The sequence below is a fragment of the Hyphomonas oceanitis genome (assembly GCF_036964545.1).
Lineage (GTDB): Bacteria > Pseudomonadota > Alphaproteobacteria > Caulobacterales > Hyphomonadaceae > Hyphomonas > Hyphomonas oceanitis.
Window position 1 is genome coordinate 221,251 of sequence record NZ_JBALTL010000003.1, and the last position, 54,847, is coordinate 276,097.

Here is a 54,847-nt window from a genome sequence, read left to right on the forward strand (position 1 = left end):
GCCTCGGGCGAGGAAATGGTCCGCAAGGTCCAGACCGGCTACGATGATCGCGGCAAGCCGATCCACGAGACGGAAGTGCTGCCGGTTGACCATATCCCGAACATTGTCGTCGTGATCGACGAGATGGCGGACCTGATGATGGTTGCAGGCAAGGAAATCGAAGGCTGCGTGCAGCGCCTTGCGCAGATGGCGCGTGCGGCGGGCATCCACCTGATCACGGCGACGCAGCGTCCGTCCGTGGACGTTATTACAGGTACAATCAAGGCGAACTTCCCGACACGGATTTCCTACATGGTGACGACGAAGATCGACTCGCGCACCATCCTGAACGAGCAGGGTGCGGAGCAATTGCTCGGCATGGGCGACCTTCTCTATCAGGCGCCGGGCAAGAAATCGCAGCGCCTGCATGGCCCGTTCGTTTCGGATGAGGAAGTGGGCGCCGTGGTCGACTGGCTGAAAGAGCAGGGCGAGCCTGACTATGTGATGGACATCCTTGAGGCGCCGGAAGATGGCTCGACGGGATCGGCCGTGATGGACGCCATGCTGGGTACGTCCACCGGGGATGATGACGAAGACCTGTTCGCGCAATCGATCGCCATTGTCGTTCGCGACAAGCGCGCCTCGACGTCCTATCTGCAGCGCCGCTTGAAGGTTGGTTATAACAAGGCGGCGGGCCTGATCGACCGGTTGGAAGAAGAGGGCATCGTTTCGGCGCCCAACCATGCCGGTCGGCGCGAAGTGCTGGCCAATGGGGCGCCGAGCAGCGACTGACACACGTTTTGGTGGGCAAGAAGACGAGCTCCCGGTCGCCACAAGAAGCGGCCGGGAGTTTCTTTTTGCAGCTCAGCCCATCGGGTAGAGGATATCTTTCGAGACCTGATCGCAGGCCTTCATGACATCGTCGGAGAGGACCATGTCGGCTGCGGCGAGGATTGGGGCGACTTGCTCCAGGGTGCTGACGCCAACAATGGTGGAGGCAACGAAGTCATGCTGTTTCGACCAGGCCGTTGCCAGCGTGACGGGTGACATGCCGGCCTCCTGCGCGATGGCCATATAGCGCTCGGTGGCTGACAGCGACTTTTCGTTGACGAAGCGCTGCGCCATGAGCGTGTGACGTCCGCCCTTGTTGATATAGCTGGAGAAACGCGCGCCTTCGGGCGTCGCGCCGCCATTATACTTGCCGGAAAGGACTCCGCCCGCGATGGGCGAATAGGGGATCAGGCTGATCCCTTCCTTGCGGCAGATATTGGCCAGCTCGTCCTCAAAGCGGCGATTGTTGAGACTGAAATTGTTCTGGATCGTCTGGTAGCGTGCCGTCCCGAGACGTTCGGAGGTCGCGATGCTTTTCATCGTGCCCCAGGCATTTTCATTGCTGCTGCCGATGATCCGCACGAGGCCGGCGCGTATCAGTTCGTCAAGGGTTTCCATCGTCTCGTCGAAGTTAGTGCCGTGGTCCGGCCAGTGTGTCTGGTAGAGGTCTATATAGTCCGTATCGAGGCGGGCGAGGCTGGCTTCGACAGCGCGGGTGATATTGTGCCGGTCCATGGCGGTCATGCCGGCGCGCTGGGATGACTTGATCCAGCCATGCGACGGGCCGGAGACCTTGGTGGCGATGATCAGGCTATCGCGGTCCTTGGTCTTCATCCAGCGGCCGACGATTTCTTCGGTGCGGCCAGCCCATTTGGGATCGGGCGGCACGGGATAGTTTTCTGCGGCGTCGTAGAAATTGATGCCGGCGTCATAGCATTCATCGAGAATGCGGAAGGCTTCCTTCTCGTCGGTCTGCGAGCCAAAGGTCATGGTGCCCATGCAGATGTCTGAGACGTAGATGCCGCTTTTGCCGAGACGACGATGTTTCATGGTTTCCCCCAGGGTTTTTTGTTTGTGGATCAAGACTAGCGGCAAATGGCGCAAGCGCCATAGCTGGCGCGACTATTAGAGCGTGCGTTCACCCGAGGTCATGCAGCCAGCTTCGACAAGTATGTCGAGCGCGTCGGCGAGGCCCGCCTCATAGCGCTTCCAGCGCGCAAGCGACCCGGTATAGAGCGGCTGGCGCACCTGTGCGGAACTTGCGGTGGCCACCGGCGCGGCGTTTTCATGGAAGGCGAGGCAGGCGGCCTCAAAGGGCAGGCCACAGAAGTCCAGCAGGCGGCGGGTCTCGGTCTCGATATCAGCGACGACATGCTCGTAGTGGACTTCGCAAAAGCGGTCTGCCGGCAGGGCGCGGGCAAACGTCTTCATCATCTTGTCGAAGCCGACATAGTAACGCGCCGTGTCTTCAAGGCTGAAGGCATAATTGTAGTAGGAGAAGCTGGTCGCAAACATCTGGCGATAGTTGCTGAGCACCGTGTCGGCGGGGTGCCGGCGCAGGCATATGACGCGCGCATTTGGCAGCGCGGCAAGAATGACGGCGCTGTAGAAGGCGTTGAGGGGCATCTTGTCGATGAAGCGGCCGGAGACGTTCTGCGTGGTCCGCACGCTGTCCATATAGGCCTTGCCGAGCGCGGCGAGGTCGAGGTTTTCTGCAGCCTCTAGTGTTTCGGGATCGAGCACATAGTTTGAGCGCGTACCGGACTGGCGCTTCAGGCAAAGGCCAAAATCCGTGAGTTCGCCTGCCGATGTGATCGCGCTGTGGCTGGAGAGGATACGCTCGACCAGCGTGGTGCCGGTGCGCGGCATGCCGACGATGAAGATCGGGGCGGCGTCTTCGTATCCCGGTTTGCTGGCGAGTGCACCGATGGTTGATTGCGCGGTATTGAAGAGGGCCGTGTCGAAAGTCGGGTCATGCTGGATAACCTCGCGCTTCTTTGTCTTGGCGCGGGCGAGCCAGTTGAGTGCTTCGGCGGGGTTGCCGATATCCTCGTGGGCCTTGGCCAGCGCGTGGCCGGTGCGCAGGGCATGGTCGGCGTCGTCTTTTGTGGCGTTGAAGGCCGCTTCCAGTTCGGCGAGGCGGTTATGATCTGCCCTCTGACGCGTAATCTGTACGATGGATGAGAGCGCGCGCGTTTCGAGCGGATCGATTGCGAGGCAGCGTTCGAAGGCTGCGCGGGCGGCGTCCATGTCGCCGAGAAACTGCAGCGCGGCGCCGTGATTGTAGTGATAGTCCGCGATGCCGGGGGCGGCGCTGGTTGCGGCGGCATAGAAGGGCGCGGCTTCGGCATGGAGGCCGGCGCGGCTGAAGACGACGCCGAGCGTGTCCAGTGTGAAGGCATCCTTTGGCTGGAGCGCGGCTGATGCCCGCGCTGCCTGTAAGGCGGGTTCGCGGTTCAGGCGGGCGATATGACTGCGCGCCATCTGGGCGAGGGCGGCGGCGTGATCCGGGTTGAACTGGAGCGCGCGCTCGAACAGTTCGATGGCCTTGGCGTGATTGGCATGGTCTGCGGTGAGGATGCCGAGCAGGTAATAGGCCTGCGATGAGGCCGGGTCCGTGCGCAGCACGTCCATGCAGATCGCATGCGCCGACTTGTAGTCCTTGGCGCCAAGTCGCTCCGCAGCTTCCTGGAGCTGAGTGTTGCCGAAAGTCATCATGCGAACATCTTTAGCAGGTGTGTCCCTTTTTGAGGCAGAAACTGCCCGCTTTGCCCATTTTGACGCGCGTTCCGACAAAAGAGAAGTCCTCTGGACAGGTCTCTTGCCTATGCGACGCCGCTTGCGAAGACTTCCTGTGTGAGGCGGGCCCGACACATCACAAGGGAAACACCATGAGAACCAATCTTCTGAAGACAACAAGCGCCTTTGTCCTCGTGGCGAGTGCTGCATTAGCGGCACACGCACAGGATGCTGCAGAAGACACCGAACTTCGCGCACAGACAATCACCGTTACGGCGACGCGCCGCGCTGAAAGCGTGCAGGACGTGCCGCTGAACATTGCAGCCGTTGGCGGCGCGCAAATCGAAGAACAGGGCTTTGACGAGCTGGCCGATGTACTTGCCTATGTTCCGGGCATCAACGTGGTCGATCGCGGTGGCCGTCAGGGCAACCCGATCATCGTGCGCGGCCTTAACGCCGATGGACTTGGCTCCGGCGACGGCAATAATGACGGCGGCGGTACGGTTGCGACCTATATCGGCGAAGTGCCGCTATTCGTGGACCTGAAGCTGAATGACCTGGAGCGGGTCGAAGTTCTGCTCGGGCCACAGGGCACACTTTACGGCGCAGGCACGCTGGGCGGTGCGATCCGCTATATCCCGGCCAAGCCGAAATTCGATGGCGACATGCTGAACGTGCGCGGTGAGCTGTCGCAGAATTTCGAGGCGGAAAACCTCAGCTATGATACCGGCTTCACGGTGAACAAGGTGATTGCGCCGAATTTCGCCCTGCGCGCATCGGTTGATTATGAAGATAATAGCGGCTTTACGGACTATCCTTTTGTTGTGCGCGAGATTGGCGTGTCTGAGCCAGACCCCGATTTCAGCGATCCGGTAGATGTCGGGTCAAACCTCAAGCGCGTGAAGGATGCCGACGGCGAGCAGGTCCTGTCGGGCCGTGTGGCCGCACGTTGGGAACCGGTCTCCTGGCTTGATGGCACGCTGACTTATTATTACCAGAAAGCCGATATCGACGGCCGTCAGATTTCGAGCGCCCGGTCTACGGTGCCGGCTGGCAAATATGAAGCCGGCATGCGGGTCGAAGAGCCAAACGAAGTTACGAACCAGTTGGTCGCACTGGAAGTGACCGCAGATCTCGGCTTTGCCGAACTGACATCGGCCACCGGTTATTCGCGCTTTGATGACAATGGCCAGCGCGACCAGACCGACCTACTGATCTCCCTTGAATACAGCTATGAGCTGTTTCCGACGTTCACCGCGTTTACGCATGAAAAAGGCAAGGAGGACCGGATCAACCAGGAAGTCCGGCTCGTGTCCACGACTGAGAGTCGTTTCAACTGGATCGTTGGCGCCTTCTATAACCAGTTTGACCAAGCGAACTATTCCGCTGAATACACACCCGGCTATTCGTCCTATCTCGGCATCTCACCGGCTGCGGATCTGGAATATTACTCCAAGTTCTATTCAACCTTGGAAGAGAGCGCGATCTTTGGGGAGGTTGGTTACGACATTACCGACAAGTGGAGTGTCACCGTCGGTGGGCGCTACTATAAATATGATCTGGAATCCTACAGCGCGACCGACTTCCCATTGGGGAATGCCGGCTATGTTCCGGTTGGTGTCAGCAGCCTCCAATCGGACTTGAAATCTGACTATTCTGCAGGGATTGCGGCCGGGTTGGACGAGGGGCTCAATGGCACGCAAAAGACCGGCCAGTCCGACAATGGCACGCTGCTCAAGTTCAATACTTCGTACAAGTTCACGGATGACTTGCTCGGCTATTTTACGGTGTCCGAGGGCTATCGTATTGGCAACTCTAACGGCATCGGCTTCTGCGCAGACTATGTTCCTGGTACGGGCCAGGCGGCTTGCGCCCTGGTGCCAGGCCAGCAGTTCGGACCCAATCCGGGTGACGTGTCTACACGTGACGAAACCGCATATGGTCCGGACAAGACCAAGAACTACGAACTCGGCTTCAAGTCCGAGTTCGCCGATGGTCGTGTGACGCTGAACGGCGCAATCTATTATATCGAATGGACCGATCCTCAGTTGAGCTCGGCAACCATCAATGCCTCCATACCGATCACGGTGAATGCCGATGGTGCCGAGTCCAAGGGTATCGAGCTGAATGGCAACTGGATTGTGTCGGATGAGCTGACCGTTCGCGGCAGCTATAGCCATACTGAAGCATCGCTGACCGCCCCGGCGCCGGGTCTTGTGGGTACGATTTCGACGCCAGGGTTTGGCAGCGTGCTGCTTGATGGCCGCGATGGGGACCGGCTGCCCGGCTCGCCCGAAGACCAGTTCTCCTTCTTCGGCAGCTATACGATCCCGAACACCGGGCTCGATGGCGAATTGGTCGCGAATTTCGGCTATGCTTGGCAAGGCGATGTGCTGACACGTACGGGCAATCTGGGTGACGGCATTACGCTGGATTCGTTCGGGGTTGCCAATGCGTCGCTCGTCTATGACACGGGCAAATGGCAGGCCTCATTGTTCGTGAACAACCTGTTTGACGAGTATTACGAGACAGGCGTTCGCGGCACGCCGCTCTACAATCAGGTCCTGACCGATGACGCCGGCGGACCAGTCTATCAGCGCACATTCTATACCTATGTCGGGGCGCCGCGGGTTTTGGGTATTCGGATGAATTATACGTTCGAGTAGGCTTTACGGGGGCTATACAGCGGGGGAAGGGGCTGCCTGTGCACGGGCAGCCCCTTTTTTCATTCGGGGAGGGTTGCGAAGTCGACGACTTCCAGTGGGCGGCCTGTTGCGGCGACGAAGCGCTTGAAATCCGCGCGCGAAATGGCGGTGGTGCCTGTATTGATGAGCGGGTGGAAGTTTACGGGATCCGCCGCGAAAAGCGCCGCATCCGCGATGAAGCGCACCTTGCAGGCGGGATCATTGATCAGGGCAAAGGCCGTGACCGAGCCGGGCGTGACACCCAAGAGGTCGAGCAGCGCTTCAGGCGAGCCGAACGACAAGCGTTTGGTGCCGATATGGCGGTGGAGGTGGTTGAGGCGGATCTGCGTGTGAGCCTCAGCCGAGATGAGGATAAAGGTGCCATCCTTGTCCTTCAGGAAGAGGTTCTTAGTGTGAACGCCCGGCATGGCGGCCTTGAGGTCAGCGCCTTCATCCACCGTGAATACGGCTTCATGCCAGTGCGTCTCGTGCGCGATGGCGTGCGTATCGAGGAAGGCGAAGAGGTCTTCAGGGCTTGCGGTCATCCCGCACTTTGGGCCAAGACTTTCCTTTAGCGTCAAGCCTTTCGGAGAAACTTATCCCATGCGTCTCGAATGCTATAAAATTCACGATGTCGCCCCGGAAATCGTGCCGGGCCGCAGCCAGCGCGAATGGATGGATGCGTTTCCCGACCGCCACCCCTATCGCTGCCTGCCGCTGACCATGGCAAACTCCACGGGCTGGGAAATCCTCTGCCCGATGGACATCAAGATCCAGTGGAATGGCGGGCCGAAAAAAGAGGACATCAATTTCCTCACAACCGGTGACCCGGCTGCGATCCCGAGCTTTGCCGACAGCCATTTCATGCGCGGGATCGTGACGTTTCACACCGGCCACCTGTTTCGCACGCCGCCCGGCTGGGGCGTGTGGGCGACGGGCGCGCCGAACTGGCCGAAGGACGGTATTGCGCCGCTGACGGGCCTTGTCGAAACAGACTGGCTGCCCTTCCCGTTCACGATGAACTGGGCGATGACGCGGCCCGGCGAAGTGATCTTCCGCAAGGGCGAGCCCTTCTGCTTCGTGACGCTGATGGAACATCGCAAGCTGGAAGAGATCGAGCCGGAGCGTAAATCCATGAAGACCAATCCCGAGCTGGTGAAGGAATATGACGCGTGGGTGGCCAGCCGGGCCGACTTCAATACGCGCCTCGCGACGGGCGAGGAAAAGGCCATGAAGGAGCGCTGGCAGCGCCATTATATGAAGGGCCAGAAGGTGACCGGCGACAAGGCCGACGAGCACCAGACCAAGCGGCGGCTGAAGCCTGTGAGGGACGTGTGAGGAGCGGCTTTTCCGACAGGAATGGGCGGCGCTTTCCTACACGGCCGATGCCCGGAAAAAGCCCGAAAAGTGCACGGATAGTGCCCGAAACACTACGAAGGTGTCGGGCTGAGCGCCGACAATACTAACACGCGTCACTGCCGGCCGCGTAGCGGTCTGGCAGCCCATCACCCGTAGGTGTCAAACGAGTCCGGTTTGCCGTGAGGCGAGGATAAGAGATGGACCCCCAGATGGCTGCGCCATCGGGGGTGACGCATCACTTTGGGTGCCGCGCGGCCTTTTCGGCGATTCCGGAGGTTCCCTGACGCGCTTCGAGTTTGGCGGCGACGGCATCGAGGGGCACACCGCGTGAGCGCAGGCCCACCATGAGGTGGTAGATCACGTCGGCGGCCTCAGAGGCGACATTGTCATCACTCTCGCGGATGACGGCTTCGGCCAGCTCGTTGCCTTCTTCGGCGATCTTGGCGGCGGCGGCATCGGGGCCCTTGGCGAGGAGGCGGGCGGTCCAGCTGGTGCCGGCATCGCCTTCGAGGGCGCGGGCGTCGATGGTGCCGGAGAGGTGTTCCAGCGCGGCGGCGAGGCGGGCGAGGGGGCCGAGGGGGGTGGGGGACATGGGTGCGCTCCTGTTGGGAGGGGTTTAGCGGCAAGTTTCTTTGGCGTCATCCCCAGGCGCGCCCTCACCTCCCACTGCCTTCGGCAGCGGGTCCCTCCTCTCCCGCGAGCGGGAGAGGGGTTAAGTGGTGCAGAGCCGTAAACCCCTCTCCCTCTGGGAGAGGAGGGACCCATTGCGCAGCAATGGGAGGTGAGGGTCTCTAGAGGGGCCGGACGGGCGCGCCGGCGGCGGCGAGGGCCTTGCGCGCGTCGGCGATGGTGGCCTCACCGAAATGGAAGATCGAGGCGGCGAGGACGGCGCTGGCGCCGCCTTTGAGGATGGCGGGGGCAAGGTCATCGACATGGCCCGCACCGCCGGATGCGATGACGGGAATGTTCACGGCGGTGGAGACGGCCTTGAGCAGCGGGATGTCATAGCCGGACTTGGTGCCGTCCTTGTCCATGCTGGTGAGGAGGATTTCGCCGGCGCCGCGTTTTTCGGCTTCAATGGCGAATTCCACGGCGTTGATTCCGGTCGGTTCACGGCCGCCCTTGGTGAAAATTTCCCAATGATTTCCGGTCTGTCGCGCATCGATGGCGACGACGACGCACTGGCGCCCGGCCTTGGCAGCGCAGCGGCTGATGAGGCCGGGGTCGGCCACGGCGGCGGAGTTGATGGCGACCTTGTCGGCGCCGGCTTTCAGGAGGGCGACAAGGTCTTCCACGCTGCGCACGCCGCCGCCGACGGTCAGCGGCATGAAGCAGGCTTCTGCCGTGCGCGTGACGATATCCAGCATCGTGCCGCGGCCTTCATGGCTGGCCGTAATGTCCAGGAAACACAGCTCATCTGCGCCCTGTTCGTCATAGGCGCGGGCGAGGGCGACGGGGTCTCCGGCGTCGCGCAGGTCAACGAAATTGACGCCCTTCACGGTGCGGCCGTCTTTCACGTCGAGGCAGGGGATGATGCGGGTCTTGAGCATGGATGTGCGTGTAGCGGGGAAGGGCATGGGAGGGAAGGGGGCGGCGCGATGGGGGCGTTCCGCGGGGCGTCGCGGGGAACTGCGAGTCCAGTCGGAGTCCATTCCCTGACCACTCGCTGCCCATTCCGTGCCCCTTCCCGGACCACTCGCCGTCCGGTTTGACATATAAACGTGTGTTGATACGTTTGGCCGATGGAATCACTGACAGATGACGCGCGCCTGGCCGCGCTGATAGAGGCCGAAGACAAGGCGCTGACCCTGTTCGACGCGATCGAGGCGGCGGGCATCATCGCGCCGGGGCGCAGCGAGGCCGAGGTGGACGGTGACATTGCCGCGCTGGCGCTGGAGACGTTCGGCATCGAACGCCACTGGCACCAGTGCAATGTGCGCGCGGGCGCCAATACGGTGACCACGTTCCATGACAAGCCGCCGCTGCGCGTGATCGCGCCTGAGGATACGGTCTATGTCGATCTCGGGCCGGTGTTTGCCGAATGGGAGGCGGATGTCGGGCGCACTTATGCGGTCGGAGAGAGCGCGGCGAAGCACGCACTTGTTGGCGCGCTGGACACCGTGTTCGAGGCGGTGCGCGCCGAGGCAAGGCCGGACATGACGGGCGCGGCGCTCTATGCGCTGGCCTGCCGGATGGCCGAGGCGCATGGCTATGTATTTGGCGGGGCGATTGCGGGCCATGTGGTGGCGGAGTTTCCGCATGCCGTGTGGCCGGGCGACAAGGACCAGCAGCGCATCAGCCCGAACAACCGCACGCGCCTGTCAGACCCCGACCCCTTCGGCCGCACGCGCCACTGGATTCTGGAGATCCACCTGCTGGAACCGGGGCGGACATGGGGCGGGTTTTATGAGCGGTTGTTGCGGTGGTAGGGGGGTGTGGATGAAGAAGGACTACAGATGCGTCATTCCTGATCGTCTGGAAACATTCGATATTGTTTTGTCTCTTCGGGTAACGGTATGTCGCTTAGGTGTTTCACTTCCACACCAAATCGACGAGCAAAATTACCTAAGCTGCGGTCAGTAGTGTAGAAAGTTTTGCAGTCATTCACTTTGCAAATCGCGGCAATTTGGCGATCAATCTTGGTCTTTTGATACGGGTCCTCAGACCCAAACCTCTTATCGCCCACTGCGGCTTCCAAGTTCATCTCTGCCAGCTCCACAGCGGCCTTCATATCAAAGGACGCGACTTGGAAATGTGCTGACTTCGCAATAGCGGCGAGCATCTCAAATCGGCGATCGTCTGTGTACGCCAGTACCTCCGAAAGAACTGGCGTGGGAATTAGTATCGTATGCTTATCTTGCCCGGCTTGTTTGATGAGAGCTTTAACTCTCTGCTGCGCATGAGTGATTGGCTGGCCGGAAGATGGATCAATGGGAGTGCGAATGCTCGGGTCATATCGAGCGATCCAGATATTGGCATCAAACCCGATAATCACTCTTCAGAACCCTCACCTTGGTTCTGCTTGTATAGGCTCTCGTCCTGACCGATACTTTTACTCAAGAAGCCGCCCACTTCGTCCATAGCTGTTTCAAGTCTGTCATCTTCTAGGACGTCGAAACTGTGAACTTGAAATGCGAGCAATTTCCATTCGCCCAAGTAATTCCGTTGCCAGCGTGCTTTTCCATTCAAGGCCAGTGTCGGTCCTAGAAAATGTCGGACAATTTCACGAGCGAGTGACGAACTCAGGGATATGTTCGTAACAACTTTTCCACCCATATCTATGTGAGCATGGATAGTCTCGTCTTTGCCCCCAATTCGAATGAGCCGACCCTGTAGTCGATCTTCTTGCCAGAATGCCGGCACGTCTTTGAACTGCTTAAATTCCCTTCCAGGAAAGCGCGCAACTTCACGCGCTGTGGGGTCTAACATCACCGCAGTCGCATTATCATTGGCCAGTCGCTTGTTGAGATTTAGAACGACGTCATGAAGTTCTCGGTGATTAATGTAATCATCGACTATTTCGAGCCGCGCACGAACTTCATCCTCGACTGCGGTGTCAGGCCACCATTTAAGCTCGGCTGATCCCGCTGATACTCTGTCGAAATGGACTGCCTCTTCCTGTCCGATTAGTTCGGCTAAATCTGCCAAATATTTCGACAACTCTTTCATCGAAAGGGTTTCGGGACGCAGCGCGTCAATGTGGAAGGTGTAAATGTGCCGTTTGCCCATTGGTGAAAGTCTACCTCAGTCCAACTCTAGATGACAATGAGGGCTTCAACCTACTAAATAGTAAAGAACAAAACAAGAACATTGTGCTTAAGGCAAGCCGTAGGGTGGGTCCGCGCGGAGCGATACCCGCCAGCGCCTCGTGCCGCATGTCTTCCCGGTGGGTTACGGCTGCGCCTAACCCACCCTACGGGGCTGGCGCTTGATATGCGCACCTCCCTTGCTCGGGCAATCGCAGTGCGATTGCTTGTCCTCGCAAGCCCTTGGGAGAGGGATTGAGGAGGGGGCATGGCGTTGCAGCGGGTGCGAGGTTGCCGTGGCGTGTGAAGGGCCGCGTCGCTGAAACAGCACTTTACGGTTGAGGGCTGGGTTGACCCTCACCCCCGGCCCCTCTCCCGAGGGAGAGGGGGGTGTCTTTCTCTAACCGACCTTTCATCCAAGAACCGGCCCTTTTGCGCTATACTGCCTCCAAGCGCGGCGGATGACTGCGCGGGATGAAAAACCCAGGAGGAAGACGATATGGACCTCAGGACATTGGAAATAAAAACATCCGAGGCGATCCGGAAGGATGGCGCCGAGGAGATGGGCCGGCGGGCGGCGAAGCTGTCGCGTCTGGAGGCGGAAGCGACGCCGGCGACCGGCGCGGAGACGGAGCTGGCGCATGCGCTGCGCACGCGGCGGCGGCTGAGGCGGCCCCTGTCGAGCGCGGTGTAACGGGCCCATGCTGAACCGGATCGTTCAAATTTAACAGGTCGTGTGCGCGGCGTATTAAACCTCGTTTGCCATAGTTTATGGAGATGAGGAGCGGGCCCTTGAGACTGTCGGAACACGAATGGAAAGCGGCGCGAACCATTGTGTCGGTGACGCTTATTGCGACGGCAATCTCATTCGTTTCGATCTGGACCTGGGCGCATATCGACCCGGTGATTACACTGCGGCGTTGCTATGAAGCCGCCATTGTCATGCCATTGCTGATTGCGCCGCTGTGCAGCTTTGGCGTCCAGCGGGCGCACCTCAAGGTGCGGAAACTGTCTGACCAGAACGAGCATCTCGCAAACCATGACGAGCTGACGGGCCTGAGCAATCGCCGGGCCTTCTTTGCGCGCGCCGAAGCCATGCAGTCGCGGATGGGCGCTGTCAGCAGCGTGTTTGCCTGCGCCATTGCCGATATTGATGATTTCAAGCGGATCAATGACCAGCATGGCCATGATGCGGGCGACCGGGTGTTGAAGTGCATGTCGGACATTCTCGCGGGTATTGCGCCGCCGGACGTCGTGATCGCGCGTCTCGGCGGGGAAGAGTTTGCGATAGCGGGGCATTTTACCAGCGAAGGGATCGCGCGCTTCTGGTTTGACGCGCTGGTGCGGGAAATCGCGTCGTGCCAACCGGCGGGCCATGATGTGACGGTGAGCCTCGGCTGGTGCGTGGCGCAGGGCGGCGAAAGCCTTTCGACCCTGCTCAACCGGGCCGACCGGGCGCTTTATGCCTCCAAGGCGGCGGGCAAGAACCAGGCGGGCAAGGGCGAGCGCGAGCCATTGCGGGTTGTCGCCATCGCCTGAGCGGCGGACTTTTATCGTGGATGATTAATGCGCGGCGAGGGTGGTCAGCGTCTGCTTGAGCTGGAGGAGGGTTTCCAGCGGCAGGCCCATTTCGCAGGCGATCTTTTCGGGAATCCTGACGGCCTTGGCGCGCAGGGCGCGGCCCTGTTTCGTGAGCGTGATGCGGACGCGGCGTTCGTCGGCCGGGTCGCGTGTGCGGATGATATGGCCTGCGGTTTCGAGGCGTTTGAGGAGCGGCGTGAGCGTGCCGGAATCGAGGCTGAGGGCTTCGCCGATCTCGCCGACGAGGCGGTCGTCGCGTTCCCAGAGGACGAGCAGGGTCAGGTATTGCGGATAGGTGAGCCCGAGGGGCTCCAGCTGGTCGCGATAGAGCCGGATGACCCGGTTGGCCGCCGCATAGAGCGCAAAGCAAAGCTGGTGATCGAGCGCGAGCGGATCGAACGGCTTGGGCTTGGCGGCGGTGTCAGGGGCATCCGGCTCTGGGGTCATTTCACTTTCACGACGGGTTTGATGTCGATATTGCCTTTGACGGCGTTCGAATATGGGCACACGGCATGGGCCTGTGCAACCAGGTCATTTGCGGCGGCCTGATCGAGGCCGGTGATCTCGACTTCGATGGCGACGCCGAGGGCAAAGCCGGTGTCATTCGGGTTGAGCGAGACGGAGACGTTCACGGCGCTGCTTTCGAGGGCGATCTTCTGCTGGCGGGCGACGTGGTTGATCGCGCTGTCGAAACAGGCGGCATAACCGGCGGCGAAGAGCTGTTCGGGATTGTTGCCCTTGCCGTTGCCGCCGAGCTCTTTCGGGAGCGCGAGGTCGACCTTGAAGGCGCCGTCTGTGGTTTCGCTGTGGCCGTTGCGGCCGCCTTCAGCGCGGGCAGATGTGGAATAAAGGGCCATGATGTATCTCCTGTGTTGGCAATAGGTATATAGGGAGCAATTAAATTGTGCACAATATAAAAGGCTGCGAAAGGGCGTCACGCTTTTGTGAGGCGCTTGGGTTGCGGGCTATTGCGCGGCTTTGAGGGCCTCTGCGGGGATGATGTCGCCGTCATAGAGGGCGCGGCCGAGGATGGTGCCGGAGACGGGCGTGCCCGGCGCGGCGCGCAGGGCCGTGATGTCGGCGACATCGCGCACGCCGCCCGAGGCGATGATCGGGATCGAGACGGCATTGGCGAGAGTGGAGGTGAAGTCGACATTCACGCCGGTCTTCAGGCCGTCGCGGCCAATGTCTGTTGCGATGATGGCGGTGACGCCGCAGCCTTCGAAGGCTTTTGCAAGCTCCACAGCAGACATGTCGCTGGTCTCGGCCCAGCCCTCGACGGCGACCATGCCATCCTTGGCGTCGATGCCGACAATGATGCGGCCGGGCAGGTCATGGGCGGCGGCTTTGACCAATTCGGGGTCGCGCAGGGCGGCGGTGCCGAGGATGACGCGGGAGATTCCGGCCTCAAGCCAGGCGTCGATCTGGGCGCGGGTGCGGATGCCGCCGCCGAGCTGGACCGGGGCATTGGTGGCCTTGAGGATGGCCTTCACGGCCTCGCCATTGGCCGATGTGCCGGCAAAGGCGCCGTTGAGGTCAACCACGTGAAGATGGGTGAAGCCCGCAGAATCGAAGGCAGCGGCCTGGTCCGCGGGACTGTCATTGAAGACGGTGGCAGCATCCATTTCGCCGCGCAGGAGGCGCACGCACTGGCCGTCTTTAAGGTCGATAGCGGGGTAGAGGGTGAAGGTCATGTCAGGGCTCTTACTCTTCCCCCGCCTGCGGGGGAAGTGGGCTTTGGCGCGCATGCGTCAAAGGTCGATGGGGGCGCCTTTCCCCCTCCGACCCCTTCGGGGCCACCTCCCCCGCCAGCGGGGGAGGATAAGGGCTCATGGGGCCCATTGGAGAAAGTTGGCGAGCAGCTGGAGGCCGACGCGCTGGCTCATTTCGGGGTGGAACTGGGTGCCAAAGATATTATCGCGGGCGACGGCGCTGGCGAAGGGCACGCCATAGTCTGTCGTCGCGGCGACATGGGCGGGGTCTTCCGGGCTGATCTTGTAGGAGTGGGTGAAATAGGCGTGGGGCTCGGGGCCGAGGCCTTCGAGCAGGGGGTGGCTGTTGGGCATGTGAAGCTCGTTCCAGCCGACATGCGGGATCGCATGGCCGGGGCCGGGCTCTATGCGGTCGACCACGCCGTGGATCCAGCCAAGGCCGCGCGTTTCGCCATCTTCCAGGCCGAAATCAGCCAGCAGCTGCATACCAACGCAGATGCCGAGGAAGGGCTTTTTGTGCGTGAGGACCGCGGATTCCAAGGCCTCGACGAGACCGGGGCGGGCGTGGAGGTTTTCCGCGCAATCGGCGTAATGGCCGACGCCGGGCAGGATCACGCGGGCCGCTTTGGCAATGATTTCAGGGTCGGCGGTTGTCGTGACCTCGATTGCAAGGTCGGCGCGGCGGGCGGCTTCCTTCAGCGCGCCGGCAGCTGAATGGACGTTGCCGGAGCCATAATCAATGAGGGCGACGAGGTTCATGTGGCCGCTCTTACCGCCACGACACACAATGCGGAAGAGAAGATTCACTTGAATTTCCTTGCGAGCGGATGGTAACTCTATTCCAATAGAGTTACTGGAGGAGACCCAAATGCCCGACGCACACAGGAAACTGTTCGAGCGCGAACTGAATACGGTGCCAGCGGCTCGCGAAGTCAGAGATCTTGCGGCTGAGGCGAAGGCGGCGAACGGCGAGGCGAGCGAAGCGCTCCGCATGACGCTGGCGGCGCGCCTCGCGCATGTCGCTTTCCTCGCGCCTGATCGCGTTGGCGAGATTTACGATGCGCTGGCAGAAGGCTGGATCGGTGAACCTGTTGAGGCCGCGCCGATCCCGACACTGGACGAGGCGCCGCTGAGCGCGTCGGCCGGTCTGTGGGATACGTATTGGGGCATTGTGGAAGACGGTGTGGTCGGGAAGCTGGACGCGCTTTCGGTGACACAGCGCACGGCGGATCTTGGCGGCGAGCATTCACCCGAATTCGTGGAGCGCGTCGTGCGGATGTCGTTCACCTATGAGGGCGTCGAGGAGGTTTCCAAATGGCCCCTGCCACGGCGTCTCGATCTTGAAGAACTCGGCGCCTGCCCGGAGAATTCGGTGGGACGCCTGTTCTATCACGTGATCGTGGACAACTCATTCGATCTGGAAGTGCTGGACCGGGATGCCATTGGCCTGGCCAAACTGCCCTCGCCACTGGATTACCTGAACACGCGCATGCTGCAGGCGCATGACCTGTGGCATCTCGTGGGTGGCTATGAGACGACCTCGCTGCATGAAGTGGCGATCTCGGCATTCCAGATGTCGCAGTTCGGGCACAATTATTCGGCGCAGTTCCTGGCCGTGACGGCGACGATTGCGGCGCAGGGGCCGGGTTTTGGCTATCCGATCCTGATGGACACGATCACCAGCGCCTGGGTGCACGGGCGCCATACGCCGCCGATGATCACGATCGACTGGGAATCCGTGTGGACGGGCACCTTGGAAGAGGTACGCGCGCAGTTCGGCATTACCGCCTATGAGCGGCCTTACCCGGCGAACCTTGTCGAAATGGCGCAGGCAGCCGCCTAGAGGCTGCCCTTTGTCGAGGCCGGCTTGCCGTCAAGCTTGGCATCTACTGCAATGGCCGTCCGCAATGCGCGGGCGGTCGCCTTGTAGCAGCTCTCGATGATGTGATGGCTGTTCTCGCCGTACAGGTTCTCGACATGGAGACACATGCCGCCATTGCCTGAGAGCGCGTGGAAGAATTCCTTGAACAGCTCGGTGTCCATGTCGCCCACCTTGTCGCGGACGAAATTGACCTTCCAGATCAGGTAGGGGCGCTTGCAGAGGTCGAGGCTGGCGCGGCTCAGCGTCTCATCCATCGGGATGTAGGCGTGGCCGAAGCGCGTGATACCGGCAAAATCGCCGAGCGCCTTGAGGATGGCCTGACCGATGACGATGCCCGTATCCTCAACGGAATGGTGCATGTCGATGTGCAGGTCGCCCTTGCAGCGGACTTTCAGGTCGATGGCGGAATGCTTGGAGAAGCTTTCGAGCATGTGATCGAAGAATCCGATACCGGTGTCGATATCGGATTGGCCGGTGCCATCAAGATCGAGGGTCACCGAAATATCGGTTTCCTTGGTCTTGCGGTCGACGGTGGCTTTGCGGTGCTTAATCATGAGGAACCATATAGTGCGCTGTAAACACGACACCTAGCGCACTTTGTTCACTGATTTCTAAACATATTCACAGAATGTCCGATTTGTACCGGTTCCATCTGGACGCAAGAAGGCGATTCGGCGCTTGAAGAAGAAGAGATTCCTCAGCCGGCTTTTCGGCACGATGACCATTCCCGCCTTTGCGAGTCTGGCCGCCGTGGGCATGGCGCTGGCGATCTTTTTCATGCTGCTGGTCATTGAGCTGACCTATCGCGCGATCTTCCTCGACGTCCACATTTCGGACCTGCCAAACCCGCCGGTCGTGCTGGTTGTCGAGATCATTGTGGCCCTCGCGGGCGCGGCGGGATCGGCCTATCTGGCAGCCTCCAAATTCCGCAACTCGCTTGAGAGGTTCAATGACTTTCTCATGGACGCGCGCGCCGACGGGGCGACAGACCTGGAGAGCATGCAGTTTGCCGAGCTGCGCCGGTTGCGCGCCGGTGTGACGCGCACGGTGAGCAAGCTGCGCCGCGAGAATGCGCTCCTGCGCGAGACGGCCTTCATCGATCCGCGCACGGGCCTCGCCAACATGATCGCGATCGACAAGGCGATTTCCGAGACATTGCCGCAGGCGAGCTTCGAGGCGCCGGCCGCGCTGATCGTGCTCGATCTCGACCGGTTCAGCCGGGCCTCGGAACAATTGGGCTCCTACGCGAGCGAAGCGCTGCTGGCGCAGGCCGGTCAGCGCCTTAAGGACGAACTGGCCGGTATCGCCGGGCCCGCTGGCGCTGCTCTGCGGGATGCGACACTGGCTGCGCTGCAGGCGGATGAGTTTGCGGTTTACATGCCGACGGCCGGCAGCCGCGAACATGTGGCAACGATTGCCCGGGCCATACGCCAGGCCTTTGCGGCGCCTTTCGAGCTGAATGGCCAGACGGTGAGCCTTGGCATTTCCGGCGGCATCGTGATGGCGCCCGAGGATGCCGACAGCGCGCAGAAACTGTTCCGGCATGCCGAACTGGCGCTGCGCCTTGTGCGCGAAGAGGCGACGTCCGGCTTCCGTTTCTTCACGCCGCGCCTGACGCGGGTGGCGCGCGGCAAGTACAAGCTGGAGGACGAGCTGCGCGAAGCGGTCGCCAATCGCGAGTTCAAGGCGGTGTTCCAGCCCAAGGTCGATTTCAAGACCGGCAAGGTTGTCGGCGCCGAGGCGCTGGCGCGGTGGCGGCGTCACAATGGAAAAATCATTTCCCCGGCGGCATTCATTCCGCTGGCGGAGGAAACGGGTCTGATAAGCCAGATTGGCGAACAGATACTCGAAGCCGCCTGTCAGTCTGCCCGTGTGTGGATGAAGGAAGGGCTGGATGTTTCAGTTGCCGTCAACGTGTCGCCGCGCCAGTTCGAGCGCGGCAATTTGACGGATACGGTTATGGATGTGCTGAAGCGCACGGGCCTGCACCCGAACCGGCTGGAGCTGGAGATTACCGAGAGCATGGCCGTGGAGAGCCCCGCCAAGGTGGCCGAGGTGATGGGGCCGCTGCGCATGATGGGCATGAAGCTGGCGATCGACGATTTCGGCACCGGCCACTCGAACCTCTCGATGCTGACGCAATTGCCGTTCGACGTGTTCAAGATCGACCGCCAGTTCGTGTCGGCACTTGAAGGCGACAAGCAGGCGCCTGCGATTGTGGAAATGATCCTTGCCATGGCCGAGACGCTCGGCCTGCAGACGGTGGCAGAAGGTGTGGAAACCGAGCGGCAGGCAGATTTCCTGCGCCGTCGCGGCTGCACGATGGGGCAGGGCTTCCTCTATAGTCCCGGCCTGCCACACGGGGCTTTCCTTGATTTCCTGCGGGCGTTCCGGGCCAATCCGCAGCCGCTGGATACCCGCAAGGTCAGCTAGGTGGCCGGGCCTTCGCGGCGGAAAACATTGATGGGATGGTCGCGGTAGAGCGCTTCGCACCAGAATTCATAGCCGCATTTTTCCGCGACACGTCGCGAGGCGAGATTGCCATCGTCGATGATGCAGCCGGCCGGGCCGGGCCGGAATTCATCGAGCCAGTCATGGATTGCGCCGACCGCCTCGCTGCCATATCCCTTGCCCCAGGCGGCACGGTTGAAGGCCCATCCGGCTTCCGGCATGGCCGACATGTCGGGCGTCATGCCGCGCTTGAAGTCAGCAAATCCGGCTTCACCAAGAAATGTGCCGGTCGCTCTTTCTTCGACAATCCAGAAGCCGTAGCCGAGCAGGGGCCACATGCCGCGCGAGCGGGCGAGGGTGAACCAGACGTCCTGCGCCGGGCGTGTTGTGCCGCCAATATGACGAACAACTTCGGCGTCGTTCCACATGGCGACGCATTCGTCGAAATCACTTGCCTGCTGGGCGCGGAGGACAAGACGCTCGGTAATGAGCGTGGGCGGCTCAGTGATCATGCACCTGCTTTCATCTTCGCGAGCATGGCGCCCATCGCAGCATGCACGGTCTGGATGGCCTTCAGGGGACGGACCATGACCTTGAAGTCTGTGATCTTGCCCTGGTCATCCCATTCGATCATGTCGACGCCGTTGACGTTGATACCGTCCATGACGCATTCGAACTCGAGCACGGCCATGTCATTGCAATCGAAAACGCGTGTGTAGCGGAACGTGTCGCCGCCCAGCGTTTCGCCTGCGGCGAGCAGGTAGGACATGGTGATGGCCTTGCCTTCCTGCGGGGTGTGGACGACCGGGCTGCGGAACACGACATGTTCGGCAAGCTGGCCGGAGAGGCCTGCGGCGGAATGGTCGCCGTCCATCCAGTCGAACCAGCGCTGGAGATAGGGCGTGTAGCCTTTGGTGGGGACGAGATGTTCTGCCATGTGTTTCCTCCTGCGGCGTTTATAAAGCGCAGCCTATTGCGCGGTCACCGGCTTGCCCACAAGGAATTGGTCGGGCGTGTCGAAACAGCTGCCGCGCATGGCGACCCAGCCGCCCGGAAAATCGGGCTCTGTGAAGACGATCTGGATGCGGCCCCAATTATGGCGTGGCTCGCCGGTCCTGGGGTCGGCAATGGCAACGGCGCAGGCATCGCCGACTTCCGGTTCGGTCCAGACGCCTTCGAAATAGGTGCGGCCCGTGAAGACGCCGGCCATGCCGGTGAAATAGGCCATGCTGCGGATTTCGGGGTCGCCGGTGGGGAAGGAGAGGACCGCCTCGCCGGTTGTCAGGTCGTCTTCGTAGATCACGTCGCCTACGGGCGTGGACCAGACCTCGTCAGCGAGGGCAGGCAGCGCGAAGGCGGCGAATGCGAGCGATGCGGCGATTATGGATTTCATGCGCGTGTCCCTCCCGAGGACTTACGGGAGAATCCCGCCGCACCAGCCTAGCACGGCTGGCGCAGCGCAAAAGCCGGAAATCAATCGTTATAGGCGGCTGCGCGTTCCGGGTCCTTGGTGGCGACGAGATCCGCAAGGTCGGCGATGACCTTGGCCTGTTTCCAGGTCGCGTCGTCCTGCATCTTGCCGTCGAGCATGGCGACGCCTGTACCGTCGGGCATGGCTTCGAGGATGCGGCGGGCGAATTTGACTTCGTCCGGGTCGGGGCTGAACACGCGCTTGGCAATATCGATCTGGTTCGGATGAAGGCTCCATGCGCCCGCGCAACCGAGGAGGAAGGCATTGCGGAACTGCTGCTCGCAGGCGTCGCCATCGGAAATATCGCCAAACGGGCCGTAGAAGGCATTGATGCCGGCCATGCGGCAGGCGTCGACCATGCGGGCAATCGTGTAGTGCCAGAGATCCTGCTGGACGCTGGCGCGTTCACTGCCATCTGCATGCGGGTCTTCAAGCACGCGGTAGAAGGGATGGCCGCCGCCGACGCGGGTTGTCTTCATCTTGCGGTCGGCCGCGAGGTCGGCCGGGCCGAGGCTGATGCCCTGCATGCGCGGGCTGGCGAGGGCGATTTCCTCGACAAGCGACATGCCCTGCGCGGTTTCGAGGATGGCGTGGAAGAGGATGGGGCGGGTGAGACCGGCCTTGGCTTCGAGCTGGGCGACATATTGGTCAGCGAAATGGATGTCCCACGGGCCTTCGACCTTGGGCAGCATGATGACATCGAGCTGGTGGCCGGCCTTGAGGACCAGTTCGGAGACATCGTCCTGGAACCAGGGGGAGTTCAGGGGGTTCACGCGGCTCCAGAAGCCTGTGCCCTTGCCTTGCCAGTCATACATGTTGGCCATCTCGATGGCACCGGCGCGGGCCGCGTCCTTGGCATCAGCAGGGATCGCATCTTCGAGGTTGGCGAGGATAACGTCGACCTTGGGGGCCATGTCCGGCACCTTGGCGCGCACCTTGTCGAGGTGTGGCGGGACGAAATGGATCATCCGTTCGATCTTTACGGGCAGGTCCCGCAGGGGTTCGGGGGCGCCAATGGCGAGTGGCTTGAAAAAGTTGCGCGGTGTTTTCTGGCTCATGATCGTCTCCTCAGGCGACCGATGCCTAAGGCCGATGCTGCGACGCGTCAAACCGGAACAAAGCCGCACCTCGGCCATTGATTGGGTGAACACAAGCCAAAGGAAATACCAATGTCCCTCGTGATGATCCTTCTAACCATCTTCCTGCCACCCGTCGCAGTGGCCGTGAAACAGGGTATCGGCGTGCAATTCCTGATCAACATCGTGCTGACGCTGATCGGCTGGTTGCCCGGCGTGATCCACGCTTTCTGGGTCAACTCGCGTGAAGGTTCGGCTGTCGCCTAATCCGACAGATTTCAATAAAAAGCCCGCTTGCAGCGATGCAGGCGGGCTTTTTCATGTGTGAGAGGCCGGAAGCCTACTCAGTGGTGACCGGCACTTCCGCGCTCATGCGGCCTTCGGCACGCCATGCGAGGCGGAAGATAACGGCGGCGAGGAAGGCCGCGCCGACCATGTCCACCACTTCAGCACCCATGATCAAGTATTTGCCCGCATGGAGTTCCGACATGAGCGCCCAGACGGCCGTCGCTGACGTAATCACGGCCAGTTCGGCGAGAAGGATGGTGGGCACAAGGGCTTTGAAGAAGCGGTTCATGATCGGACTCCGGTTATTTCGACAGATATTGGCGCGGCGTGGGGGAATCGCAATGGATTTTATCAGGATGGTCAGCGCCGCGCGAGCGGATGGCTGGTTTCGAGCAATTCGGCGAGCTCATCGGTAAGGACGTGCGTGTAGATTTGGGTCGTCGCGATGTCGGCGTGGCCGAGCAGGGTTTGCACGCTGCGAAGGTCTGCGCCGCCCTGCAGGAGGTGTGTCGCGTAGGCGTGGCGCAGGGCGTGGGGGTGGACTTTGGCTGCGTTGATGCCTGCCGCGAGGGCGAGATCATCGAGCAACTGGCCGAGGCGGCGGCGGGTGAGGTGGCCCTCCTTGCCGCGCGAGGGGAAGAGGAAGGGTTCCGCGCGGCCACGGGCGAGGCTGCCTTCAGGCAGGCTGTCTTCGCGGACGGCGAGCCATTCCGAGAGCGCCAGTAGCGCCGGGCCGCCCAGAGGACACAGGCGTTCCTTGCCGCCTTTGCCGCGAATGATGATGTCCTGCGTCACCCAGCGCGCGCCCTTGCGGCGGGGCAGACTGCCAAGGGTGAGCGAGACGAGTTCGGAGGCGCGCAGGCCTGCGCCATAGAGCAGTTCGACGAGGCATTTGAGGCGAAGGTCTTCGCCGCAGGCGTCGATCAGGCGCTTCAGTTCCTCGCGAGAGAGGACATCGGGCACGTCGCGTGTCGTCTTGGGGCCATCGATCTTGGCGGTCGGGTCGTCCTTTCGGTCGCCTTCCTCGAAGAGGAAGCGAAAGAAGCGCCGGGCGGCGGAGAGTTTGCGGGCGGAAGTGGAGGCGGCCATGCCGCGCGCCGAGAGATCGGCTTGCCAGGCGGCGAGGTCCTGGCCAGATGCGGTGGTGAGGTGGCCGCCGCAGAATTCAGACGCGTCGCTGAGATCGCGCGCATAGGCGTCCAGCGTGTTGGCCGCTGCGCCGCGTTCGGCGCTCATCATTTCGAGAAAGGCTTCGATACGGTCGCGGTCTGACATGGGACAAGAATAGAGCGCCTGTGTTAATGACGCCTCTATGCCGTCCGACGGTCAGCCGGGCAGGCGCGCACAAGAACAGGAGATAATGATGGGTGGGACGATCGATTATAATGGACTGGCACTGGACGCGCCGGGGCGCGGCCGGATTTATGGCTCGATACTGGAAACGGTGGGCAATACGCCGATCGTGCGTGTACCGCGTCTGTCTGAAGAAGAGGGGCTGAAAAGCACCCTCCTGCTGAAGCTCGAATTCTTCAACCCGCTGGCCAGCGTGAAAGACCGTATCGCCGTGGGCATGATCACGCAGATGGAGAAGGACGGGATTATCGGCCCGGGCGCTGTGCTGATCGAGCCGACGTCGGGCAATACGGGCATTGGCTTGGCCATGGTTGCGGCAGCGCGTGGCTATCGCCTGATCCTCACCATGCCGGAATCCATGTCGATCGAGCGGCGCAAGATGCTGGCGATCCTTGGCGCTGAACTCCATCTCACGCCCAAGGAGAAGGGCATCAAGGGTACGTTCGAGAAGGCGCATGAATTGTTGGAGCAGATTCCGGGTTCGGTGATGCCGAGCCAGTTCGACAATCCGGCCAATCCCGCGATCCATGAGGCGACGACAGCTGAAGAGATCTGGCGCGATACGGGCGGTGCGGTCGATGCCGTGATTGCCGGTGTCGGCACGGGCGGCACGTTCACGGGCAATGCGCGTGTGCTGAAAGCGAAGAAGCCGAGCGTGAAGATGTTTGCGGTGGAGCCGGAAGCGAGCCCTGTCATGTCAGGCGGCGAACCTGGACCGCATATGATTCAGGGCATCGGAGCCGGGTTCATTCCGGGCAATATGGATACGAGCCTGATCGACGGGATCGTGAAAGTCTCGAATGAGGATGCGATCGCGACGGCGCGGCGCGTGGCGCGAACAGAGGGCATTCCGGTCGGCATTTCTTCCGGCGCGGCGCTGACGGCAGGACTGGAAGTGGCCAAGCGGGAGGATATGGCAGGCAAGACGATCGTGGTGATCATCCCGTCCTTTGCCGAACGCTATGTCTCGACCCTCTTGTTTGAAGGCCTTGGCGGATAAGGACCTATTTGCCGGTTTTCCAATAGCCGGTTGCCTCGAGCGCGAGTTCGGCGGCGGCATCCTGCGCGCCAATGGCAACGAGGGCGCGGCCCATCAGAGTGAGATCAGCGACATCGAGTTCCGACGGGTCGCCGCCTGTCAGGGCGACGGTGCCGAGGATGGCTTCACCTGCGGCGCCAGCTTCAGCGGCAGCAAGAATGGCGACGACAGCGCCGGGCTTGTCTGTCTTGCCGGGGGCCTCGCTGTCTGACGCCATCAGGGCGCGGGCAGAGGGCGGGGGCGTGATATCGGCCATTGTCCAGAGGGCGAAGAGGCGGGCGGCGGCCTTGCGGTCGGCCTTTGAGGTGGATTCTGTCACGAGGCGGGTGCCAATTTCCTGCGCGTCGCCATTGCCAGCCAGAACGCCAAGGGCGTCGATCATGGCAAAGTCGACGGCGCGGGTTTCCGGGGCGCCGTCAATGTCGGGCACAAGAGTCCAGAGGGTGGCGCCTTCGAAATCGCGGGCGGCGATACTGGCATGGGCGAAGAGGTTGGCGTGCTTCGCGGTCTCTTTGGTGAGGCTGAGGGCCTGAATCTCGGGCAGGAGGACTTTCGAGACCGCGGCAAAACGGGCTGGGTTGGCCGTGGCTTCGGTCAGCGCGGTGGCGACGGCATCGGCGCGGCCGTCTTCGGGCATCTCGGTATTGCGCACGGTGGCGATGGCCATTTCGAGCTTTGATTTCGGTTCGAAATCAGGCTCCGCGAAGAGTGTATCGAGCACTTTGCGCCAGTCGGATGTGTCGATGAGGCCGGCTTCGGCGGCAATTGCAGCGGCTTCGGCGCGCACGGGCGCAGGAAGACCGGGGCGGGCGACCATGGCAGCGGCAAGGTCTGGCCGTGTGGTGGAGAGAGGTTGGTCAGGTGGCGTGAGCCCGGCCTTCGAGGAGATGGCGAGCGCAATGCCGCTATCGTACCGGGCTTCGGGTGGGTTCGGCAGGTCGCCTGAGGCGGCGAAGACGGCGGAGGTGAGCCATTTGTCGTCGACACCCTGGCTGGTCGCCATCTCGATGGCGAGTTCAGCGCCAGCTGTATTGTCACGCAGCGCGGCGCAGACGGCGCGCAGCATGGCCCAATAGGCGCCGTCGCGGGGCTTGCCACTGTCGGTGCTGCAGGCTTGCGCTTCGTTGCCAAGGGCGAGGTTGAGGTCGGTTGCGATTTCGTCGCTGTCCATGCCGGGCGGCGGCGTGTCGAGGCGCGCCATGAGGGCGGCGGTAGCGCGGGCTTCGCCGAGCTCGAACATGATGCGCGCGCGTTCAGCCAGGAGCGCAGGCGATTCGGTGCCTTGCGGCGCATTGGCAGGCGAAAGCGCCATGCGGCGCATCAGGGTGCGCTCGCCGGGCGTCAGGCCTTGCGTGCGCACATCCTGCATCATGGGCAGGAGGGTGGATGTGTCGGAAGCCTTCCAGAGGGAGGCAGGCAGGGCTGGTTCGCCCGCTTCAAGGAAGCCCATGCCCCAGGGGTCGACCATGGCGAGGCCGGATTCCTCGAACTGCGCGCTTGCAGACAGGCAGAAGAGTGCGGCGCCGGCGAAAAGCGCCGGCAATACCTTAGAGGACACCCTCTACCTCCATGCGCACTTCGCCATCGGTCGGCTTGTTCTTTTCGGCCTGCGTGCCGAGCCACCAGATGCCGACAAGGCCCAGAACGACCAGAATGCCGAGAATGATAAGATATTTGCGCATAAGTTTTACACCCCAGGGCCTGATTCACTTTGGCATCGGCCGTTGACCGATTGCTCACACTGTCTCGTCTCTATAGGAATTGTCCTGAATAGTGAATGAAAGCCTGCAATGCCCGCTGATAGCGACAGTCCTGCACAAATATCTGATCCGGTGCCTGCCTATGAGTCCCGGACGATTGCGCTTGTGGGCCTGATGGGGGCGGGCAAATCGACCGTCGGACGGCGGCTGGCCGAGAAGTTGGGGCGTCAGTTCTTTGATAGCGACCATGAGATCGAGAAGGCTGCGGGCCTCTCCGTGGCCGATATCTTCGCGATGCATGGCGAGGCTGACTTTCGCCGGGGCGAGCAGAAAGTGCTGGAACGCCTGCTGGGCGAGGCGCCGCATGTGCTGGCGACCGGCGGCGGCGCCTATATGAATGAAGAGACGCGGGCGCTGTTGCGTGAGAAGGCCGTGACGATCTGGCTGAATGCCGACCTCGAAACGCTGTGGCGCCGGGTGCAGAAGAAGAATACGCGGCCCCTGCTGAAGCGCCCGGATGCCAAGGCTGTGCTGCAGAACCTGTTCACAGAGCGTGAGCCGATCTATGCGCAGGCCGATCTGGTCGTCCACAGCAAGGAGGGGCCGCACGGCTCGACGGTGAATGCTATCCTGAAGGCCCTGAAAACATGGAAACCGGCATGAGCGAGACACTTCCAGCTGCGGAAATCGTTCGCGTCAGCCTTGGCGCGCGCAGCTATGACATCGTGGTGGGCCATGGTGCGCTGTCCATGCTTGGTGCCCGGCTGACGCCGATCCTGAAGCAACCGCGCGTGTTCGTATTGACGGATGAGACCGTGTCGAACCTGCATATGGGCGCGCTGGAGGCGGCGCTGAAGCCCGTGGGCATCCGCACGCATGTGCTGTCGCTGGTGCCGGGTGAGCGGTCGAAATCCTTCTCGAACCTTGAGCATATCCTCGACTGGCTGCTGAGCACGGGTGCGGATCGCAGCGATGTGCTGGTGGCCTTCGGCGGCGGCGTCATCGGCGATATTGCCGGGCTTGCGGCCAGCCTGATGAAGCGCGGCATGGGTTTTGTGCAGGTGCCGACGACCCTGCTGTCGCAAGTGGACAGCTCGGTGGGCGGCAAGACGGCGGTGAACACTCCGCGCGGCAAGAACATGATTGGCGCGTTTTACCAGCCGCGTCTGGTGATTGCCGATACGGCCTTGTTGGCGAGCCTTCCGGCGCGGGAATTGCGCGCGGGCTATGCCGAAGTGCTGAAATACGGACTGATCAATGATCCGGCCTTTTTTGACTGGCTGGAAGGCAATGGCGCGGATGTGCTGGCACTGAAGCCGTACGCGATCCAGCAGGCTGTCGCGACCTCGTGCCGGGCCAAGGCGGCGATTGTTGCCGAGGACGAGACCGAGGGCGGCGTTCGGGCGCTGCTGAACCTTGGCCATACATTTGGCCATGCGGTTGAAGCCGCAAATGAATACCGGCCTGACGTGTTGCATGGCGAGGCGGTGGCGCTGGGGATGGTTCTGGCGTTCCGTTATGGCGCGGCCGAGGGCATTACGGCGCCAGATGTTGCGGCGAAAGTGGCCCGCGTGATTGGCGCATCCGGCCTGCCTGTCGAATTGGCGCATATGCCCGGCGGGCCCTATGAGGCCAGCCAGCTTGCCGATCTGATGCAGCAGGACAAAAAGGCCCGGGGCGGGCGCGTTCCACTAATTCTGGCGCGCGGCATCGGACAATCCTATATTCACTCGAACGCGGATCTCGCGTCTGTTGCCGCCTTCCTGGCGGGGGAACTGGAAAAGGCGTGAGGAATAGCTTCCTGCTCGTGACATTATGATTATCGGATATATTCTTGCCATTGTGGTTCTGCTTGGCATGTCGGGCTTCTTTTCCGGTTCGGAAACGGCGCTGACGGCGGCATCGCGTGCACGCATGCACCAGCTTGAGAAAGAGGGTGACAAGCGCGCAGCGGCGGTGAACCGGCTGATCGCCGATCGGGAGCGCCTGATCGGCTCGATCCTGCTGGGCAATAACCTCGTCAATATTCTCGCCTCTGTCCTGGCGACATCGCTATTTACGTTGCTTTTCGGGCAGGGTGGCCTGGCGCTGGTTGCCGCTACCGGCGTGATGACGGTGCTCGTGCTGGTCTTTTCCGAGGTGCTGCCAAAGACTTATGCCATCACCCGGACAGATTCGATGGCGATGGCTGTGGCGCGCCCGATCGGCATTCTTGTGCTGGCGGTGTCGTGGATCGTGCAGCTGATCCAGTTGATCGTGATGACGACGCTGAAGATCCTCGGTCTCGCAACGCCGGCCGATGCGCTGTCAGCCGAAGAGGAAATCCGGGGCGCTATCGACCTGCATGCCTCTGAGGGGGCCGTGAATGCGGCGGACCGGCTGCGTCTCGTTGGCGCGCTGGACCTGAAGGATTTGACGGTCGAGGACGTGATGATCCACCGGCGCAATATCAAGATGCTGAATGCCGACATGGAGCCGCGCCAGATTGTCATGAAGGCACTGGCGAGCCCGCATACGCGACTGCCGCTTTATCGCGGTGAAAAAGAAGAGATTGTTGGCATTCTGCACGCGAAAGACCTGTTGCGGGCTGCGCTGCCGCTGGGCGGGGACCTCTCCTCGCTCGACCTGGAAAGCATTCTTCGCAAGCCATGGTTCGTGCCGGAAACGACGCCCGTGCAGGACCAGCTGGACCTTTTCCTGTCAAAACGCAGCCATTTCGCGCTGGTTGTCGATGAATATGGCGAGTTGCAGGGCCTGATCACGCTTGAGGATATTCTGGAGGAAATCGTCGGGTCGATCCATGACGAGCATGATGTCGCGGTTCAGGGCGTGCGCCCGCAGCCAGATGGCACGGTGAATGTCGATGGCTGGGTGCCGATCCGCGATCTGAACCGGGCGACAGGCTGGGACCTGCCGGATGAAGAAGCTGTGACTGTTGCCGGACTCGTCATTCACGAGGCGCAGACAATCCCCGAACCGGGACAGAGCTTTGTCTTCCACGGCTATAAATTCAATATATTGAGACGTCAGCGCAATCAGGTGACGGGACTTAATATATCAGAAATTGAAACCGGCTGAGTCAGCTGAATCATCCGAGGCGTAGATCGGATCATTGTTCAGTTCGTTGCAGCCATTGACGTTCAGCCACATCTTTTCGCGTTCAGAGACGATGCTGGCCGAGTCAGGGTCAGGGTCATTCATCGATATAACTGCATAGGTCGTGCGATAAGACTCGTAGTCGGTCGACACCGGAACAAACACGATCTCGCTGCTACCGGCGCAGACAGTTGCTTGGATCTGGTGAAGAAGTGGCATGTCGAGATCACCACGCGGTGTCTCGGCGGAAGCCATTCCAGCTGCCATGATGAAGGCCGTACCTAGAACAATTCGTTTCAATAACATCACCCGTACTCCTCGACGGTTCGAGAATGTAACGATTGACTCCAAATGCGGTTCCCTGAGGTGTTAACAAAGATGAATTATGGCATTTTCGCCTGTAAGGAGAGTGCATGTAGACCTGTGTCGAATTCGGTCTGGAGCACCATCATGACGGCGCGCTGGATCTGGACCCGGGACAGGCCTTCAAAGGCGGCAGACGTGATTTCGACGTTAAAATGCGTCTCTCCGCCGGGTGCAGCGCCCGCATGACCGGCATGTCTGGCGCTGTCATCAGTGATTTTTAGGTGCAAAGGCTCAAAAGCCTCTGTCAAAAGGTCACGAATCCGCGATGTTCTGTCACTTGGTTGTGGCATATTTACCTTCGACTCCATATTATGGCCCGCTATGTCAGATTCAGACCCATTCAGCTACCGCGTAAAGTTCACCGATATACGGGTGAAGCCTCCGGCCGAGGAGACGTCAAAGGCCCGTGCCCGCAAGACCCGCGTGTGCGAACATCCCGAATGCGAACTCGAGGGCGCCTTCCCGGCACCCAAGCGAGGTGGCAAGGGCAAGGTATACTTCTGCCAGCAACACATCACCGAATATAACCGCGCCTTCAATTTCTTTGAGGGCATGTCGGAAGCCGAAGCGGCCTCGTTCGCGCGGTCGGAACGGTTTGGTCACAAGCGGACCTGGAAATTCGGCACTGGCCCGATGGCCGGGAAGAAAGCCAAGACCAGCCATGACCCGCGCACGTGGGCTGGCCGGGGCTTCTTCAATGTGGATGATACGGCGAATGCCGAAGGTGGCGGCAGTGGTTCGGGACGTCGCTCGGCGCTGCAAGTGCGCGCGCTGAATGAACTGGACCTTGAGGCCAGTGCCACGCCGGCGGAAATCCGCGCGCGCTATGCCGAATACATTCGTCGCTTCCACCCGGATTCGAACAAGGGCGACCGGTCGTCTGAGCACAAGCTGCAACGGGTGATCCGCGCCGGCAAGCTGCTCAAGGCGGGCGGATTGATGAAGGGCTAGGCCGGGACGGTGCACGATCTCCTGGTCATTGGTGGCGGCATTAATGGTGTTGGCATTGCGCGCGACGCGGCCGGGCGCGGCCTGAGTGTTGTCCTGTGTGAGAAAGACGACCTTGCGGCGCATACAAGCTCGGCAAGCACGAAACTGATCCATGGTGGGCTGCGTTATCTTGAACAGTATGATTTTGCGCTGGTGCGCAAGGCGCTGATCGAGCGGGAAATCCTGCTGCGCGCGGCCCCGCACATCATCTGGCCGATGCGGTTCGTGCTGCCCTATGACAAGGATTTGCGGCCCGCCTGGCTGATCCGGCTGGGCCTCTTCATCTATGACCATCTTGGTGGGCGGAAAATGCTGCCGCCGACAAAGACCTTGCGGCGGAGGAAAACGAATCGGCTGGACCCGCTCAAGGATGAATTCCGGCTGGCTTTCGAATATTCCGATTGCTGGGTGGAAGATTCGCGCCTCGTTGTTCTGAACGCCGTCGATGCGGTTGAGCGCGGCGCTGAAGTGCTGACGCGCACGGCCTGTGTCGCTCTTGTGCGCCATGCCGACCATTGGGAAGCGACGCTTAAAGGTCCGGACGGCGTGAAAACGGTCATGGCACGCGCGGTGGTCAATGCGGCGGGCGGCTGGGTGGATGAAGTGCTTGGGCTGGCCGAACCGGGCGCAAACCAGACGCATCTGCGACTCGTGAAGGGCAGCCACATTATCGTGCGGCGCTGGCATGAGGGCGAGCACGCCTATTTTTTCCAGAATGGCGACGGCCGCATCATGTTTGCCATCCCCTATGAGCGCGGTGAATTCACGCTGATCGGCACGACCGACGTTCCCTATGAGGCCAACAAGGACAAGGTTGAGATCAGCCAGGACGAGATCGATTATCTCTGCGCTGGCGCCAGCGAATATTACAAGCGCGAGATCAAGCCGAGCGATGTGGTCGCGACCTATTCGGGTGTGCGGCCCCTCTATGATGATCACGCGGCGAATGCGTCCAAGGTGACGCGGGATTATGTGCTGAATTGCGACCGGGAAGGTGGCGCACCCATCCTCTCCGTGTTTGGTGGCAAGATCACGACGTTCCGGGAACTCGCCGAACATGCGCTGAAAGAGCTTGGCCCTGATTTTCCTGGCATGGGAAAGGTGTGGACCAAATCAGCGAGCCTGCCGGGCGGCGATATTCCGCAGGCGGATTTCGAGGATTTCCTGCGCGGGGCTTCACTCCGAAATGCCTGGATGGAGCAGCGCCTGCTACGGCGTCTGGCGCGGGCCTATGGCACGCGGATGGACCGCGTCATCGGTGATGCCAAGACCATGGTGAGCCTTGGCCGGCATTTCGGCGGCGGCCTGTACGAGGCCGAAGTGCGCTATCTGATCGACGCCGAGTTTGCGAAAACGGCAGACGACATCCTCTGGCGACGCAGCAAGCTGCGCCTGCACCTGACAGAGGCCGAACAGGCGGGCCTTGCCAACTGGTTCGCCGAAGAAGCTGTCGCCTAGACGCGCGGCTTGCCGAGCTGGCGCGCGCCGAAGACGAGAAGCGCGACAAGCACCAGCTCGATCACGACCGGCTGGACGATGCCTGCAGGTGGGCCATCGACAACAATACCAATGAAGCGACCGAATACGGCGAGGCCGAAGACAAGCGCCGAGCCGTAGAGCCAGTGCGCCTTGCCGCGAAAGAGCGCGAGGGCGCAGGCGATGAAGTTCACCAGGAAGAAGGCGGCAAGGCCTGCGCGCAGTGAATTGGTGCCGAGTGGATCAAGGCTGGCAAGGCCTAGTACGGCGCCAGCTTTCTCGGGGCTGGCCCAGAAGAGCAGGCCCATGGCGAGTGAAAATAATCCGGCGAGCGTAACGCCCACCCGTGCCAACCAGATCATGTTTGCCTCCCAGCGCAGGCCTTCGGAATGGCCCGTTTGATGAACTTAGAACATGCCTCAGCGTGAATTGTACAGGCCCTATCGGGCCTCACTCAAGGGCAAGTCAATCTATTGACAGTAATCGTGCCAATAGAATACGTCTAGAAAAAACGGGAGGTTACGAGGTGGAGGTATTACGGACACCTGAAGCGTGTTTCGACGGGCTGAAGGACTATGCCTTTGCGGCGCATTATCATGTCGTGAAGGTAGAGGACGGGACCGAGCTGCGCGTGCATTACCTGGATGAGGGGCCGCGCGACGCGCCGATATTGCTCTGCATGCATGGCGAGCCGTCCTGGTCTTACCTTTACCGCAAGATGATCCCGCTCCTGACGGCGGCCGGGTATCGCGTGATCGCGCCGGACCTTGTCGGCTTTGGCAAGTCGGACAAGCCGGCGGCGATGGATGACTATACCTATTCGGCCCATGTCGACTGGATGAACCAGTTGCTGAGAGGGCTCGACCTGAACGGGCTCACGCTTGTCTGCCAGGACTGGGGCGGGCTGATTGGCCTGCGTGTGTTCGGCGACAACCAGGACCGGTTCGACCGGCTGGTGATTGCCAATACGGGCCTGCCGGGAACAAGCATGCTGACGGATGACGTGTCGGCCATGATGGCGCAGATGTTTGCCATGGTACCTGTGCCGGATGCGGCGATGGTGGGCGAACAGTTCCGTAATGGCGGGCCGGGCGCGTTTCTTTACTGGGTGAAGTATGCGAGCGAGTCGCCGGACTTTTCGGTGCGCGATGTTTTCGGGCTGCTGTCGGACATCTCGGATGAGGATGTGCTGGATGGCTACTGTGCGCCATTTCCGGATGACAGCTTCATTGCCGGGGCACGGAAGTTTCCGGCGCTCGTTCCCCTGCTGCCGCAGCACAAGGACGAACGGATCAAGAATGATGCGGCCTGGAAAGTGCTGGAAACATGCGGAAAGCCGGTGTTGACCGCGTTCAGCGATGGTGACCCTGTGACCAAGGGCGGCGAAGCGCCGTTTATGGCGCGGATACCGGGCGTCAAGAATGTGACGATAGAGGGCGGTGGACATTTCCTGCAGGAAGACGCGCCTGACGCGTTCGCCCGCGAGATTATCGCATTCATGAACGCGTCCTGAGAGGCTGATTACATGTGGAAGAAACTGGTTCTTGGCGCGCTGGCTATTGTCGTGGTGGCAGGCGGGGTCGCCTTCCTGAACAAGAAGGCGATCATCCTTTATGTGGCGACGCATACGGGCCGGACGGATGTTGCGCCGAATAGGGCGATCGACTGGGACCAGGGACCGGCGGTGGCGAGCGAGACGGCGGCAGAGCGCCCACCGAACATCATCTTCATCCTTGTCGATGATCTTGGCATCAATGACCTCAGCACGTTTGGTGGCGGGGTCGCCGGTGGCCGCGTGCCGACACCGAACATCGACAAGCTGGCCGCCGATGGCGCGCTGTTCACGCAGGCTTATGCGGGCAATGGCACCTGTGCGCCTTCCCGCGCGATGCTGATGACGGGTCGCTATCCGACACGGACGGGATTCGAGTTTACGCCGACGCCACCCGGCATGGGCCGGATCGTTTCCATGTTTGCCAATGACATGGATCGCGGCGCGTTGCCGGCTGTCGACTATAATCGCGACGGCGCGGATGACGCGGTGCCCTTTGCGGAAATGGGCTTGCCGGGCAAGGAAGTGACGATTGCTGAAGCACTGAAGGACAAGGGCTATCACACGGTTCATATCGGCAAATGGCATCTGGGGCGCAGCGCGGAATCAAATCCGAACGCGCAGGGCTTTGACGAAAGCCTGCTGATGGCGAGCGGTCTTTTCTTGCCGGAAGACGACCCCGATGTGGTGAACGCGAAGCTCGACTTTGACCCGATCGATAAATTCCTCTGGGCCCGGATGCAGTTTGCAGCCTCGTTCAACATGGGTGACTGGTTTGAGCCGGGCGGCTACCTGACGGATTACTGGACCGACGAAAGCCTGAAAGTGATCGAGGCCAACAAGAATCGGTCCTTTTTCCTGTATCTAGCGCACTGGGGCGTACACACGCCGCTGCAGGCGACGAAGGAAGACTATGAGGCCGTGGGCGATATCGAGCCAGAGCGGCTGCGCGTCTATGCGGCCATGTTGCACGCGCTCGACCGTAGCGTCGGCGAGATAACGGCGAAGCTGGAAGAAGAGGGCCTCTCGGACAATACGATCATTGTGTTTTCAAGCGATAATGGCGGGGCTGGCTATATCGGCCTGCCTGAAATCAACCAGCCCTATCGCGGCTGGAAGATCACGCTGTTTGAAGGCGGTATCCGTGTACCGATGTTCCTGAAGTGGCCTGCGAGGATTGCTGCGGGTACGCAGGTCGACACCCCTGTGGCGCATATTGATGTCATGCCGACGCTGGCGGCCGCGGCGGGCGCGAGCCTGCCGGAAGGCGTGGAGATCGATGGACGGGACATGCTGCCCGTAGCGACCGGGACGGGCACGATTTCACACCCTGATGACGCCCTGTTCTGGCAGAGCGGCTATTATCATGTTGTGCGGGCGGGCGACTGGAAACTGCAGGTCGACGGGCGCCAGAAGAAGAACTGGCTGTTCGATCTTGCAAACGATCCGACTGAGCAGACCAATCTCGCGGAGACGCGCGCTGACAAGCTGGCGGAGTTGCAGGGTCTGCTCGACAAGCACCATTCCGGCGCCGTTGCGCCGCTCTATCCGTATACGATTGAATCGCCCATTGCGATCGACAAGACCGAAGCGGACAGGGTTGAGCCGGGCGACGAATATGTGTGGTGGCCGAACTGATCGATCATTCGGTTGCGGGCGGAATGTCTTTCGCGATGCGGAAGCCGATATGGATGGATGAGAAATCCGTATCCTGCGGCTGCCGCGCGGCGGGGCGGTAGCGGCGGCAGAAATTGTCGGCGCAGAGATAAGAGCCGCCCTTGAGCGTATGGGATCCGGCGGCATAGGGCGTGTCGGTCCACTCCCAGACATTGCCAATCATGTCATAGAGACCGGCCTTGTCTGGTGGGAAACAACCGACAGGCGCAGCGCCGGCAAAGCCGTCGGCCTGCGTATTCGCGATGGGGAAGATACCCTGCCACGTATTGGCGACCGGGTGACCTTCGCCGTTATAGGCGCCTGATGTGGAGTCCATCGTATCAGGCAGGCCGCGGGTCGCCGCATATTCCCACTCGACTTCCGTCGGCAAACGTCCGTCCGCCCAGCTGGCATAGGCGGCGGCATCGTGCTCTGACACATGTACGACCGGCCAGGCGCCTTTGTCCGTGAGGGAGGAGCCTGGGCCGGCAGGGGATCTCCATGTGGCTCCTGGCACGAGTCGCCATGGGTCTATGCGCGCCGATGCGCCATCGGGTAGGTCGAATACAGCGGACCCGGCTTCAGGCCCGCCGGAGGCTGCACTTTTCTCGGCGTCTGTGACATAGCCCGTGGCGGCCACGAAAGCGGCAAACTGGTCATTGGTGACCTCGTGTACCTGAAGGGCAAAGGGGGCGACATGAAGGGCAAGTGTCGGCGCCTCTTCATTGTAGACGGGACTGGCGCCCTTGGTGAAGCTCCCGCCGGGAACGTCCACAAATTGGCCGATGGATGATGGGGGGAGCCCGCAGGTCACTTCGGACGTCGTGGCCGGTTTATCCCCGCCGCAGGCTGCAGTGAGGAAGATCACGAGCAGCGGAGCGCGCCCGATCATACCCGGATCAGGCGCTCGACCATCAGCATCATCACGCTCGTCGCGTCTTGCTGCGAGAGGTTCTGGTCCTGTCGCATGCGGCGCCAGGTATGAAAGCCGGTCGCAACATCGAGGGCATCCAGCAGCGGGGCATCAGCGAGAATTTCCGTAGGAAGGATGGCTTTCAGGGTCTGGCGCTCGAACATGATGCCACGCCGGTATTCATCCATCAGGAAGCGGGACTGGAACCGCCGCAGGTTGGCCGACACCCGCACGGGAAATATCCGCTCGAAGACATCCGACCGCCGCTTGACGAGTTCGCTCAGCCGTTCCCGCCAGTCACTTGAGGCATAGGGCGCGAGGACGATCGGCATGACTTCCGTCTGTATCTGCTCTGCCATTTCGCCGAACAGGCTGTCCATATCCTCAAAGTGCCGGAACACGGTGCGCTGACCGACGGCGGCCCGTTCGGCGACCCGCGCCGCGCTCGGGTTCATGTCGCCTTCGCGGATGAGACCGAAGAGGGCGTCGATGATCTGGCTGCGGCTACGCTCGCTGCGAAGGCGGCGCCCGTCAGAGGAATCCTCGGTGGATTGCGGGGCCGGGAAGGGCGTGACTTTTGGTGTGCTCATTTGAAGCCGTCGTGTTGTGTGATCGCGTCACTGTCAACTGGCAGACTGAACACCATGCCGTCTTCCGAGACAGTTATTTTTCCCTTGAAGATGTTTTTTGCGTCCCGGACGAAAAGCGCGTTGAGAAGGTGCGACGGAAGCGGCGGGATCGTATGATAGAAGACCAGCTGCCGAGCGCCGGCTTCGGTGGCAGAGCGCGCTGCATCTGACGGCGTGGCATGATAGGTGAGGATATCATCCAGGATCTGCGGGATGCCCTGCACATCGTTGGCCACGGCGGCTTCATGCATGATGCCCACCATTTCCGGGTCGAGCGCCTCATGGAAGAGGATGTCGACGCCCTTTGAGGCCCCGACGAGATTCGGGCTGTAGATCGTATCGCCGCTAAAGGCCACGGAGCGGCCCTTATAATCGATGCGGTATCCGAAAGCAGGCTCGACAGGGGCATGGCTGACGGCGAAGGCGGTGATCTTCAGGCCATCCTCGTCGAGCACTACCGCCTGAGACCCAGGACCTGCCGGCAGGGTAATGGTTTCGCCTACGCCGCCGCGTCCCGCAGGGTTTGCGATGTCCAATCCATGGTGCGCCGTGCGGAACGTGCCGTCGATACGATAGGCGGCATTGAAGCCATCAACGACTTCATCGACGCCGCGCGGGCCCGACACGGAAAGGGGCTCATCGCGCCCGCCATTCACCCAGACCTGCATCAGCAGTTCGCCCAGGCCGTCCATATGGTCGGAGTGAAGATGGGTCAGGTAGGCGCGCTCGGTTTTTCCGAGCGGGAAGCCCATGCGGTTCAGATTACGAGAACCACCTGAGCCGGCATCAAAAACGAATGCACGTTTGCCGGCGAGAACGGCAAGGCAGGGTCCGGCACGCATCGGGTCGGGCATGGGCGTTCCCGCACCGCAGACGAAGACATGCAGGCCGTCGGGTAGCGTTTTGCTTGCATCGCGCCCGACATTCTCCCCGACGGCCTGCTTGAACGCGGCCATGGCGATCTGCGTCTTGAAGACCTGGAATCCGACAAAGGCGATGAGAACAAGTCCGGCGAGGCCGGCACTGATACGAATGAACCATTTCATGATGCGGCCCCATTGCCGGCGGCCAACATGGCGAGGAAGGGAGAGTCCGTGCCGTTCTGCGGGGCGACGGTCTCGATATTGAGCTGGCCCTTCAGGCCTGCCGCGCGATGAACGGATATCTCCCGCCATTCATCGGACATGGACATGCGGACCATGCTGGCGCGGTCAGGATACATGGCGATGGCAATCTCGTCCCAGAGCTCCTCGACCTGACCAAGAGCCAGGAAAGTCACGTCGCCAGCAAACAGGCCCCGTCCGCCAAACTTGGGCAGCAGGTCCGTCACGGCTCGGCCATAGATCATGTAGGCATCGCGACCGGAAAGATCGGTGGCGCGACCGTCCTCATACTCCGCCCTGGCCTTGAACTTCAGCAGGTTGACCATGAAGATCGGACCATCTGGCCCTTTCTCCATCATGGCCATGATCCGCGCCGGATCCGTTGGCAGCACTTCATTGGTAACCTGCATCGGTATTCCTCCCTTTAGGGTCAGCTCTCCGGCTGCCTCAATTCGTCTTCGATCACCCAGAGCCGGTCCTGGCCCCACGTAATAATATTGCCTGCACGGAAGCTCGGGACGCCCCAAATGCCGAGATCCATCATCTCGGCCCGGTTGGCTTCCGCCTCGGCGCGCCAGTCATCATTGTCGATGACGTCGCGCGCTTGAGCCCAGTCGAGCCCTGCGGTTTCGACGATTTTCTGCATGCCCTTGTCGGAGCCTGCATCTATTCCGCGCGACCAGACGCCTTCGAGAAAGGCGTGGCAGAATTCAAAACCGAGTCCCTGTTCTCGCGCCCATGGTATCAGTGAGTAGCCGCGTTCCACGGGGCGCCCGACAGGGTCAGCGATGCGACCGAAGGGGATGCCAAGCCGGTGGGCTTCGCGGGCCGTGTCCTGTGTGATGTAGCGGCTCTTCATCTTGGGAACCGGCAGGCCGCGCATGACCATGGGCAGGACAAAGCGCAGTTTCAGCTCTGTGCCATAGGCATTGGCGAGGGCCTTGGCGCGTTTCGCGGCGGCGTAAGTGTAGGGGCTCCGAAATGACAGGTAGAAGTCGAAGTGTGTGTAGCCCGTCGGGGTATTGCCGGTCGGATGGGCCGGGACAACAGGCGGGGCATAGATTGGCCCGGTTCCGTGGCCCGGACGACGGGCCCCGAGTTCGGTGAGGCGTGCTTCCAGATAGTGAAGGCGGTCGATGCCCCAATACCATTCGCCGCCATAGTAGAACATGGCGCCGAGATAGTGGCCGAGGGCTTCGCGTCTTGCATCGCCGATGCCGGTGCGCACATCGGTTGGCGTTGTCGGCAGGCCGTGCTCACCGGTTTCGAGGTCGGCCTTGCGAGCGAGGCGTTCGGCATCGATGATTGCGTAGGCTTCGAGGCGCTCGCGTTCCGGGGCAGCCCAGTCCGGTGGTGCGCCAACGCGATTGAGCCGCAGCTCGATATCATATCGCTCGACAAGCTGTCCGAGAACCTGGGCAGCGAGGTGTGAATAGGGATCATCGGCCTGATGGAAGTATTCGACGATGTGCGGCAGCTTGCGGGCGCGTCGGTCGCGTTCGACCTCGGCGCGCTTCTTCTGCAGCCGCTCCTCGCCCGTAAGCCGTTCCGCGACGCGTGAAACAAAGGCTGTTTTCAATGACATGGGCTCTGCTCGCAATGGGCGGGAATTACGGACGATATCGACATGTTTGCTCCTTGCGCCCGGCACTTGCAAATCTTATGGCACTCTATCTGCCATAATGTGCCGGAGCCTGCAACGGTCGGCCTAAAACTTCTGGACATCAAGCGATAAAAAGGCCGCGCTGCGACTGATGCTGGTGCCACTCTCGACGAAACGAAAGGGTCTCTTGCCCGGTGCGCGTGCAAGCAGCCGGGACGTGCCGGATTGAGTTCTTGCCGCATGGACATGACCGGGCGGCTATGGTCAAAGGCGACAACGGCAATTCCGGCTCAGCCGGCAGATGAGAAGCGTGACATGACCAAGGGTTTGGTGACGGTATTCGGTGGCTCGGGCTTTATCGGGCGTTATGCGGCGCGGACGCTCGTGGAAAAGGGCTACCGGGTCCGGGTGGCCTGCCGCCATATGAACACGGCGCAGGATGTGCGCCTTGCCGGCGCGCCCGGCTGGATCGACCTTTGCCAGGCCAATATTCGCAACAGAGCCTCGATCGAACGCGCGCTGGACGGTGCTGTCGCCGTGGTGAACCTTGTCGGCATCCTGTTCGAAGGCGGGCCGCAGAGCTTTGAATCCGCGCAGCGCGATGGCGCGGCCCTGCTGGCTGAAGTCGCCGCAGAAAAAGGCATCAGGACTTTCGTGCAGGTCTCGGCCATCGGCGCAGACGCAGAGTCCAAGTCAGACTATGCGCGCACCAAGGCTGAGGCTGAGGATGCGGTTCGCGAAGCCCTGCCATCCGCCACGATTCTTCGCCCGTCTGTCGTGTTTGGTCCGGAAGACGGCTTCCTCAACAAGTTTGCCCAGATGACCCGCTTCTCGCCTGCGCTGCCTGCCATCGGTGGCGGCAAGACGCGGGTTCAACCCATCTACGCTGGCGACGTCGCCGAAGCGATTGCGCTGGCGGTTGATTCTGAAGGCGCCGCTGGGAACACGTATGAGCTAGGTGGTCCACGCGCCTACACGTTCAACGAGATCTACGACATTGTCCTGAAACTGGTTGATCGTCGCCGTTTCAAGATTTCGCTGCCTTTCTTCCTCGCACGTCCGCTCGGCTATATTGCCGGGGCTGTCTGGCGCTACATCCCGCCTTTCTCTTGGGGAATGCTGGGCGAGCCGTTGATCACGGGCGATCAGGTCGAATTGCTGAAGACGGATAATGTCGTGGCGGAGGGCGCGTTGACGGCGGCGGACCTCGGTCTCACGCACCTTGAATCGGTTGAATCGATTGCGCCGACCTATCTCTGGCGCTTCCGGCCCTATGGCGAGTTCAGCAAGCCCGCGGACGCCTGAGCAGGCGGCGCCATAGTGCGTCTAACCTGAATGTAATCCGAACAAAAATGCCCGAAAATAGCCCGATAGGTGCCGTTATGCGTGCCGTATTCATGCGCGACATGGGGGCCTCCGCACGCGTCTGGGGACGCACGATGCAGGAGGGATGGCACGCGGCAGGGGGATCCACCACTGGGCTGCGTGTTGTCTTGCGCGGAATGTAAAAAAAGCCGCCCCAACATACATTATGCAGGGGCGGCCTCTGTCGGCAATGTGAGGGAAGCTGGCCTAGATGGCCTTGTCTTTCGCTTCAAGTTTCTTGATCTCGGCATTCACCGACACCTGAAGCTTCTTGATCAGCGCCGCTGATTCAGGCGTCAGATCTGTCTTGGCGGTTTTGGCGAGTTCGTCGCGGATGTATTCTTCGCCGCGTAGCACTTCCTCAATCGCAACTTCGGAGTCGTTGTCGACCGCTGTGCGAAGCGCGGTGAATGTGCGGTGGCCGGTGCCGAGCGCTTCACCTTTCGTTGCCGGGTCGCCACCGAGGGCGATGACGCGATCCTGGATCACTTCGCGCTCGCCATTGCGATAGTCGTGCAGCTCGAGCAGCATTTCTTTCAGGCCATTGTTTTTGTCCGGAATATCGGCAGCCTGCTTATAGAGCGCGGCCGCATCGATATAGATGGATGTGAGCTTGTTCAGTTCGTTGACTTCGGTCTTCAGGTATGGCGCTTCGGCCGTGCTTTCCGATGCCATGGCTTTTTCTGAATTGGTGAGTCCGGCATTGGCGCATGCGCCGAGGGCCAGCGGAGCAGCAATGGCTGTAAGGGCATAAATATGGAGTCTCATGGGGTTTCCTTTCCGGAAGTGTCTGGTGCGTGACTAATCCGCGCCAGGCCGAAAGGTTGCGGTGGCGGCTGCTGGCGGCCGCCTTATCCCGGGTTTGCTAGAACAGTCCGATGGCTGGAGACATGAGGATAAGTGCAATGCCGAGCGCGAAGCGATAAAGCACGAAGGGCAGGAAGCTCATGCGCTGGAGAATGGCCATGAGGGCGGCAATCGAAGCGAGGCCGGTTATAAAGGCGACACCCGCGACGATCATGCCGTCCTGCAGCGTTACGACGCCGCCAGCAGGCTCTCCCATCAGGCCGAGTGCGCCGTAGAGTCCTGCAGCCGCCAGGATCGGCGCGCCGATGAGCATGGCAAATCGCGCCGCCTCGGAGCGTTCATAGCCGAGCGCACGAGCGGCGGTCATGGTGATGCCGGAGCGGCTGGTGCCCGGGATGATCGCGGCGACGGCCTGCGTCGCGCCGATGAGGAAGGCGTGTAGAAGTGTCATGTCCTCTTCCTTGCGCTCGCGGCCGCCTTTCACATCCGCCCACCATAGGAGGGCGCCGAATATGATGGTGGCGCCAGCGACGGTCGCCGGGCCGCGCAGGGTTGCCTGCAGATCTTCGGGAAGGAGTTTCTCGTATCCGGCAGCAACGGCCAGCGCGACAGGCGTCGCCACGATAATGCAAAGCGCAAGACGGGCCCCTTTTGATAGCGGCTTGCGGGTGACGGGCGCCGCGACAAGTTCGAACCCGCCAACAATGGCGCTGGCGACATCCTTGCGGAAATAGAGAAGCATGGCGGCGAGTGTGCCGAGATTGGAGACGGCGTTGATCAACAGCTCGTCATGGCCCTCCAGGCCAAAATAGCCTGAAGCCAGAAGGACGTGCGCCGAAGAAGAGATTGGCAGCCATTCCGTGAAGCCTTGTAGCGTCGCGATAATGATGAGCTGGAGCAGGGACATGACGGCCTCTTCACATGGTGCGGCCCCGGACCGGCCAGCATGGCTTTCCTCATCTAGCGCAGTTTTTTTAAGAACGGCACCCTTTTGATAGATATATCATATCGATATTTAAAGGTCAGAATGCGATCTGCAAACGAGCCGCATTGAATTGGAAATCGGCCATAAAATATCATAACGATACGTAATAATGGAATTCCTGCTTGTGGTGCCTGTCCTCATCATTGTAGATGACCGGACGGATTAGTGGGAGGTCTGCATGGCCGAGAAGATGCTGCAGTTTACAAAAGTCGAGCGGTCCATGCCGGCCAAGCGCGCCGCTGATGCGCGCGCGACGGACTTCGACGAGATCTATTCGGAGTTCAGCCTGAAGGCAGCTGGTGCGCAGGCGGCGCGGTGTTCGCAATGCGGTGTGCCTTTCTGCCAGCAGGGTTGCCCGCTCTCCAATAATATTCCCGACTGGCTGAAATTGTCCGCCGAGGGGCGCCTCGAAGAAGCCTGGGAAGTGTCTTCGGCGACCAATAACATGCCGGAAATATGCGGCCGCATCTGTCCGCAGGATCGTCTTTGCGAAGGCATCTGCACGATTGAGCAATCGGGCCATGGCACCGTGACAATCGGGTCGGTGGAAAAATTCATCACGGACACGGCCTGGGAAAAAGGCTGGGTGAAGCCCATTGCGCCGCCGCGCGAGCGGGCGCAATCGGCCGGTATCATTGGCGCAGGACCGGGCGGTCTGGCGGCAGCTGAACAGCTGCGCCGCAAGGGCTACCAGGTCACTGTATATGATGCCTATGATCGTGGGGGCGGACTGCTGGTTTACGGTATTCCGGGCTTCAAGCTCGAGAAGCCCATCGTTGCGCGCCGGATCAAGCATCTGGAAGACAGCGGCATTGCGTTCAAGTTCAACACGCGCGTCGGTCAGGACGTGACCCTGCAGGAATTGCGCAAGACCCATGACACGCTTCTGATTGCGACGGGCGTCTACCAGGCTAAGGATCTGAAATGCCCGGGCGTTGGCGCCAGCGGCGTCTATGCGGCGCTGGACTATCTGACGGCTTCCAATCGCAAGAGCTTCGGCGACGCTGTCGCAGAATTTGATGACGGCACGTTGAACGCTGATGGCAAACGCGTTGTCGTGATCGGCGGCGGCGACACGGCGATGGACTGTGTGCGTACGGCGATCCGTCAAGGCGCCAAGTCGGTGACCTGTCTTTATCGGCGTGACCGGGCCAACATGCCGGGCAGCCAGCGCGAAGTCGCCAATGCCGAAGAAGAGGGCGTTGTATTCGAGTGGCTGGCATCGCCCGAAGCCATTCTCGACACCAAGGCCGGCAAGGTGAAAGCGGTGCGCGCCGCAAAGATGAAGCTTGGCGAGGCGGATGCGTCCGGCCGCCAGAGCCCGGTCAAGACCGGTGAGACGATGGACGTGAAAGCGGACATGGTAATCAAGGCGCTGGGCTTTGACCCGGAAGACCTGCCCGTTCTTTTCGGCGAGCCTGCGCTCACCGTGAATCGCTGGGGCGCTGTTCGCGTCGATTATGCGACCATGGAGACGAGCCTCTCGGGCGTCTATGCGGCGGGGGATATCGTTCGCGGTGCGTCGCTCGTCGTCTGGGCCATCAAGGACGGACGCGATGCGGCCGAGGCAATGCACAAGGCAATGAAGGCGGCCGAGAAGGCCGCGAAAGTGGCGGCGGAGTAAGACGGCATGTCAGATTATGTGAAACAGTACGAAGCGAACCGCCAGAAACTGATCGACGGGAATGCCTACGATCCGGCCGACGAGCATGACGCCTGCGGCGTTGGCCTTGTCGCGGCCCTCGATGGCAAGCCGCGCCGCGAGATTGTCGAAATGGGCATCATGGCGCTCAAGAACGTCTGGCACCGGGGCGCTGTGGACGCTGACGGCAAGACGGGCGATGGGGCTGGCATCCGCGTGGCCGTGCCGCAGGACTTTTTCCGCGAGCATGTGACGCGCACCGGCCACACGCCAACGGATGACCCGATATGCGTCGGGCAGATTTTCCTGCCGCGCACGGACTTTGCGGCGCAGGAAGCAGCGCGCACAATCGTCGAAACCGAAGTGCTCCATTTCGGTTTCTATATATATGGCTGGCGACAGCCTCCGGTCGACGTGTCCGTTATCGGCCAGAAGGCCAAGGACACACGTCCCGCCATCGAACAGATCATGTTCCGCGATGCGCAGGGTCGTACGCCGGAAGATCTTGAGCGCGCCCTCTATATCTGCCGCCGCCGTATCGAGCGCCGCGCGCGCGAAATGGCCATTCCCGGCTTCTATGTCTGTTCGCTCAGCCATGCCTCGCTGATCTACAAGGGCATGTTCCTCGCGCAGGACATCGACAATTTCTATCTCGACCTGCGCGACCCGCGCTTCGTTTCGAACTTCGCGATCTATCACCAGCGCTATTCGACCAATACATTCCCGCAATGGGCGCTCGCCCAGCCTTTCCGCATGATCGCGCACAATGGCGAGATCAACACGCTGCGCGGTAACAAGAACTGGATGAAGAGCCACGAGATTCGCATGGTCTCGGAAGATTTCGGCGATTACGTCGACGACGTGAAGCCTGTGATCCCGGATGGCTCGTCTGATTCCGGCGCGCTGGATTCCGTGTTCGAATTGCTCTGCAAGTCCGGTCGCGCTGCGCCGATGGCCAAGGCAATGCTGATTCCGGAAGCCTGGTCGAAGCGGGACTCGGTGATGCCGACGGCACACCGCGCCCTTTATGACTATTGCAACTCGGTGATGGAGCCGTGGGACGGCCCGGCCGGCATCGCGGCCTATGATGGTCGCTGGGCGATTGCGGGCCTTGATCGCAATGGCCTTCGTCCGCTCCGCTATGCGCTGACCACGGACGGGATTCTCGCTGTCGGTTCGGAAGCAGGCATGTGTCCTCTGGGCGACCATGAAGTGGCGCGTCGCGGGTCTATCCCGGCCGGCGGCATGATCGCGGCCGACCTCAAGACGGGCAAGTTCTACGAGCACCGTGAGCTGATCGACTTCCTCGCGGCACAAAACCCGTATGAAGAATGGCTTTCCAGCGTGACGGAGCTTGAGCCAGAAATCGGGCCGGGACCGGAGCCGAAACTGTACAGCAAGGAAGAGCTTCTGCGTCGCCAGACGGCGGCCGGCTATTCGCTTGAGACGTTGGAGCTGATCCTCTCCCCCATGGCCGAGTCTGCCAAGGAGGCGCTCGGGTCGATGGGCGACGATACGGCACCTGCCGTCCTCTCCTTCTCCTACCGGCCGATGAGCCATTTCTTCCGGCAGAATTTCAGCCAGGTGACAAACCCGCCGGTTGACCCGCTGCGTGAAGCGCGTGTGATGAGCCTCAAGACCCGATTCAAGAACCTCGGCAACGTGCTGGACACGGACAAGTCGCAGCAGGAAGTTTTCGTGCTTGAGAGTCCGGTTCTGACTACGGGCATGTATGAACGCCTGATCGACCGGCTCGGCGTTGGCATGGCGGAGATCGACTGTACGTTTGACGAAGCAGATGCTTCTTCCGATGGAGCGGCGCTCAAGGACGCGCTTAGCCGCATCCGCCGCGAGGCTGAAGAAGCCGTTCGCGAAGGCCGCGAGCATATCGTCCTGACGGACCAGTACCAGTCAGCCAGCAAGATCGCGATACCGATGATCCTTGCGACAGGCGCAGTGCACTCGCACCTTGTCGCGCAAGGTCTGCGCACCTTCTGCTCGATCACTGTGCGCTCGGCGGAATGTCTCGATACGCACTATTTCGCTGTGCTCGTCGGCGTCGGCGCTACATGCGTAAATGCCTATCTCGCGCAGGACGCCATTGCAGATCGTCATGCGCGCGGCCTGTTTGATGACATGCCGCTCAACGAATGCGTCAAGAACTATAAGGAAGCCATCGAGGCGGGTCTTCTGAAGATCATTTCCAAGATGGGCATCTCGGTGATTTCGTCCTATCGCGGCGGCTATAATTTCGAGGCCCTCGGCCTGTCGCGCGCGCTTGTCGCAGACTATTTCCCCGGCATGAACAGCCGCATTTCAGGGCTTGGCCTTGCCGGCCTCGAAGAGAATGCGCTCGCGCGCCATGAAGCCGCGTTCGACGAGGATGTGGTGTCTCTGCCCGTGGGTGGTTTCTATCGCCTGCGCGCGAAGGAAGAGCCACATGCGCTGGACGGCAACCTGATCCATACGCTGCAGGCTGCCTGTAATCGCGGTGACTACTCCATCTATCGTAAATATGTCGAAGCGGTGCATGCACGCGACCCTATCCAGCTGCGTGACTTGCTGGACTTCAAGGCAGCCGGCGAAGCTGTGCCGCTATCGCAGGTCCAGTCGATCAACGAGATTCGTAAACGCTTTGTCACGCCGGGTATGTCGCTCGGGGCGCTGAGCCCTGAAGCGCATGGTACACTGAACATCGCCATGAACCGGATTGGTGCGAAGTCGGTTTCCGGTGAGGGCGGCGAGGATCGTGCGCGCTATCGGCCGCTGCCGAATGGCGACAACATGAACTCGGCCGTGAAGCAGATTGCCTCCGGGCGCTTCGGCGTGACGGCGGAATACCTCAACCAATGCCGCGAGATCGAAATCAAAATTGCTCAGGGCGCCAAGCCCGGCGAGGGCGGGCAGCTGCCGGGTTTCAAGGTGACGGAATTCATTGCCAAGCTGCGCCATGCGACGCCGGGCGTGATGCTGATCTCGCCGCCGCCGCACCATGACATCTATTCTATCGAGGATCTGGCGCAGCTGATCTATGACCTCAAGCAGATCAACCCGGATTGCCGGGTTGCTGTGAAGCTTGTCGCCCAGTCGGGCGTTGGCACGGTTGCGGCCGGTGTGGCCAAGGCCAAGGCGGACATCATCCTGATTGCCGGCGGTGTCGGCGGGACGGGCGCGAGCCCGCAGACCTCGATCAAATATGCTGGCCTGCCTTGGGAACTCGGGCTTGCTGAAGCGCACCAGATTCTGTCGCTCAACAATCTGCGCGACAAGGTTACTTTGCGGACTGATGGTGGCCTGCGGACCGGGCGCGATATCGTCATCGCGGCAATGCTCGGCGCTGAAGAGTATGGCATCGGCACGGCCAGCCTTGTGGCCATGGGCTGTATCATGGTGCGTCAGTGCCATTCCAACACCTGCCCAGTCGGCGTGTGCGTTCAGGACGAGGCGCTTCGTGCGCACTTCACAGGTTCGCCGGAGAAGGTCGTCAACCTGATGAGCTTTATCGCAGAAGACGTACGTGAAGTGCTCGCCTCGCTCGGCCTGAAGTCGCTCGACGAGGCGATCGGTCGGACGGACCTGCTCGTTCAGGTTAGCCGCGGCGCGTCACATCTTGATGACCTCGATCTCAACCCGCTCCTCGTTCAGGTCGATACCGATCATCCGGTTGTCTACCAGCCGACCCGTCGCGAGGAAGTGCCGGATTCGCTCGACGTGCAGATCCTGCGGGACGCCGAGCCGTTCTTCGAGCGCGGCGAGAAGATGCAGCTGGAATATAATGTCCAGAACACGATGCGGGCCATCGGCGCGCGGTCCAGTTCTGCGATCACCCGCAAGTTCGGCATGAGCGCGCTGCCGGAAGGCCGCCTTCATATCCGGCTTGAGGGATCGGCCGGTCAGTCGCTCGGCGCATTCGCCGTGCAGGGTCTGCTGCTGGAAGTCATCGGGGATTCCAATGACTATGTCGGCAAGGGTCTTTCAGGGGCGACGATTGTTGTTGCGCCGAAACCGCGCGAGCGGCGCTCGGCTTCGGGCGATGCGATCGTCGGCAATACCTGCCTCTATGGCGCCACGGCGGGCAAACTATTCGCGGCCGGCACGGCAGGCGTGCGGTTTGCCGTTCGTAACTCGGGCGCCAGGACGGTGGTTGAAGGCTGCGGAGCGAATGGCTGCGAATACATGACCGGTGGCCGCGCGGCGATCCTCGGGCCTGTGGGTGACAATTTCGGCGCGGGCATGACCGGCGGTGCGGCCTTTATCTGGGATCCGGAAAACCGGTTCGAGCGTGTCGCCAACCCGGACTCCATCGACTGGTATCCGCTCGCTGACATGCCGACCGAGCATATCGAGCAATGCCATGCCCTGATCCAGGAGCATGCTGACCGCACAGGCTCTGTGCGGGCCATTGAGCTGCTTTCGGAATGGGAAGCTTCGCTTGGGCAGATCCTGATGGTCGTGCCGAAGGAGATTGCGCACCTCCTGCTGCCAAAGGACAAGCCCAAGGCAAAGAAGAAAGTGGCCGAAAAAGCCTGATGCAAAATCGACCGGGCCTCATTCTGTGCGCTTGCTCAGGATGAGGCCCGGTCTGTTTGTCAGGACTTCTTGCGGCGGATGCGCGGCCAGATCAGTTTCAGCCAGAGCCACAGGAACACGCCGATAAGGATCAGCCATGGCAAGCCGACGGCAAAAGCCGTGATCACGGCGGCGAGCGCGCTGGACAGGTTGTAAAAGAAGCCGCCGAACGCATCACCGAGCGGGCTGAGGGCGCTGCTGGAAACCGGGTTGCGCTTGGTCTCGTAGCTGACCGCGAGCTGGCTCATGTTCACGCGCTGCATCAGCGCCTTCATGGATGACTTCAGCGAGTCGATCTCGCCATTCACGCGGGCGAGTTCGCGTTCGGTGTCGAGCAGTTCGCCGAGGTCGCCGGGGCGGTTTTCCAGCAGGTCCTCGATCCGCTTCTGCAGGGCTTCCTGGGCATGCAGGCGGGCATTGGTGTCGATGATGGTGACGGTCAGGTCTTCCGCCGTTGTCTGGCGGGTTGTGACATCGCCCTTGGCCGCATCGGCTTCAGCCTCGACTCCGTTCAGAAAGGTCTCGATCCAGTCCGGCGTGGCGCGCAGGTTCAGTGAGCCGGAGGATTCGTCTTCCGACCAGGCGTTCAGGTAGGAATTGGTGACGATACACTTGTCCGGCCCGGCCTTGTTGCAGGCGGCGATATGGCCCTGCATGACGGGCTCGATGGAGGCGATCGGCAGGCGCAGGCCGAGGGAGTGGGAATAGGCGATATATTGCTGCACGGCGGCGTCGACCGGGGTGCCGCCGCCTGCGGCTTCTTCCATCGGGGCGGCTTCATAGTTTTGCTGGCTCATCATGGCTGTTGGAGCTGGCGGTGGCGGCGCCATGGCGCTTCGGTCGGCGCTGCCCTGGCCACCGCAGGCGGCGAGCGCGATGGCGGCTATGGCTAGCAGGCTGGTATGTGTCTTCATTGTCTTTGTCCCTCCACAGATCGGTCACAGCCATCATGAAACCCGAATAAAGGCAATATGAGGCTCCAATTGTGCGCGGCTTCAGGCGGGTGAGACATCGGCGCGTGATACATATGGGAGGTGATATGATAACGCGGTTCATGAACCTGATTTGCTGGCGTCCATGAAACCGAAAATTCTCACCACGTTGAAAACCTATTCCTGGCCGCTCTTCTGGGCGGATCTTATGGCGGGCTTTACCGTGGCCATGGTTGCCCTGCCGCTCAGCCTTGCGATTGCCATTGCCTCGGGCGCTGACCCGGCCAAAGGCATTGTCACGGCGATTGTGGGCGGTTTCATGATCTCGCTGCTGGGCGGAAGCCGGGTCCAGATTGGCGGACCGACGGGGGCCTTTATTGTCGTCGTGTTCGGCGTGATCGCCCAGCATGGCTATGACGGACTGGTGATTGCGACCTTCATGGCGGGTGTCATTCTTGTTGTGGCCGGGCTGCTGAAAGTGGGTAACCTGATCAGCTATGTGCCCGAAGCCGTGGTGAATGGTTTCACGATTGGTATTGCGATCATCATTGCGACGAGCCAGGTGAAAGACCTGCTGGGCCTGTCGATGGAAGCGTTGCCGGCAGACTTCCTTGAGAAGGTGCCGGCTCTCTGGGAGGCGCGGGGAACGCTGGGGCTGGCGGCGCTCGGCATTGGGCTGGGGACCATGGTGATGATTGTCGGGTTCCGTAAATTGGCGCCGAAGGCGCCGGGGCTGATCGTTGCTGTGGCGATCACCTCAACCGTGGCGGCGCTGATGGTGTTGCCGGTCGACACGATCCAGTCGCGCTTTGGCGACTTGCCACGCTTCCTGCCGATGCCTGCGATGCCGGACTTTTCTGTGGACCGCATTGTCGAATTGCTGCCGTCGGCTTTCGTGATAGCTTTCCTCGCGGGCGTTGAGTCTCTGCTGTCAGCCATGGTGGCCGACCGGATGAGCGGCGGGCATCACAGGCCGAATGCCGAGGTGCTGGCGCAGGGGTTTGCGAATATGGGCTCGTCGCTGTTTGGCGGGCTGCCCGCGACAGGCGCGATTGCCCGGACGGCGACAAATGTGCGCGCCGGGGGCAAGACGCCGGTCGCGGGGATTGTGCATGCGGCGACAATCCTGATTGCCATGATGGTGGCCGCGCCGCTGGCGGGTTATCTCGCCATGCCGGCTTTGGCGGGCCTTCTGATCCTGACGGCCTGGAACATGAGCGAGCCGCACAAATGGAAATCTTACCTCTCAGCACCGATGGCGGACCGGTTATTATTGTTGCTCACTTTAGCCCTGACTGTGGTGACGGACCTGACGATTGCGATCGGGGTGGGCGTTTCGGTGGGGCTGGCGCTGCGGTTGAGGCGCCGGAATGTGCCGCCTGCGGACTGGGAGACGCCGGAGCGTTAGGGCTGGTGCGCCTGCGACGCCTGCGAGGGCGCTTGGGGTGTGTTTTGAGTTTTCTGAGGAGGGATTCCGGGTCAGGTGTCCGGGATTGGGCCCAGTTTCTCCATAAAGGGCCGTATCCCCAGCGAAAGCCGGGGTGCAGGCGTGTGACGGGCTGGGATTCGCCGCCCCTGCCTGCGCAGGGGACACGGGGCTATGGTTTCGCCGGCGAGCGCGCGGGCGAGCCGAGGCGATACCGGAGCCCGGAAACTGCCCGAACGATGCACGGACATGTCGTCCGACAGGAAGACCACGTCGACGCGGCCATGGTTTGTAACAGCCCAAAGCATTTGTGAGCCGGGGCCGCCATTGGCCCGGAACCACGCGCGCAGGCGCTGGATACGCAGGAAGATCAGCGGCCAGATGGGTACGAGGTACCAAGGCAGGCCCTGCATGGGGCGGAAGAGGCTGAAGTCTGGCATCGGCGTTGATTATACGCCGGGGTCGATTGGGGTTGGATAGAGGCCCTCACCTCCCACGCCCTGCGGGCGCGGGCCCCTCCTCTCCCAAGGGGAGAGGGGTTGACGGCCGTGAACCACTTAACCCCTCTCCATTTGGGAGGTGAGAGGCTAGGGCCGGTAGCCGTGCCTGTATTCGCCGGGTTCCATGATGCGGACGGCGTGGTGGATGAAGTCGACGAGGAGCGGGCGGGTGTCGCGCGGGTCGATGATTTCTTCGGCGAGGAAGCTCTCGGCAGTGCGGAAGGGCGAGCGGATGGCTTCAAACTTCTTGTAGAGCGCGGCTTTCAATTCGTCCGGGTTTTCGGCTTCGGCAAGTTCCTTGCGGAAGGCCGCCTCAATGCCGCCCGCCATGGGCAGGCTGCCCCAGTCGCCGCTTGGCCAGCAATAGCGCCACTTGGTTTTTGACTGGTTCATCATGGCGGAGCCGGCGAGGCCATAGGCCTTGCGGATGACGACGGAGCAGACGGGCACGCTGGCCTGATAGATGGCGGTCATCGCGCGCACACCGGCGCGGGTGACGCCAGCGGTCTCGGCTTTCACGCCCACGGCAAAGCCCGGGCAGTCGACGAAGTGAATGACTGGCAGGTGGAACATGGAGCATAGGTCCATGTGGCGGGTGACCTTGTCGCAGACATCCGCGGTCCATGCCCCATCAAGGAAGAAAGGATCGCCCGCGAGAATGCCGACCGAGTGGCCGTCGATGCGGGCGAGGCCGCAGACCATGCCCCGGCCCCAGTCATGGCCGATCTCGAAGAAGCTGTGACGGTCGACGGTGGCTTCGATGATCTTGCGCGGCTTGTACGGGGTCTTGCCGTCGGTGGGGACGATGGAAAGGAGAAAGTCTTCCTTGCGCTTCGGGTCGTCACGCGGAGGTGTGCGCTCCGGAAGGTCGTGCACGGAAGGTGGCAGGTAGGAGAGGAAGCGGCGCGCGGCCTCGAAGGCGTCAGCCTCCGTGTCGACCACATTGTCGACCGTGCCGTTCTGGCCCTGGATCTTCCAGCCGCCAAGTTCTTCCTTGGTGACGTTCTCGCCAAGCGCGATGGCGACGGGCGGGCCGGCGACGAAGACCTGGGAGAGTTCCTTGACCATGACCGAGAAATGGCTGGCGGCGACGCGGCCCGCGCCCATGCCCGCGCAGGGGCCGAGGGCGAGCGAGACGAAGGGCACCTGCGTCATGCCGTGGACGATCTCGTTCCAGCCGGGTGTTTCCGGGATGTAGGTGCGCGGGTCTTTCTCGAGGCTTTTGACCGAGCCGCCGCCGCCCGTGCCATCGATCATCTGGACGAGGGGCATGCGATATTCGGTCGCCATCTTGATGGACTGGACCATCTTCTGCCAGATCGCGGCATCGGAGGCGCCGCCGCGCACGGTGAAATCGTCGGCGAGGATGACGGCGGGATCGCCATTCAACCTGGCGCGGCCCGTGACCGACGTGGACGGCGTGAAGGCCTCCAGTTCGTCGTCAGGGCCATAGGTGGCCTTGCCCGCGATCTTGCCCACTTCGTGGAAGCTGCCGGGGTCGACGAGGAAAGCGACGCGCTCGCGCACTGTCAGCTTGCCGCGCCCGCGCTGGCGTTCGACCGGCTCTTCGCCGCCCATCTTTTCCGACAGGCGCTCACGCCGACGGAGTTCCTCGATCGATTTTTCCCAACTCATGCCTTCATCAATCGGCGCTGAGAGGGGGATTGGTCAAGCCATTCCGGAGTCGCAGCTCGCTTGCCGCTAGGTCAGCAAGATTCCGTATTGACTCACAAACCGACCAGTTGGTATGTTTTAGATCAGGAGACAGACTGTATGGCCCCAAGGCAATCCCCCGCGAAAGACAAGCTGATCGGCGCCGCCGTTAAAGTGGTGCGTGAGAAGGGATTCAATGCGACGTCCGTGGACGATCTCTGCCGCGAGGCGGGCGTGACCAAGGGGGCCTTCTTCCACCACTTCCCGACCAAGGTGGACCTTGGCATTGCGGCGGCAGGGGCGTGGAAACTTCACGCCAATGAGCTGTTTGGCGGCGCGCCCTTCATGGCCGAGGAAGACCCGCTGGACCGTATCCTTGGTTACCTCGAATACCGGCGCGACATGCTGGAGGGGCCGATTGGCGAGTTCACCTGCCTTGTCGGAACCATGGTGCAGGAATCCTATGAAACGCTGCCGGCGCTGCGCGAGGCCTGCCAGGATTCGATCTGGGGCCATGCGCTCACACTGGTTAATGACATTGAGGCTGCCCGGGTGCGCCATGGTGTGACGGGCGACTGGACCGCCGAGAGCCTCGCGCTGCACACGCAGGCCGTGCTGCAGGGCGCCTTCATTCTCGCAAAGGCGGCGGATGATCCGCAGGCCGCACGCGACACTGCCGACCATCTGATCCGTTATGTGCGGATGCTGTTCAACCTGCCTGTAATACGTTCTGAAGGAGAACATCATGGCTGACCCGACTGCGCTTGAAACCCCACATGAGTTTGATCTTGTCCTTGAGCGGACCATCGCCGCGCCGGCGGAGACGCTTTATCGCTGCTATACCGAGCCGGAACTGGTCTGCCAGTGGTTCTGCCCGAAACCGTGGAACGTGACGGAAGCGAAGCTGGACCTGCGGCCGGGCGGCGCCAGTTATCACCGGATGGAGGGGCCGGACGGCGAGGTGAACCATGTCCATGGGCAATACCTGGAGGTCGTGCCCGGCCGTCGCCTTGTCGGCACGGATGCCTATGTGGGCGACTGGGTTCCTGCCGAGAATTCCCCGTTCATGACCAGTATCATCACCTTCAAGGATCTCGGCGACGGCACCACGCTCTATCGCGCGGTGGCCCGGCACTGGTCGGAAGAGGCGATGAAGGGGCATGAGGCGATGGGATTCCACGAAGGCTGGGGCAAGGCGGCCGACCAGCTGGAGGAGCTGGCCAAGAGCCTTCCGCCCGAGCCTGTCCGCGTCCACCCCGCCAATCCCGGGGATGCGCACGAGGTTGTGCCGCACCTTGTCTGCAGGGGCGCAGCTGAGGCCATCGCCTTCTACAAGCAGGCCTTCGATGCCGAGGAGATGATCCGTCTGCCGGGGCCTGATGGCCGCCTCGTCCATGCCTCCGTGAAGATCAATACGGGCATGGTGATGCTGGTGGACGAGTTCCCCGACATGGAAGTGCAGAGCCCGGAGACGCTGGGCGGCACATCGGTAACGCTCCATCTCGCCGTCACCGATGCGCAGGGCGTGTTCGACAAGGCAGTGGCTGCCGGCGCCAAGCCCCTGATGCCGGTCGCGCGCCAGTTCTGGGGCGATCTCTACGGCATGATCGAAGATCCATTCGGGCACAAATGGTCCATTGCGACACCGGGTGAGAATGCGCCCCGCACGACCGAGGCCCTGCAGGACGCCATG

Annotated in this window: 56 protein-coding genes (2 of these 56 running past the window's edge); 23 read left to right on the forward strand and 33 right to left on the reverse strand. The window is 61.5% G+C overall.

Features of this window, described 5'->3' with window-relative positions:
• Window positions 1-771 carry the end of a DNA translocase FtsK gene (locus V7651_RS10260; protein WP_335613140.1) on the forward strand. Its footprint begins 1,689 nt before the window's first position, so the window shows 771 of its 2,460 coding nt (coding positions 1,690-2,460); its start codon lies off the left edge, out of view; the stop codon is at window positions 769-771.
• 72 nt (window positions 772-843) lie between these two features.
• Here V7651_RS10260 and V7651_RS10265 read toward each other — a convergent pair whose 3' ends face one another.
• Together V7651_RS10265 and V7651_RS10270 are read right to left on the reverse strand one after the other, a co-directional pair.
• The gene (locus V7651_RS10265) at window positions 844-1,860 is read right to left on the reverse strand and encodes an aldo/keto reductase (protein ID WP_335613141.1); all 1,017 of its coding nucleotides are present in this window, start codon (window positions 1,858-1,860) and stop codon (window positions 844-846) included.
• 75 nt (window positions 1,861-1,935) lie between these two features.
• Window positions 1,936-3,528, reverse strand: coding sequence for a tetratricopeptide repeat-containing sulfotransferase family protein (locus tag V7651_RS10270; RefSeq protein ID WP_335613142.1), 1,593 nt, complete (start codon window positions 3,526-3,528; stop codon window positions 1,936-1,938).
• 173 nt (window positions 3,529-3,701) lie between these two features.
• Here V7651_RS10270 and V7651_RS10275 point away from each other — a divergent pair, with 173 nt between their 5' ends.
• Window positions 3,702-6,215, forward strand: a complete 2,514-nt coding sequence (locus V7651_RS10275) for a TonB-dependent receptor (RefSeq protein WP_335613143.1) — start codon at window positions 3,702-3,704, stop codon at window positions 6,213-6,215.
• Between the two features lie 59 nt (window positions 6,216-6,274).
• Here the strand turns inward: V7651_RS10275 and V7651_RS10280 are convergent, their stop codons facing one another.
• Window positions 6,275-6,778, reverse strand: a complete 504-nt coding sequence (locus V7651_RS10280; RefSeq protein WP_335613144.1) for a prolyl-tRNA synthetase associated domain-containing protein — start codon at window positions 6,776-6,778, stop codon at window positions 6,275-6,277.
• A 58-nt stretch (window positions 6,779-6,836) separates the two neighbouring features.
• Between V7651_RS10280 and V7651_RS10285 the strand changes: the two genes are divergently transcribed.
• Window positions 6,837-7,571, forward strand: coding sequence for a DUF6065 family protein (locus V7651_RS10285; protein WP_335613145.1), 735 nt, complete (start codon window positions 6,837-6,839; stop codon window positions 7,569-7,571).
• A 256-nt stretch (window positions 7,572-7,827) separates the two neighbouring features.
• Here the strand turns inward: V7651_RS10285 and hisE are convergent, their stop codons facing one another.
• On the reverse strand, window positions 7,828-8,184 hold the full coding sequence (gene hisE, locus V7651_RS10290; RefSeq protein WP_335613146.1) for a phosphoribosyl-ATP diphosphatase: 357 nt from the start codon (window positions 8,182-8,184) through the stop codon (window positions 7,828-7,830).
• 199 nt (window positions 8,185-8,383) lie between these two features.
• Window positions 8,384-9,142 (reverse strand): imidazole glycerol phosphate synthase subunit HisF, encoded by a 759-nt coding sequence (gene hisF / locus V7651_RS10295; protein ID WP_335613147.1) that lies wholly within the window; start codon window positions 9,140-9,142, stop codon window positions 8,384-8,386.
• Window positions 9,143-9,334: 192 nt separating this feature from the next.
• Here hisF and V7651_RS10300 point away from each other — a divergent pair, with 192 nt between their 5' ends.
• A complete protein-coding gene (locus V7651_RS10300) occupies window positions 9,335-10,021 on the forward strand; it encodes a M24 family metallopeptidase (RefSeq protein ID WP_335613148.1) in 687 nt (228 codons plus the stop codon).
• 32 nt (window positions 10,022-10,053) lie between these two features.
• Here the strand turns inward: V7651_RS10300 and V7651_RS10305 are convergent, their stop codons facing one another.
• Both V7651_RS10305 and V7651_RS10310 read right to left on the reverse strand, forming a co-directional pair.
• A complete protein-coding gene (locus V7651_RS10305) occupies window positions 10,054-10,587 on the reverse strand; it encodes a PIN domain-containing protein (RefSeq protein WP_335613149.1) in 534 nt (177 codons plus the stop codon).
• On the reverse strand, window positions 10,584-11,321 hold the full coding sequence (locus V7651_RS10310; protein WP_335613150.1) for a hypothetical protein: 738 nt from the start codon (window positions 11,319-11,321) through the stop codon (window positions 10,584-10,586). The genes V7651_RS10305 and V7651_RS10310 overlap by 4 nt, the downstream gene beginning before the upstream one ends.
• A gap of 516 nt (window positions 11,322-11,837) precedes the next feature.
• On the opposite strand from V7651_RS10310, the gene V7651_RS10315 reads away from it, so the two are divergent.
• Together V7651_RS10315 and V7651_RS10320 are read left to right on the forward strand one after the other, a co-directional pair.
• Window positions 11,838-12,032 carry a hypothetical protein gene (locus V7651_RS10315; RefSeq protein WP_335613151.1) on the forward strand — a complete coding sequence of 65 codons (195 nt, stop codon included), beginning with the start codon at window positions 11,838-11,840 and terminating at the stop codon, window positions 12,030-12,032.
• A 98-nt stretch (window positions 12,033-12,130) separates the two neighbouring features.
• Complete coding sequence (locus tag V7651_RS10320; RefSeq protein ID WP_335613152.1) at window positions 12,131-12,877, forward strand: GGDEF domain-containing protein; 747 nt, start codon at window positions 12,131-12,133, stop codon at window positions 12,875-12,877.
• A 24-nt stretch (window positions 12,878-12,901) separates the two neighbouring features.
• Here V7651_RS10320 and V7651_RS10325 read toward each other — a convergent pair whose 3' ends face one another.
• From V7651_RS10325 to hisH, 4 genes are all read right to left on the reverse strand, one after another.
• Window positions 12,902-13,366, reverse strand: a complete 465-nt coding sequence (locus V7651_RS10325) for a MarR family winged helix-turn-helix transcriptional regulator (protein ID WP_335613153.1) — start codon at window positions 13,364-13,366, stop codon at window positions 12,902-12,904.
• Window positions 13,363-13,779: an organic hydroperoxide resistance protein gene (locus V7651_RS10330; protein WP_199285892.1), complete on the reverse strand. Its 417-nt coding sequence runs from the start codon at window positions 13,777-13,779 to the stop codon at window positions 13,363-13,365. Before V7651_RS10330 ends, V7651_RS10325 begins: the two co-directional genes overlap by 4 nt.
• A gap of 105 nt (window positions 13,780-13,884) precedes the next feature.
• Window positions 13,885-14,613, reverse strand: a complete 729-nt coding sequence (gene hisA / locus V7651_RS10335; protein WP_335613154.1) for a 1-(5-phosphoribosyl)-5-[(5-phosphoribosylamino)methylideneamino]imidazole-4-carboxamide isomerase — start codon at window positions 14,611-14,613, stop codon at window positions 13,885-13,887.
• A gap of 135 nt (window positions 14,614-14,748) precedes the next feature.
• Window positions 14,749-15,390, reverse strand: a complete 642-nt coding sequence (hisH, locus tag V7651_RS10340; RefSeq protein WP_335613155.1) for an imidazole glycerol phosphate synthase subunit HisH — start codon at window positions 15,388-15,390, stop codon at window positions 14,749-14,751.
• Between the two features lie 109 nt (window positions 15,391-15,499).
• Here hisH and V7651_RS10345 point away from each other — a divergent pair, with 109 nt between their 5' ends.
• Window positions 15,500-16,474, forward strand: coding sequence for a Coq4 family protein (locus V7651_RS10345; RefSeq protein WP_335613156.1), 975 nt, complete (start codon window positions 15,500-15,502; stop codon window positions 16,472-16,474).
• Here V7651_RS10345 and hisB read toward each other — a convergent pair.
• A complete protein-coding gene (gene hisB / locus V7651_RS10350; protein WP_335590227.1) occupies window positions 16,471-17,067 on the reverse strand; it encodes an imidazoleglycerol-phosphate dehydratase HisB in 597 nt (198 codons plus the stop codon). The two genes, V7651_RS10345 and hisB, sit on opposite strands and share 4 nt — an antisense overlap.
• Before the next feature lie 124 nt (window positions 17,068-17,191).
• Between hisB and V7651_RS10355 the strand changes: the two genes are divergently transcribed.
• Entirely contained in the window at window positions 17,192-18,946 is a 1,755-nt protein-coding gene (locus V7651_RS10355; RefSeq protein ID WP_335590226.1) for a putative bifunctional diguanylate cyclase/phosphodiesterase, read from the forward strand.
• On the opposite strand, the gene V7651_RS10360 is transcribed toward V7651_RS10355, so the two are convergent.
• The 4 genes from V7651_RS10360 to V7651_RS10375 form a co-directional block, all read right to left on the reverse strand.
• A complete protein-coding gene (locus V7651_RS10360; protein WP_335613157.1) occupies window positions 18,943-19,476 on the reverse strand; it encodes a GNAT family N-acetyltransferase in 534 nt (177 codons plus the stop codon). The genes V7651_RS10355 and V7651_RS10360 overlap by 4 nt on opposite strands.
• Window positions 19,473-19,901, reverse strand: coding sequence for a nuclear transport factor 2 family protein (locus V7651_RS10365; protein ID WP_335613158.1), 429 nt, complete (start codon window positions 19,899-19,901; stop codon window positions 19,473-19,475). Before V7651_RS10365 ends, V7651_RS10360 begins: the two co-directional genes overlap by 4 nt.
• Window positions 19,902-19,934: 33 nt before the next feature.
• A complete protein-coding gene (locus tag V7651_RS10370; protein ID WP_335613159.1) occupies window positions 19,935-20,357 on the reverse strand; it encodes a hypothetical protein in 423 nt (140 codons plus the stop codon).
• Window positions 20,358-20,437: 80 nt separating this feature from the next.
• Window positions 20,438-21,493, reverse strand: a complete 1,056-nt coding sequence (locus tag V7651_RS10375; RefSeq protein WP_335613160.1) for an HpcH/HpaI aldolase/citrate lyase family protein — start codon at window positions 21,491-21,493, stop codon at window positions 20,438-20,440.
• A gap of 111 nt (window positions 21,494-21,604) precedes the next feature.
• Between V7651_RS10375 and V7651_RS10380 the strand changes: the two genes are divergently transcribed.
• Window positions 21,605-21,778: a YqaE/Pmp3 family membrane protein gene (locus V7651_RS10380; protein WP_081812161.1), complete on the forward strand. Its 174-nt coding sequence runs from the start codon at window positions 21,605-21,607 to the stop codon at window positions 21,776-21,778.
• Window positions 21,779-21,851: 73 nt separating this feature from the next.
• Here the strand turns inward: V7651_RS10380 and V7651_RS10385 are convergent, their stop codons facing one another.
• Window positions 21,852-22,088: a hypothetical protein gene (locus V7651_RS10385; protein WP_335613161.1), complete on the reverse strand. Its 237-nt coding sequence runs from the start codon at window positions 22,086-22,088 to the stop codon at window positions 21,852-21,854.
• A 71-nt stretch (window positions 22,089-22,159) separates the two neighbouring features.
• Entirely contained in the window at window positions 22,160-23,074 is a 915-nt protein-coding gene (locus V7651_RS10390) for a tyrosine recombinase (RefSeq protein WP_335613162.1), read from the reverse strand.
• Between the two features lie 88 nt (window positions 23,075-23,162).
• On the opposite strand from V7651_RS10390, the gene cysK reads away from it, so the two are divergent.
• Window positions 23,163-24,152, forward strand: a complete 990-nt coding sequence (gene cysK / locus V7651_RS10395) for a cysteine synthase A (protein ID WP_418887241.1) — start codon at window positions 23,163-23,165, stop codon at window positions 24,150-24,152.
• 4 nt (window positions 24,153-24,156) lie between these two features.
• On the opposite strand, the gene V7651_RS10400 is transcribed toward cysK, so the two are convergent.
• Window positions 24,157-25,749, reverse strand: a complete 1,593-nt coding sequence (locus V7651_RS10400; protein ID WP_335613164.1) for a hypothetical protein — start codon at window positions 25,747-25,749, stop codon at window positions 24,157-24,159.
• Complete coding sequence (locus V7651_RS10405) at window positions 25,739-25,873, reverse strand: YdgA family protein (RefSeq protein ID WP_162174807.1); 135 nt, start codon at window positions 25,871-25,873, stop codon at window positions 25,739-25,741. Before V7651_RS10405 ends, V7651_RS10400 begins: the two co-directional genes overlap by 11 nt.
• 108 nt (window positions 25,874-25,981) lie before the next feature.
• Here V7651_RS10405 and V7651_RS10410 point away from each other — a divergent pair, with 108 nt between their 5' ends.
• The 3 genes from V7651_RS10410 to V7651_RS10420 are packed head-to-tail and all read left to right on the forward strand — an operon-like array spanning window position 25,982 to window position 28,969.
• Entirely contained in the window at window positions 25,982-26,554 is a 573-nt protein-coding gene (locus tag V7651_RS10410; protein ID WP_035536570.1) for a shikimate kinase, read from the forward strand.
• Window positions 26,551-27,681: a 3-dehydroquinate synthase gene (aroB, locus tag V7651_RS10415; protein WP_335613165.1), complete on the forward strand. Its 1,131-nt coding sequence runs from the start codon at window positions 26,551-26,553 to the stop codon at window positions 27,679-27,681. Before V7651_RS10410 ends, aroB begins: the two co-directional genes overlap by 4 nt.
• Before the next feature lie 25 nt (window positions 27,682-27,706).
• Window positions 27,707-28,969, forward strand: coding sequence for an HlyC/CorC family transporter (locus tag V7651_RS10420; RefSeq protein ID WP_035536571.1), 1,263 nt, complete (start codon window positions 27,707-27,709; stop codon window positions 28,967-28,969).
• Here the strand turns inward: V7651_RS10420 and V7651_RS10425 are convergent.
• Together V7651_RS10425 and V7651_RS10430 are read right to left on the reverse strand one after the other, a co-directional pair.
• Window positions 28,949-29,293, reverse strand: a complete 345-nt coding sequence (locus V7651_RS10425) for a hypothetical protein (protein ID WP_156950390.1) — start codon at window positions 29,291-29,293, stop codon at window positions 28,949-28,951. The genes V7651_RS10420 and V7651_RS10425 overlap by 21 nt on opposite strands.
• 77 nt (window positions 29,294-29,370) lie before the next feature.
• The gene (locus tag V7651_RS10430) at window positions 29,371-29,661 is read right to left on the reverse strand and encodes a BolA family protein (protein ID WP_241766910.1); all 291 of its coding nucleotides are present in this window, start codon (window positions 29,659-29,661) and stop codon (window positions 29,371-29,373) included.
• 13 nt (window positions 29,662-29,674) lie between these two features.
• On the opposite strand from V7651_RS10430, the gene V7651_RS10435 reads away from it, so the two are divergent.
• Window positions 29,675-30,304, forward strand: a complete 630-nt coding sequence (locus V7651_RS10435; RefSeq protein WP_335590217.1) for a J domain-containing protein — start codon at window positions 29,675-29,677, stop codon at window positions 30,302-30,304.
• 9 nt (window positions 30,305-30,313) lie between these two features.
• Window positions 30,314-31,801, forward strand: a complete 1,488-nt coding sequence (locus V7651_RS10440; RefSeq protein ID WP_335613166.1) for a glycerol-3-phosphate dehydrogenase — start codon at window positions 30,314-30,316, stop codon at window positions 31,799-31,801.
• Here V7651_RS10440 and V7651_RS10445 read toward each other — a convergent pair.
• Complete coding sequence (locus V7651_RS10445) at window positions 31,798-32,181, reverse strand: DUF4345 family protein (RefSeq protein ID WP_335613167.1); 384 nt, start codon at window positions 32,179-32,181, stop codon at window positions 31,798-31,800. The genes V7651_RS10440 and V7651_RS10445 overlap by 4 nt on opposite strands.
• Window positions 32,182-32,345: 164 nt before the next feature.
• On the opposite strand from V7651_RS10445, the gene V7651_RS10450 reads away from it, so the two are divergent.
• Both V7651_RS10450 and V7651_RS10455 read left to right on the forward strand, forming a co-directional pair.
• The gene (locus tag V7651_RS10450) at window positions 32,346-33,332 is read left to right on the forward strand and encodes a haloalkane dehalogenase (protein WP_335613168.1); all 987 of its coding nucleotides are present in this window, start codon (window positions 32,346-32,348) and stop codon (window positions 33,330-33,332) included.
• A gap of 12 nt (window positions 33,333-33,344) precedes the next feature.
• On the forward strand, window positions 33,345-35,009 hold the full coding sequence (locus V7651_RS10455) for a sulfatase (RefSeq protein WP_335613169.1): 1,665 nt from the start codon (window positions 33,345-33,347) through the stop codon (window positions 35,007-35,009).
• Between the two features lie 4 nt (window positions 35,010-35,013).
• On the opposite strand, the gene V7651_RS10460 is transcribed toward V7651_RS10455, so the two are convergent.
• From V7651_RS10460 to V7651_RS10480, 5 genes are read right to left on the reverse strand one after another with little or no spacing between them, the layout of a single operon-like run.
• Entirely contained in the window at window positions 35,014-35,919 is a 906-nt protein-coding gene (locus V7651_RS10460; RefSeq protein WP_335613170.1) for a formylglycine-generating enzyme family protein, read from the reverse strand.
• Window positions 35,916-36,530 (reverse strand): TetR family transcriptional regulator, encoded by a 615-nt coding sequence (locus V7651_RS10465; RefSeq protein WP_335613171.1) that lies wholly within the window; start codon window positions 36,528-36,530, stop codon window positions 35,916-35,918. Before V7651_RS10465 ends, V7651_RS10460 begins: the two co-directional genes overlap by 4 nt.
• Window positions 36,527-37,615 carry an MBL fold metallo-hydrolase gene (locus tag V7651_RS10470; RefSeq protein ID WP_335613172.1) on the reverse strand — a complete coding sequence of 363 codons (1,089 nt, stop codon included), beginning with the start codon at window positions 37,613-37,615 and terminating at the stop codon, window positions 36,527-36,529. The genes V7651_RS10465 and V7651_RS10470 overlap by 4 nt, the downstream gene beginning before the upstream one ends.
• Window positions 37,612-38,082, reverse strand: coding sequence for a DUF1330 domain-containing protein (locus tag V7651_RS10475; protein WP_335613173.1), 471 nt, complete (start codon window positions 38,080-38,082; stop codon window positions 37,612-37,614). The genes V7651_RS10470 and V7651_RS10475 overlap by 4 nt, the downstream gene beginning before the upstream one ends.
• Window positions 38,083-38,102: 20 nt before the next feature.
• Window positions 38,103-39,257, reverse strand: a complete 1,155-nt coding sequence (locus V7651_RS10480; protein WP_335613174.1) for a DsbA family protein — start codon at window positions 39,255-39,257, stop codon at window positions 38,103-38,105.
• A 333-nt stretch (window positions 39,258-39,590) separates the two neighbouring features.
• Here V7651_RS10480 and V7651_RS10485 point away from each other — a divergent pair, with 333 nt between their 5' ends.
• Window positions 39,591-40,580, forward strand: a complete 990-nt coding sequence (locus V7651_RS10485) for a complex I NDUFA9 subunit family protein (protein ID WP_335613175.1) — start codon at window positions 39,591-39,593, stop codon at window positions 40,578-40,580.
• 267 nt (window positions 40,581-40,847) lie between these two features.
• Here the strand turns inward: V7651_RS10485 and V7651_RS10490 are convergent, their stop codons facing one another.
• The gene (locus V7651_RS10490) at window positions 40,848-41,408 is read right to left on the reverse strand and encodes a PA2169 family four-helix-bundle protein (RefSeq protein ID WP_335590206.1); all 561 of its coding nucleotides are present in this window, start codon (window positions 41,406-41,408) and stop codon (window positions 40,848-40,850) included.
• A gap of 97 nt (window positions 41,409-41,505) precedes the next feature.
• Window positions 41,506-42,354 (reverse strand): undecaprenyl-diphosphate phosphatase, encoded by an 849-nt coding sequence (locus V7651_RS10495; protein ID WP_335590205.1) that lies wholly within the window; start codon window positions 42,352-42,354, stop codon window positions 41,506-41,508.
• Between the two features lie 256 nt (window positions 42,355-42,610).
• On the opposite strand from V7651_RS10495, the gene V7651_RS10500 reads away from it, so the two are divergent.
• Both V7651_RS10500 and gltB read left to right on the forward strand, forming a co-directional pair.
• Window positions 42,611-44,056 carry an NAD(P)-dependent oxidoreductase gene (locus V7651_RS10500; RefSeq protein ID WP_335613176.1) on the forward strand — a complete coding sequence of 482 codons (1,446 nt, stop codon included), beginning with the start codon at window positions 42,611-42,613 and terminating at the stop codon, window positions 44,054-44,056.
• Window positions 44,057-44,062: 6 nt separating this feature from the next.
• On the forward strand, window positions 44,063-48,604 hold the full coding sequence (gene gltB / locus V7651_RS10505; protein WP_335613177.1) for a glutamate synthase large subunit: 4,542 nt from the start codon (window positions 44,063-44,065) through the stop codon (window positions 48,602-48,604).
• Between the two features lie 59 nt (window positions 48,605-48,663).
• Here gltB and V7651_RS10510 read toward each other — a convergent pair whose 3' ends face one another.
• Window positions 48,664-49,473, reverse strand: a complete 810-nt coding sequence (locus V7651_RS10510; RefSeq protein WP_418887234.1) for a DUF4349 domain-containing protein — start codon at window positions 49,471-49,473, stop codon at window positions 48,664-48,666.
• A 247-nt stretch (window positions 49,474-49,720) separates the two neighbouring features.
• Between V7651_RS10510 and V7651_RS10515 the strand changes: the two genes are divergently transcribed.
• On the forward strand, window positions 49,721-50,983 hold the full coding sequence (locus V7651_RS10515) for a SulP family inorganic anion transporter (protein ID WP_335590201.1): 1,263 nt from the start codon (window positions 49,721-49,723) through the stop codon (window positions 50,981-50,983).
• A gap of 71 nt (window positions 50,984-51,054) precedes the next feature.
• Here the strand turns inward: V7651_RS10515 and V7651_RS10520 are convergent, their stop codons facing one another.
• Together V7651_RS10520 and V7651_RS10525 are read right to left on the reverse strand one after the other, a co-directional pair.
• Window positions 51,055-51,441, reverse strand: a complete 387-nt coding sequence (locus V7651_RS10520; RefSeq protein ID WP_335590200.1) for a hypothetical protein — start codon at window positions 51,439-51,441, stop codon at window positions 51,055-51,057.
• Window positions 51,442-51,588: 147 nt separating this feature from the next.
• Window positions 51,589-53,136, reverse strand: a complete 1,548-nt coding sequence (locus V7651_RS10525) for an acyl-CoA carboxylase subunit beta (protein WP_335590199.1) — start codon at window positions 53,134-53,136, stop codon at window positions 51,589-51,591.
• A 138-nt stretch (window positions 53,137-53,274) separates the two neighbouring features.
• Between V7651_RS10525 and V7651_RS10530 the strand changes: the two genes are divergently transcribed.
• Together V7651_RS10530 and V7651_RS10535 are read left to right on the forward strand one after the other, a co-directional pair.
• Entirely contained in the window at window positions 53,275-53,907 is a 633-nt protein-coding gene (locus tag V7651_RS10530) for a TetR/AcrR family transcriptional regulator (RefSeq protein WP_335590198.1), read from the forward strand.
• Window positions 53,900-54,847 carry the 5' portion of an SRPBCC domain-containing protein gene (locus V7651_RS10535; protein WP_335613178.1) on the forward strand. Its footprint extends 24 nt past the window's final position, so the window shows 948 of its 972 coding nt (coding positions 1-948); it begins with the start codon at window positions 53,900-53,902; the stop codon falls past the right edge of the window. The genes V7651_RS10530 and V7651_RS10535 overlap by 8 nt, the downstream gene beginning before the upstream one ends.

What these genes read in the sequence shown, in the direction of transcription:
- V7651_RS10430 (WP_241766910.1), bottom strand. Translation starts at nt 29,661, where the DNA reads ATGGAGTCGAAGGTAAATATGCCACAACCAAGTGACAGAACATCGCGG.
- V7651_RS10405 (WP_162174807.1), bottom strand. Translation starts at nt 25,873, where the DNA reads ATGCGCAAATATCTTATCATTCTCGGCATTCTGGTCGTTCTGGGCCTT.
- V7651_RS10390 (WP_335613162.1), bottom strand. Translation starts at nt 23,074, where the DNA reads ATGTCAGACCGCGACCGTATCGAAGCCTTTCTCGAAATGATGAGCGCC.
- V7651_RS10300 (WP_335613148.1), top strand. Translation starts at nt 9,335, where the DNA reads ATGGAATCACTGACAGATGACGCGCGCCTGGCCGCGCTGATAGAGGCC.
- hisA (WP_335613154.1), bottom strand. Translation starts at nt 14,613, where the DNA reads ATGACCTTCACCCTCTACCCCGCTATCGACCTTAAAGACGGCCAGTGC.
- V7651_RS10285 (WP_335613145.1), top strand. Translation starts at nt 6,837, where the DNA reads ATGCGTCTCGAATGCTATAAAATTCACGATGTCGCCCCGGAAATCGTG.
- V7651_RS10525 (WP_335590199.1), bottom strand. Translation starts at nt 53,136, where the DNA reads ATGAGTTGGGAAAAATCGATCGAGGAACTCCGTCGGCGTGAGCGCCTG.
- V7651_RS10445 (WP_335613167.1), bottom strand. Translation starts at nt 32,181, where the DNA reads ATGATCTGGTTGGCACGGGTGGGCGTTACGCTCGCCGGATTATTTTCA.
- V7651_RS10270 (WP_335613142.1), bottom strand. Translation starts at nt 3,528, where the DNA reads ATGATGACTTTCGGCAACACTCAGCTCCAGGAAGCTGCGGAGCGACTT.
- V7651_RS10515 (WP_335590201.1), top strand. Translation starts at nt 49,721, where the DNA reads ATGAAACCGAAAATTCTCACCACGTTGAAAACCTATTCCTGGCCGCTC.
- V7651_RS10365 (WP_335613158.1), bottom strand. Translation starts at nt 19,901, where the DNA reads ATGGCAGAACATCTCGTCCCCACCAAAGGCTACACGCCCTATCTCCAG.
- gltB (WP_335613177.1), top strand. Translation starts at nt 44,063, where the DNA reads ATGTCAGATTATGTGAAACAGTACGAAGCGAACCGCCAGAAACTGATC.
- V7651_RS10460 (WP_335613170.1), bottom strand. Translation starts at nt 35,919, where the DNA reads ATGATCGGGCGCGCTCCGCTGCTCGTGATCTTCCTCACTGCAGCCTGC.
- V7651_RS10265 (WP_335613141.1), bottom strand. Translation starts at nt 1,860, where the DNA reads ATGAAACATCGTCGTCTCGGCAAAAGCGGCATCTACGTCTCAGACATC.
- V7651_RS10420 (WP_035536571.1), top strand. Translation starts at nt 27,707, where the DNA reads ATGATTATCGGATATATTCTTGCCATTGTGGTTCTGCTTGGCATGTCG.
- V7651_RS10380 (WP_081812161.1), top strand. Translation starts at nt 21,605, where the DNA reads ATGTCCCTCGTGATGATCCTTCTAACCATCTTCCTGCCACCCGTCGCA.
- cysK (WP_418887241.1), top strand. Translation starts at nt 23,163, where the DNA reads ATGGGTGGGACGATCGATTATAATGGACTGGCACTGGACGCGCCGGGG.
- V7651_RS10455 (WP_335613169.1), top strand. Translation starts at nt 33,345, where the DNA reads ATGTGGAAGAAACTGGTTCTTGGCGCGCTGGCTATTGTCGTGGTGGCA.
- V7651_RS10495 (WP_335590205.1), bottom strand. Translation starts at nt 42,354, where the DNA reads ATGTCCCTGCTCCAGCTCATCATTATCGCGACGCTACAAGGCTTCACG.
- V7651_RS10410 (WP_035536570.1), top strand. Translation starts at nt 25,982, where the DNA reads ATGCCCGCTGATAGCGACAGTCCTGCACAAATATCTGATCCGGTGCCT.
- V7651_RS10530 (WP_335590198.1), top strand. Translation starts at nt 53,275, where the DNA reads ATGGCCCCAAGGCAATCCCCCGCGAAAGACAAGCTGATCGGCGCCGCC.
- V7651_RS10345 (WP_335613156.1), top strand. Translation starts at nt 15,500, where the DNA reads ATGCCCGACGCACACAGGAAACTGTTCGAGCGCGAACTGAATACGGTG.
- V7651_RS10280 (WP_335613144.1), bottom strand. Translation starts at nt 6,778, where the DNA reads ATGACCGCAAGCCCTGAAGACCTCTTCGCCTTCCTCGATACGCACGCC.
- hisF (WP_335613147.1), bottom strand. Translation starts at nt 9,142, where the DNA reads ATGCTCAAGACCCGCATCATCCCCTGCCTCGACGTGAAAGACGGCCGC.
- hisH (WP_335613155.1), bottom strand. Translation starts at nt 15,390, where the DNA reads ATGAACCTCGTCGCCCTCATTGATTATGGCTCCGGCAACGTCCATTCA.
- hisE (WP_335613146.1), bottom strand. Translation starts at nt 8,184, where the DNA reads ATGTCCCCCACCCCCCTCGGCCCCCTCGCCCGCCTCGCCGCCGCGCTG.
- hisB (WP_335590227.1), bottom strand. Translation starts at nt 17,067, where the DNA reads ATGATTAAGCACCGCAAAGCCACCGTCGACCGCAAGACCAAGGAAACC.
- V7651_RS10475 (WP_335613173.1), bottom strand. Translation starts at nt 38,082, where the DNA reads ATGCAGGTTACCAATGAAGTGCTGCCAACGGATCCGGCGCGGATCATG.
- V7651_RS10520 (WP_335590200.1), bottom strand. Translation starts at nt 51,441, where the DNA reads ATGCCAGACTTCAGCCTCTTCCGCCCCATGCAGGGCCTGCCTTGGTAC.
- V7651_RS10360 (WP_335613157.1), bottom strand. Translation starts at nt 19,476, where the DNA reads ATGATCACTGAGCCGCCCACGCTCATTACCGAGCGTCTTGTCCTCCGC.
- V7651_RS10385 (WP_335613161.1), bottom strand. Translation starts at nt 22,088, where the DNA reads ATGAACCGCTTCTTCAAAGCCCTTGTGCCCACCATCCTTCTCGCCGAA.
- V7651_RS10275 (WP_335613143.1), top strand. Translation starts at nt 3,702, where the DNA reads ATGAGAACCAATCTTCTGAAGACAACAAGCGCCTTTGTCCTCGTGGCG.
- V7651_RS10490 (WP_335590206.1), bottom strand. Translation starts at nt 41,408, where the DNA reads ATGAGACTCCATATTTATGCCCTTACAGCCATTGCTGCTCCGCTGGCC.
- V7651_RS10315 (WP_335613151.1), top strand. Translation starts at nt 11,838, where the DNA reads ATGGACCTCAGGACATTGGAAATAAAAACATCCGAGGCGATCCGGAAG.
- aroB (WP_335613165.1), top strand. Translation starts at nt 26,551, where the DNA reads ATGAGCGAGACACTTCCAGCTGCGGAAATCGTTCGCGTCAGCCTTGGC.
- V7651_RS10480 (WP_335613174.1), bottom strand. Translation starts at nt 39,257, where the DNA reads ATGTCATTGAAAACAGCCTTTGTTTCACGCGTCGCGGAACGGCTTACG.
- V7651_RS10375 (WP_335613160.1), bottom strand. Translation starts at nt 21,493, where the DNA reads ATGAGCCAGAAAACACCGCGCAACTTTTTCAAGCCACTCGCCATTGGC.
- V7651_RS10310 (WP_335613150.1), bottom strand. Translation starts at nt 11,321, where the DNA reads ATGGGCAAACGGCACATTTACACCTTCCACATTGACGCGCTGCGTCCC.
- V7651_RS10470 (WP_335613172.1), bottom strand. Translation starts at nt 37,615, where the DNA reads ATGAAATGGTTCATTCGTATCAGTGCCGGCCTCGCCGGACTTGTTCTC.
- V7651_RS10500 (WP_335613176.1), top strand. Translation starts at nt 42,611, where the DNA reads ATGGCCGAGAAGATGCTGCAGTTTACAAAAGTCGAGCGGTCCATGCCG.
- V7651_RS10465 (WP_335613171.1), bottom strand. Translation starts at nt 36,530, where the DNA reads ATGAGCACACCAAAAGTCACGCCCTTCCCGGCCCCGCAATCCACCGAG.
- V7651_RS10370 (WP_335613159.1), bottom strand. Translation starts at nt 20,357, where the DNA reads ATGAAATCCATAATCGCCGCATCGCTCGCATTCGCCGCCTTCGCGCTG.
- V7651_RS10425 (WP_156950390.1), bottom strand. Translation starts at nt 29,293, where the DNA reads ATGTTATTGAAACGAATTGTTCTAGGTACGGCCTTCATCATGGCAGCT.
- V7651_RS10325 (WP_335613153.1), bottom strand. Translation starts at nt 13,366, where the DNA reads ATGACCCCAGAGCCGGATGCCCCTGACACCGCCGCCAAGCCCAAGCCG.
- V7651_RS10485 (WP_335613175.1), top strand. Translation starts at nt 39,591, where the DNA reads ATGACCAAGGGTTTGGTGACGGTATTCGGTGGCTCGGGCTTTATCGGG.
- V7651_RS10510 (WP_418887234.1), bottom strand. Translation starts at nt 49,473, where the DNA reads ATGGCGCCGCCACCGCCAGCTCCAACAGCCATGATGAGCCAGCAAAAC.
- V7651_RS10435 (WP_335590217.1), top strand. Translation starts at nt 29,675, where the DNA reads ATGTCAGATTCAGACCCATTCAGCTACCGCGTAAAGTTCACCGATATA.